Source organism: Halomonas pelophila, from assembly GCF_040196315.1.
GTDB classification, from domain to species: domain Bacteria; phylum Pseudomonadota; class Gammaproteobacteria; order Pseudomonadales; family Halomonadaceae; genus Halomonas; species Halomonas pelophila.
In genome coordinates, this window is sequence record NZ_JBEGCI010000010.1 from 1 (window position 1) to 55020 (window position 55020).

Genomic DNA, 55020 nt, shown 5'->3' on the forward strand with positions numbered 1-55020 from the left:
CAAGCTGGTGCCATCGTGCAAACACTGCTGCGCCACCTGCAGTTTGAACCACTCGTCGTATCGTTTGCTCATAAAAACACCCCGAAGGTTGGATTGGGGGTCCAACTTTCGGGGTGCAGTTCATCCTTCGGCTCGGGGGCTTTGCGTTGCAGCCAGGGCAGGGCTCCGCGGTCAGGTCAGCTCCCGCAGCGGGCGGGCCAACAGCTCCGAGACCACGGCCGGCATGAACTCCCGGGGCAGGGTGATGGCGTAGAAGTTCTCGAAGACGTTGGGCAGCCGCTCGAAGGAGGTGAGCCGCCCCTGACGCAGCTCATCCTTCACCACCACCTCGGGCAGCACGCTCAGCGCCCCGCTGTCCCGGGCCAGCAGGCGCAGCATGGCCATGTCGTCGGCCTCGGCGAGCACCTCCGGCCGGTACTGGTGCAGGCTGCAGTGGCCGTCGAAGGCGCGGCGCAGCTCGTGGTGCTCGCCGGGCAGCACCCAGCGCAGCCCCTCGTAGCCCTCGGGGAAGGGCGTGCAGGGGTTGGCGTCGGGCGGGCCGATGATGGAGAGCGGCTGGCGGGCCAGCAGCTGGCTCTGCCAGGCCGCCTGGGGCGAGCCCGAGGGCGGCAGCTGGGTGTTGGCCAGCACCAGGTCGAACTCGTGGCGGGCCAGACCGTCGAGCAGGTCGGCCATGCCCCGGGCATAGAGGCTGAAGCGCACCTTCGGCCCCTTGCCCTGCAGCAGCGGGGCGATGAAGCCCTCGATGAAGTTGCGCGACATGCTGGAGAGGGTGCCGATGCGGATGTGCTGGTACTCGGGCTCGATGCCGCGGTTGATCAGCGACTCCAGCTCCTCCCCCTTGGTGAAGATCACCTCGGCGTAGTTGAAGACCTGCCGGCCCGCCTCGGTCAGCACCAGGGTGCGGTTGCGCCGCTCGAACAGCGGCTTGCCCATCCGCTCCTCCAGCTTGCGGATCTGCGCAGAGAGCGCGCTCTGGGAGAGGTGCAGCGATTCGGCCACCCGCGTGAGCTTGCCCTCGGCCGCCACGCGCCAGAAGTAGTAGAGGTGGTGATAGTTCAGTCGGCTCATGTCGTTCTCTTTTATAGAACGGAAATTCAATTTATATATATTTTAATTAAAGCATGGCCCGCCCGATACTGCCCGCACCTGAACGAGCGGAGTCATGTCATGAAGTGGATCGAGACGCTGTCCCCCTGGCTGCTGGCCCTGGTGCCTCTCCTGCTGGCGCTGGGGGCCGCGTGGAGCGCCCGCCAGCCCCGTGAGCGCGCCTGGCGCACGGCCCAGGCCACCACGCTCGGCGGCCTCGGCGTCTCGGCGCTGCTGCTGGCGCTCGGCGCGGCAGGGTGGCTGCCGGCGGGCGAGGGCGGCTGGCAGACCGCGCCGCTGCAGCTGATCATGCTGCTGCTCGCCAACTTCATCGCCTTCGTGGTGGTGCGCTACAGCGCCACCTACCTGCAGGGCGAGCCGCGCCAGACGCGCTTCGTCGCGCTGGTCCAGGCGGTGTTCGCGGCGGTCAGCGTGGCGGTGCTGAGCGATCACCTGGCGCTCTTCCTGCTCGCCTGGTTCGCCATCAGCCTGGCCATGCACCAGCTGCTGATGTTCTATCCCGACCGCCCCCGCGCCGCCCTGGCGGCCCACAAGAAGTTCCTCTTTGCCCGCGCCGCCGAGCTCTGCGCCCTGACCGCCTTCGTGCTGCTCTACCTGCACCACGACAACGCGCGGATCAGCGTCATCGTCGGCGCCTATAGTGATAGTCAGGCATCGGATGGCGTCGCCCTGTCCCTCACCGAACAGGCGGCGGCCTGCCTGCTCGCCCTGGCGGCGCTGATCAAGTGCGCCCAGCTGCCGCTGCATGGCTGGCTGATCCAGGTGGTCGAGGCGCCCACGCCGGTCTCGGCGACGCTGCACGGCGGGGTGATCAACCTCGGCGGCTACCTGCTGCTGCTCTTCTCGCCGCTGCTGCTGCAGTCCGCGCCCGCCCAGGCGCTGGTGCTTGTCGTCGCCGGCCTCGGCAGCGTGCTGTCGGCGCTGGTCATGATGACCCGCATCAGCATCAAGGTGCGCCTGGCCTGGTCGACCAGCGCGCAGATGGGGCTGATGCTGGTCGAGATTGCCCTGGGGCTGGTGGAGCTGGCGCTGCTGCACCTGCTCGCCCACTCCTGCTACAAGGCCTACGCCTTCCTCGGCTCCGGCGAGGCGGTCGAGCAGGACCTGCTGCGCCGCCGCGCCCCCGGACGCAGCCCCTCGTGGTGGCAATGGCTCACGGCGGGCCTGCTCAGTACCGCGCTGGTGGCGGGGCTCGTCATGCTGGTGCGCGGCGTCACCGAGGCCCCGGCCCTCGCGGCGATCAGCCCCTGGGTGCTGCTGACGCTGGCCCTCACCGTGCTGCTGGCCGAGCGCGGCGGCGAGCGTACGAGGGGCGGCCTCGTCGGCTTTCTCGGCCTGGCCGCGCTGGTGGTGCTCGCCTATGTCGGCCTCAAGTCGCTGTTCGCCTCGCTGCTGCCCGCGACCGGGCACACGGTCTCGCCCTGGGCGGACCTGTGGGTGAGCGCGCTCTTCCTGCTGCTCTTCGCGGGCTACTGGCTCAAGCGCCACGGCCTGCACTACCGCGCGTCGCAGACGCTCAACCGCTACTGCTACGCCGGCTTCTACCTCGACGAGTGGGTCACCCGTAACACCCTGAAGCTCTGGCCTCACGAGCTGCCCGGGCGCATCAAGGCCAAGCAGCTCCACACCGCCTTCCGCGGGAGTTCCCTATGACGCATCTCGACAACACCCAGGCCGCCTGGCCGGCCAACGCCCCCGAGCAGGAGCACACGCCGCTGACCGAGGCCCAGCAAACGGCGCTGGACCGGGCCTGCGCGCGCATCGCACCGAGCTGGCCGCTGGATCGCCTGATCGCGGTGAGCCCCTACTGGACCCAGCGCGGGGAAGACGCCGCCACGGTGGCGGCGCGGCTCTCGGCGCTCGGCAACGTCCACTGCCTGATGCCGCCGAGCCACTACCTGGGCGCCTGGCAGCGCGGCGAGATCAACGATCGCCACCTCGCCGCGGCGGCGGAGCGGCTCGACTACCCGGGCGGCTACAAGAACCTGCTGGTGGTCGTCGACGAACTCGCCCGGCTGCCCCACTGGCACAACGTCAGCGACCTGATCGACGCCCGTCGCGACCGCCAGCACAAGATGGCCTGGCGCGACGAGATCACCCAGCAGATCAGCCAGTTCTGCGCCGCCTACTACCAGGAGGACGGGCCGCTCAACGCCCAGCGCCTGAACGCCCCGAGCGGCAAGCGGCTCTACCAGCACTGGCGGGAGATCACCCTCAAGGATCGCGGCATCGCCATCCTGATGGGCGAGCGGCGGCTGCGGCGCTACTTCGCGACCCTGCCGGAGACCGAGGCTGGCCTCTTCGAGGCGGCCATCGCCGAGCTGGAAGTCGACGCCGACCGGCTCGAGCACTACGCCCAGGCGCTGCTGCTCGACATCAACGGCTGGGCCGCCTGGGTCGCCTACCAGGAGTGGCAGCGGGCGCTGGGCGCCCCCGAAGGCGAGGTCGAAGGAGAGCGCGAGGCGTCGGCGTCGGACATGCGCAGCCTGCTGGCGATCCGCCTGGCCTGGGAGCTGGTGCTGTGGCGCTACGTCCGCGCCGAGCTGCCCGACCAGGCCGAGCGCCTGACCCGGCTGTGGCACGCCGAGCTCGTCGAGCTGCCGGAGCGGGTCGAGCGCCACCTGCACGCCCAGCAGCCCCTCTGGGTGTGGCAGCTCGCCAGCGAGCTGGCCTACCAGGATCCGCTGCAGCGGGCCCTGGGCGAGACGGCGCGCGCGCCGGCCCCGGCGAGCGAGGCGGTGCGGCTGCAGGCGGTGTTCTGCATCGACGTGCGCTCCGAGCCGCTGCGTCGAGCGCTCGAGCGCCAGAGCCCGGCGATCCAGACCCTGGGCTTCGCCGGCTTCTTCGGCCTGCCCCTCGAGCACCGGCAGGACGGCGCCGCGCTTGCCCAGCCGCACCTGCCGGGCCTGCTGGCGCCCCGGGTGACGCTCAAGAGCGGCACGGGTGAGGGCGAGGCCCGCTCGGCGAAGCGGCTCAACTGGCAGGCCCGCCTGCAGGAGTGGAGCCGCACGGCGAGTGCCAGCTTCACCGCCGTGGAGGCGGGCGGCCTGCTCTATGCCGGCAAGCTGCTGCGCCGTTCGCTGGCGCCGAAGGCCGGTCGCGTGCCGCTTGCCATGGACGAGTTGAGCTGGCACTGGCGCGACAGCGGCGAGGCGCTGAGCCTCGCCGACAAGGCCGCGCTCGCCCGCACCGTGCTCGGCGCCATGGGCCTCACCGAGCACCTCGCGCCCCGGGTGCTGCTGGTGGGCCACGGCAGCCACAGCACCAACAACCCCCACGCCGCGGGGCTCGAGTGCGGCGCCTGCGGCGGCCAGTCCGGCGAGGTCTCGGTGCGCGCCCTGGCGCGGCTGCTCAACGACCCCGCGCTGCGCGAGGCGCTGGCCGAGGAGGGCCTCGTCATTCCCGAGGCGACCCGCTTCGTGCCGGCGCTGCACCACACCATCACCGACCGCATCGAACTGCCGGAGGGCGCGGAGGATGCCTTCGCCTTGAGCGAGGAGGAGCGCGCCTGGCTCGCCGGGGCCGGCGACCAGGCCCGGCGCGAGCGCGCCCCGCGGCTCGGCCTCGCGGCCAACGAGCCCGAGCTCGAGAAGGTCCTCGAGCGCCGCGGCGCCGACTGGTCCCAGACCCGCCCGGAGTGGGGGCTGGCCAACAACGCCAGCTTCATCGCCGCGCCGCGTCGGCTCACCGCGCCCCTCGATCTCGCCGGGCGCAGCTTCCTGCACGACTACGACTGGCGCACCGATCCCGACGCCTCGCGCCTCGAGCTGATCATGACCGCGCCGATGGTCGTCGCCCACTGGATCAACATGCAGTACAACGCCTCCGTCACCGACAACCGCAAGTTCGGCAGCGGCAACAAGGTGCTGCACAACGTGGTCGGCGGGCATATCGGCGTGCTCGAGGGCAACGGCGGCGACCTGCGCATTGGCCTGCCGATGCAGTCGCTGCACGACGGCGAGCAGTGGCGCCACGAGCCCCTGCGCCTGAGCGCCTACCTGGCGGCGCCCACGGCGGCGATCGACGCGATCATCGCCCGCCACGAGGTGCTGCAGTCCCTGGTGGGCAACGGCTGGCTGCACCTCTTCGCCCTCGATGACGAGACCGGCGAGATCCTCGCGCGCCGGGAGGGCCGCTGGGTCGCGCCCTAGCGCTCAACCCATCACGGGCGCACAATGAGTCGCCCCCGCGCCGTTCCTTCGGCCGGGGGTTTTCTTATTTGGCCGGCTGATGGGCGTGCTGCCCAGCGACGCGCCGCGGCGTCATCCCCCCATCAAGCGTTCAACCAGGGAGTGGCAGGGTGAAAGTCATCGACACCGTACGACTGACCCTTCGGCATTTCGAGGTCGACGACGCCGACTTTATCGTCCGGCTCTTGAACGCCCCGACGTTCATCCGCCACATCGCCGACAAGGGGAGGCGCACCCGCGAGGAGGCCCTCCGCTATCTCGAACACGGCCCGATGGCGAGCTATCGGGCCCATGGCGTCGGCCGGAACCTGGTGGAGCGGAAAGGGGAGGGCACCCCGATCGGCATGTGCGGCCTGGTGACACGGGACGAGCTGGCGGTGACGCTGCCGGAATGTGCGCTCCCATCGTCTGCGCAACCGGCTGGGCTTCGGCGCGACGGAGACGGTGGAGCTCTACGGGGCGTGCAACACCCTCTACGCATATCGCCGCTAGCCCAGGCGCCGCAGGAACGGGGCGCGCGGGCCCGGCTTTCCTCATCCGGGGCGCTGTGACACCATCGCCGCTTTTGCCTTTCGGAGTCGTTGTGTCGTGATCGTTCGTGATCGCCCCGGTGCGCTCGGGCTGATGCTGGCCTGGAAAGGTTCGGTGTTGCCCCATATCTTCCCTCACATCCTGCTGGCTGGGCTCTTCGCCACGGCCGTCACCTGGGTCTCTCGCCATCACTACCTGGATGGCATCGTCGAATACACCCTGCTGCCGTTCACCCTCATGGGGATCGCGCTGTCGATCCTCTTGAGCGTGCGCAACACGGCGACCTACAACCGCTGGTGGGAGGCGCGCCAGCAGTGGGGGCACATGGTCTATGAGATGCGCAGCCTGGCGCGGACCGGCGGCATCTACCTGAGTCCGGAGCGGCGCCGTGAGCTGATGATGCGCGCGCTGGCCCATGCCCACCTGCTGCGCGGGCAGCTTCGCGAGGAGGACGTGCGTCCGGACCTGCCGGCTTCGCTTGACCCGGCCCTGGTCGATGAGACGCTGAGTACCCGCAACCCGGCGGCCTTCATGCTGCAGCAGGCCGGCGATGTGATCGCCGAGGCGCGCCAGGCAGGGGCGATCGACTCGGTGGGGGCGGCGGCCCTCGACCGGCACCTGCACGGCATGGCCGGCATCCAGGCCGCCTCGGAGCGCATCGCCCAGACGCCGCTGCCGTTCGCCTACACGCTCCTGGCGCATCGCACCGCCTACGTCTATTGCTACCTGCTGCCCTTCGGTCTGGTGTCGGGCGCCGGCTGGTTCACCCCGGTGTTTACCGCCATCGTGGCCTATACCTTCTTCGGGCTCGACCGCCTCTCGGAGCAGCTGGAATTCCCCTTCGGCCGCGAGACCAACGACCTGCCGCTGGATGCCATCTGCCGGGTACACGAGATCAGCGTGGCCGAGGCGCTGGGCGACCCGGCGTCCGAGCCGTTGCAGCCGGTGGAGTTCCAGCTGCAGTAGGCGGCGCCGGCCTGGAACGCTCCATCGCCCGGCAGTTCCGCGAATGGTCGTTTGGCATCCCAGGGTGCAGGTCGGGTCCTCGCTTGGCTATCCTCCACGAGGCTCGAGAACGTCGAGCTCACTCCCTGCAACCGGATTGCTGCCATGTATCGCGCCCTCTTTCGCTATTTCGAGACCCTGGTGAACCCCTACCCGGAGGACAATCGGGGCACGCCACCCAGGGGGTTGTTCGCCTTTATCCTGCACTTCTCGCGGCCGGTGCTGCCGCTGCTGGTCGTGATGTCGGTGCTGACGGCACTGGTCTCAGCGGCGGAGGTGTTCTTCTTCCACACCATGGGCGAGCTGGTGGACTGGCTGGCCGGCGCCGAGCGTGAGGGCTTCTTCACCGAGCATGGCTGGCGCCTGGCCGGGATGGCGGCGCTGGTGGTGATCGGCCTGCCGCTGTTGACCCTGCTGCAGGCGCTGGTGACCCAGCAAGGCATCTTCGGCAACTACCCGATGATCGGTCGCTGGCTGGCGCATCGCCATATGCTCGGCCAGAGCCTGGCCTTCTATCAGGACGAGTTCGCCGGGCGGGTTTCCCAGAAGGTGATGCAGACGGCCCTGGCGATCCGCGAGACGGTGATGAAGCTGATGGATCTGATGGTCTATGTGCTCGTCTACTTCAGCGGGGCGATGCTGCTGATGGGCCGCGCCGAGCCCTGGCTGATGCTGCCGCTGGTGCTCTGGCTCGCCGGCTACATCGCCATCATGTGGATCTTCGTGCCTCGTCTGCGGGCGGTCTCCATGGCGCAGGCCGATGCCCGAGCGGTGATGACCGGGCGCATCGTCGATAGCTACAGCAATATCCAGACCATCAAGCTGTTCGCCGATACCCGTCGCGAGCAGGAATACGCCCGCGATGCCATGGAGGGGTTCATGGTGACCGTCTATCGGCAGATGCGCCTGGCCACCGGCCTGACCGTCAGCCTGACGGTGCTCAACTCCTTGCTGCTGGCTGGCGTGGCCGCCATGGCCATCGGCGCCTGGTACCTGGAAGCGGTGGCGCTGGGGATCATCGCCGTGGCGATCGCCCTGGTGATGCGCATCCGCTTCATGTCCAACTGGATCCTCTGGGAGGTGGCGAGCCTGTTCGAGAACATCGGCACCGTGCAGGACGGCATCAACACCATCGCCCAGGAGCCGGCGGTGCAGGACGCGCCCGATGCCAGCACGCTGACGGTGCCTCGCGGCGAGATACGCTTCGAGGCGCTGCACTTCGGCTATGCACGCCCCGACGGCCAGGGCCGGCGGGTCTTCGATGGCCTCGACCTGACCATCGCCCCCGGCGAGAAGGTGGGGCTGATCGGTCGCTCCGGGGCCGGCAAGTCGACCCTGGCCAACCTCCTGCTGCGTTTCTTCGATCTGGAGGGCGGGCGCATCCTGATCGACGGCCAGGACATCGCCGGGGTGACCCAGGAGTCGCTGCGCCGGCATATCGGCATGGTCACCCAGGACACCTCGCTGCTGCACCGCTCGGTGCGCGACAACATCCGCTACGGCAGTCCCCAGGCCAGCGAAGCGCAGGTCCAGGAGGCGGTGCGTCGCGCCCATGCCGATACCTTCATCGATGACCTGGTGGACCCGCAGGGCCGCCGCGGCCTGGATGCCCAGGTGGGGGAGCGCGGCGTCAAGCTCTCCGGCGGCCAGCGTCAGCGCATCGCCATCGCCCGGGTGCTGCTCAAGAATGCGCCCATCCTGGTGCTGGATGAAGCCACCTCGGCGCTGGACTCCGAGGTGGAGGCGGCGATTCAGGAGCAGCTCTATACGCTGATGGAGGGCAAGACGGTGATCGCCATCGCCCACCGGCTTTCGACCATTGCCATGCTCGACCGCCTGGTGGTGATCGATGAGGGACAGATCGTCGAGAGCGGCACCCACGGGGAACTGCTGGCCAAGGATGGCCTCTACGCCGCCCTGTGGCGGCGCCAGTCCGGTGGTTTCATCGGCGTGGCGGTTGAGGACGATGATGGCCCAGGCAGAGCGAGGCAGGCATGACGCTGGACTACCGATGGCTCCATGACAGGGTTCGCCACCGCTTCGAATCCGATGAGGCCCTGGAGGCCTATCTGCCCCAGGCGCTGACGCCTGACGAGCTGAAGCGGCTGGGGGATGATCGCTACCTCTCCGCCATGAGCCGGCGGGTGTTCCGCGCCGGCATGAATCACGCGGTGGTCGATGCCAGGTGGCCGGCCTTCGAGGAGGCCTTCTGGGGCTTCGTGCCCGAGAAGATGGTGCTGCTCACCCCGGAGCAGATCGAAGGCCACATGCAGGATGAGCGCCTCATCCGTCATCGCACCAAGCTCCAGACCATCCCCAGAAACGCGCAATTCATCCTGGACCTTCTCCAGGAGCAGGGCGGCAGCTTCGGTGAGTTCATCGCCGACTGGCCGAGCACCGACATCATCGGCCTGTGGCGCCTGCTGGCCAGGCGCGGCGCACGCCTGGGCGGCCGTTCGGCCGCCGGCTTCTTGCGCCTGGTCGGCAAGGATACCTTCCTGCTGACCAGCGATGTGGTGGCGCGCCTGGTGGCCGCGGGCATCATTGAACGCCCCCCTACCAGCCAGCGTGACCAGCAACGGGTACAGGATGCCTTCAATGCGTTGCAGCAGGCGTCAGGCAGGCCGTTGTGCCAGCTTTCCGCCATGCTGTCGCTGAGCATCCACCCCAGGTTTTAGGGAGCCTGTCGGACTTAACGCTGATCTACTCCGAGACCCGGTCTTTCGGCCAATTTCATTCGATCTGATTCGTTAAATAGCGGGCTATTTGTCTCATCAGATCGATAAACTTGTCTCGAAATCCGTCCCTCTCGCTACGATCGGTCAAATCCGACAGGCTCCTAGCGCCTGCGCGACGGGCCGGTGATCCGGTCCCGGGCAGTGTTGCGTAGTGCTATTTCGCCGCACCATAAAAGCAGTAATATAGATGCATATTATGAAGAGGCAAGGGGGATACGATGTCGAATTATCTCAACAGCCGCTATGGCCTGACTCCTGTGCACAGCGAAGTGGCCGAGACATGCCGGGTGGTGGCGCCGTGCCGGGCCCTGGACATGGGCTGCTCCAACGGGCGCAACGCCCTCTACCTGAGCCAGCTTGGCTTCGACGTGACCGCGGTGGACAACAACCCCGGCGCCATCGACATGCTGCAGCAGATCGTGAGCCGAGAGGGGATCGAAAACCTGAAGGCCCAGGTGTACGACCTCAACCGCGCTGCACTGGACACGGACTATGGGCTGATCGTCTGCACCGTCACCCTGATGTTCCTCGACCCGGCGCGTGTCGAGGCGGTGATCGCCGACATGCAGGCGCATACCCTGCCCGGGGGCTACAACACCATCGTCTGCGCCATGGATACGGAGGCGTACCCCTGCCCGGTCGGCTTCCCCTTTACCCTGGGAGAGGACCAGCTGCGCGAGGCCTACGCGGGGTGGGAGCCGATCACGTACAACGAGGAGGTGGGCACCATGCACAATGGTGCGCGGTTGCAGTTCGCCACCCTGCTGGCGCGAAAGCCCGATTAGCCCCACCAGGCCCCTGAGTCACTCAATGGCGCGGGGGCCTTGCGTTGTGGTGTCTTCCTGCATAACGCTCTGGGGGGCAGGTCAAGGAGGGGAGATGATGAAGACCATAGGGCTGATCGGCGGCATGAGCTGGGAATCGACCCAGACCTACTACCGGCTCATCAACCAGGGGGTGAAGGCACGGCTGGGCGGCCTGCACTCGGCCCGGTTGGTGCTCTACAGCGTGGACTTCGCCGAGATCGAGGCCCTGCAGCGCCGCGGCGACTGGGCGGCCGCCGCCCGCATCCTCGGTGCGGCCGCCTGCTCCCTGGAGGCGGCCGGCGCCGACTTCCTGGTGCTCTGCACCAACACCATGCACAAGGTCGCCCCGCAGCTCGAGCAGGCCGTGGCGATCCCCCTGCTGCATATCGCCGATGCCACCGCCAAGGCGCTGCACCGGCAGGGCGTGACCCGGGTGGGGCTGCTCGGCACCCGCTTCACCATGGAGCAGGCCTTCTACCGGGAGCGCCTGGAGGCCCAGGGCATCCAGGTGCTGATTCCCGATGCCCCCCAGCGCGAGCGGGTGCACGCCATCATCTTCGATGAGCTGTGCCGTGGCGAGATCCGGGCCGACTCGAAAGCTGACTGCTTGGCGATCGTCGCCTCGCTGGCCGAGCAGGGCGCCCAGGGCGTGATCCTCGGCTGCACGGAGCTCGGGCTGCTGATCCAGGCTGACGATACGGAGATCCCCCTCTTCGACACCACCGAGATACACGCCGAACAGGCGGTGGCGAGGCTGCTGGCCGACGCCTGAGCAACATCTCGTCGCAGGGGGCGAGCCGGGCCGTTTCCGTGGGCAGAGCGATCCTTGAGGACCACGGCCCCGATGCTGGCTACCCTTGTAGCGATAGCAGTGCTCTGAAGAGGCAACGAGAGGGTGATCGCCATGTCCATGGAGCGAGTCAGACAGCATCTCGATGAGCAGAACATCAAGTATTCCATCCTGCAGCACTCTCCCGCCTATACCGCCCAGGAGGTCGCCGAGTCCGTCCATGTGACCGGCAGGCACTTCGCCAAGTGCGTGATGGTGAAGATCGACGGGCGGCTGGCGCAGGTGGTCCTGCCAGCCTCCGACCAGGTGGACCTGAAGCGGATGGCACACTCCGTCGGCGCAACGTCCGTCGAGCTGGCCAAGGAGGAGGAGTTCAAGGACAGTTTCCCGGATTGCGAGCCCGGTGCGATGCCGCCCTTCGGTAATCTTTTCGGGGTGGAGGTATTCGTTTCCCCGCATCTGACCGCCGCCGACCGCATTGCTTTCAATGCCGGTAGTCACACGGACGTCATGCAGCTGTCATACGGCGACTTCGAGCGGCTCGTGAATCCCATTGAAGTCGCGTTGTGAGGGTGTTCAGCCGGGTCCGGTGACCTACTCCCTGACCACCATCTGGTACCTGGGAGCGCCCATCCTCCGGGGGTTCGACACGCTCGGCGAGGCGCCCAGGTGGCCTGCCTGGTGGCCGAGTCTGCTCGCCGGGGAGGGGCGTGACACGGGGGCGCCATGAGTGGCAGGTGTACACCACCCGACCATGGATGAACCGGGTGGCGCCGCTGGCTCGGTCGCTGTTCCTCTGGAGCCACCATGCGGTGATGCGAGATGGCGCCCAGGGCGTCATCCTCGGCTGCACGGAGAGCGGGCTGCTGATCCAGGCCGGCGACACTGACGTGCCCCTCTTCGACACCACCGTGATCCACGCGGAACAGGCGGTGGAGGCGGCACTTGCGACCCCGGAGTCGGAGCGCAAGCCGGCCGCCTTTGAACACCTGGCACCAGGATGGAGGCTCCCATGACGACGATTGCCAAGAACACGATCTGCCTCTGGTACGAACGCGATGCCGAGGAGGCGGCGAACTTCTACGCCAGGACCTTTCCCGATTCCTCCGTCGGCGCGGTCCATCGGGCGCCGGGAGACTACCCGGCGGGCAAGCAGGGTGATGTCTTGACCGTCGAGTTCACCGTGATGGGCATACCCTGTCTGGGGCTCAACGGTGGGCCAGGCATCCAGCACAACGAAGCGTTCTCGTTCCAGGTGGCCACCGAGGATCAGGCCGAGACCGATCGTTACTGGAAGGCGATCGTCGACAACGGCGGCCAGGAGAGCGACTGCGGTTGGTGCAAGGACAAGTGGGGCGTCTCCTGGCAGATTACCCCCATTGCGCTGACCAGGGCCTACACCAGCCCCGATCGCGCCGCCGCCAAGCGGGCCTTCGATGCCATGATGACGATGAAGAAGATCGACATCGCCGTGATCGAAGCGGCGTTGCGTGGCGAGACGCCGATGAGCTAAAACAGCATGCAGCGGTCGGCGCTGCATGCCGCCGCTGATGCCGACCCCAGACCGCCCAAGCAAGGCCCCCGAGTCAGTCACCTGGCTCGGGGTCTTTGCGTTATGGCGCGACGATTCCACCTTGGTCACCGTGAGCCAGGCATGCATTGAGCGGCGTCTGCGACCAATCGGGGTGTGGCATCCATCGGCACTCTCGCATACGCTGACCTCTTAAGGTCGCTTAGACGACTAGGCACTATGCCAAAACGCAACATGCAGGGACTACCGCAGGGATGGCAGGGAGCCATCACGTCTTGCCGGGTAGGGGCGGTAGCGTGCCTGAAGTCCGCCTTCGATATTGCCATGCCGATGCAGTAGCCAGATTAATCGGCGATTTCACTTCGGCGGCTCCCTTGCTGGTGGGATGTCGCATCCAGGGTCTGTCCCCGATTACGCCGATTACGGACGGGATGCCGGACTCCGTGGAAGCGAATAAAGTAGCGTATCCAGTAGCAGTATGTTTTCTCGGTGCGCGGGCTGTAGCGTTTCACCCGCAGGATGGCCCTGACCCGGTCCATCAGCTTCGGCGGTTTGCTGTGCGTATCCATACTTCCGTCCTCTCGATGCATGGATGTACATACAGTATTATTGGCATTGGCAAAATGCGCAAGCGCGCGAATTTTGCATAGGTGGCCAAGGTTTCCTTTGGGAATAATGAAATCAAAGGCTTAGCTGGTAAAAGTTTGCAATGATAAGGTTATTGAACGCGCATGCTCGTTCAAGTCAATAAACGAGCACGCTGTCTAATACCTGTTAAATGGCTCGATGAACTATGGAGCAACTACACAGAGTACAACGGTATCTAGACCGGATACGGGATATCTATTCTGGTTGTCCTCACAGGTTCAAGCGAGTGGAATATTATGAAGATGATGTCGTTTCGTTCTTTATCCACTGCCATCATCTTGCTGATTGGCTGTCGGAAACGTATCCCACCAAATATCGTAAGAGCGACCTTCAAAAATTCATAAACCGGCACCCTGAACTCAAAATTTGTGCGGACTTTTGCAATGGAAAGAAGCACTGCAAAATAAATCGATTGAGAAGTGGCTATCAGCCAGATATTTCGAACAGGAATTGGATGATTGCCACCTATAAACCGGAAATGAAAAAACCAATCACATTTTTCTGTAGGTATGAAATTGACCACAACGGTGCGAGCTATGATGCTTTGGAATTGGCTGAGACCTGTCTCAAGCTCTGGCGAGCAGAGATTCGGAGAGTATCGCTTTCCACCATTTAACCAGGGGCTGCAGCGGACCGCTTTTCTGGCGCGTTGCGCCTCCAAATCGGCCGCTGAGCCCAAGCGTTAAGTTACCAGGGAGAATTCGTACAAATGCCATTTGATGATCTAATGAATGACACCGTAAAAGTGTTAAAACAAGACGGAGAAATAATTTCGGATATCAAATCGAGCGTTCAAAAGGATAAGATATTTATTCAGCGTTCTGATATTTTGATAGAGACTGGTGACTTAATTCAGCGTTCAATGAGTAACGGTGCAGAAGAAACGTACAAAGTTATCGATCCGGGTTTTCACGAAAAATTCCATGGTATTCCTGCTGGGTACCAAATGGATGTTATCAAACTCGGTCTTCCTGAAGCAAAAGCAGCTGTCCAACATATTACTTACAATATATCCGGCACAAACAATAGAATTAACCAACACTCTACAGATAACTCGGTCAATATTGTAAATTCAAATTCTGAACTTCAAGAGCATATTTCTGCTTTACGTAATGAAATTGATAGGCTAAGTCTTCCTGAAGAAGAGCAATTGGCCTCCTATGAAGTTATTGATGCAGTTGAAGCTCAAGTCGAAAGTGGCAAGCCAAGCAAAGCGGTAGTCAAAACTCTTTTAAATGGGCTGCCTAATGCAGGTAGTATTGCGTCGATCGGTTCTTTTATAGTTTCTTTATTGGGGTAAATTATGAAACTCGATGATTTTGTTTCGGAAACGTTAAAACAAATTATAAAAGGGGTCGTGGCTGCACAAGAGTATGGAAATACTCAAAATGCTAAAGTAAATCCAATTACCGCAAGATTTCACAGCAACACTGAAGGCCATGCATACTGCCAAGAAACTGGTGTTCCATTACAAAAGGTTGAATTCGATGTTGCCGTTACAGTTACTGAAGAACAAACATCGGCAAATGATGGTGAGTCTGTAGGCTCTATATCTGTATCTTCAGCAAGTTCCAATAGTTCGCAAAATAGCTCAGTGAGCAGGATTCAGTTTGAAGTACCGGTACTATTACCTACAACAGGAAAGCAGGTGGAGTATTAACTTAACAAGCGCATGTTGTCGGACTGGTTTTCCGCTGCGCTCCAAACCAGCCGCAAATGCGAGCGTTAAGTGTATGAGTAGCAGCTAGGAAGTGAGCTACATGGGAAGTGAGATTTTTCGAGGGCGAGCGTTTTTCATTGAGCTAGGCTTGCTAGTGCTGGCTCTCATCAGCTTCATTTTATTGGGACATGGCCCAGGATTGTACCTCATTATAACGGGCGCTGTCGTGATTGTTGCTGATCATGCGAGAGGCCGGAAAAAGGTTAACAAGGTTGGCGGTGTAATTGTTGCTATCGGGGTGGTGTTTTCGGTCTTGGGGCTAGTTATTGTGCGGTTTGGAACTTGATATCCGAAACATCTAGTAGCATAAAGCTCCGTCTGCTTTGCCTCAGCTAGAGCAGCACTTAACAAGTGGGTGAAGCTGACCGGTACTACGCTGCGCTCCGCATCGGCAGCTTACCCAGGGCGTTAGCATCACGTTATGAATTGGTTTCTATATAAGACTTTTTTGGCGACCCTGTTACTGGTGCTTGGTTTGCTCTGCCTATTGCTTGCGTTTCATAGTTATACGGAAGTGAGAGAACTCGACTCGTGGGAATTAATGACTGTAGATATAGTTTCGAGTCAAGTCAGAAAGGAAAGTGGGTCGAAGGGGGCTACATACTGTCCGAACGTGAAGGTAGGCTTTAGGTTTGCGGGAGAAGCACGCGAGTCGGAACTTCAAATTTCCCAACTACCTTGCAGTCCTATAAAGCTGTCTGCATTGAACACCGCCCGTGATTTTCGTGTTGGGAAAACCATTGATGTTTATGTTAACCCGGAAAATCCAAGTGGCGTGAGATTTGAAAGCTACTCTTTGGGATGGGGATTTTATGTGACCTTGGTTATTGGCTGCTTTGCACTTCTTTTTATGGCGTATCTTCGGTTCATAAAGCTAACCAAGGCGAGCAAGGGACGCGACTGACGTCGCGCCCCTGTCGCGAAACGTTATGAATTAAGGAAGGAGTCGAACCATGAATAGTGCTGGAGATTCGCTTGAGAAACTGGCTCAAGCTCAACGTCGTTATGGAAAGTTCAAGGAGCTCTTTCGAGAGTTCCAACAGAACCTCGCTCTTCTTCATGGAGACAGATTTCCACTCAAGGGCATAGGTGTTGACCATGAAGATGGTGAACACAGCAATCTGAGCTTTCTGGACCGGAATTATTGTATTGAATTCAAGATGGTAAGCGTGGACGGTGTGCTGAAAGGAAGCATAACGTTTTATAGGCTTATTGACGACCAGACCAAGAATCTCTTACAGAGAGCAACATTTAATGGTCAGGGTGAATTGGATGTCGAGCCAACTCCAGAAGGAGATCCGCTATACGTCGATGACGATTCCTCCTGCCTGGGTCTAGTGCTCGAATGGTTAAAGTCCGAAATCTATTCATTACCTGTTATAAGGCTAGAGAGAGTGTTTTGGCTATAAAGAAAATTGATAAGTTAGAATTATTTACATTCCTGCGTTCGCCTTCATTGGAAGGAAGGCCTAAGCCGGGCTTTCCTATGGTTGCGTTGATCAAGAATGATGAGGTCATCGCAGGTATTAAATTTTCAAAGTATAAAGCTTGGCATGTTGATAATGTAGCTGCACATGAGAAATACGGGCCGACAATCTATAAAGTATTAATGGATTTGTCTGGAAGTGCGGGTATCGCCCCGGCATTCAAGCGCCGAAAAAGTATGCGTGATTTTGTGGTTCCTAAAAGCAAGAAAATTTGGCAAGTATTTGAACAGGACCCAAATGTTATTGCTTCGTTTCTTGAGGATAAGTACCAAGAAAACTACCTGAACAAAAAGTTTACTAGCATCACGTTGATGCAGGGAATCAATGAAGCAAGACTAAATTTTCGGAAAAAAGGTAGGCAAGAGTACCTTAAGACCCTGGGTATTTTTAATAAGTTGAAGAAAGTTGGTAGGCCTAAAAATTTTAACTTTGAATATCGACGATTTATTCATCAACGTCAATTAATTTTTGGAAGGCAAGTTCATGGCTTTCTGCAAGAAAGTGTTAATGCACATCAGTAGCATCGCCTTATAACAAGTGCAGGCACGGCGACGCCCATTACATTGCGCCTTTGGCTCCATTCCATGGGCGCGCATGCTGCAAGCGTTAAATACAGGGAGGCACCGAGATGCGGTGTGCAATGACAGGACTTCCCATCAGTGATCCATCTGATGGCATTTGGGATGATGGCGAATGGATCAGTTGGGAGTGGATTAATGGTCAATTGCACGAGCAAGACCTCAAGGCTGAGTTTCCCAATGCGCCCATCGAAATTATCAAAGTGTTTGAGGACTTGGTTTATTCCGCGGCAGAGTACTACGAGCTCACTGGTCGTTACCTTCAAATTTGGGGAGAGCTCGGCGAGCTTTACGCTGAGATCAAATATGGGATCGAGCGCCATCGCCCTGGTATGGCCGGCTCAGATGGGCGCATGGGGAATGACTGGGTAGAGATCAAGACGATTTCCCCTGAAAAAGGTAAAGGTAAGGTAGTGGTCAAGAGGGCGGGAAATTTCAATAAGCTGCTCGTTGTGAAAATAGACGAGAGCTTTAAGTTTGAATCCCGAATGATTGACCGCAAAAAGCTCGGTAAGGGCAAGGGTAAAAATGCCAGCTACTCATGGGGCTCAGAGTCTGAGTAAGCCTGTATTTAACCAGTCGCTGTAGTTCGCGGCCGATGGCCGCCGGACGCCCTTTTCATTGCGGCTTCGCCTCCATTACAAGGGCGCCGCTAAGCTCAGCGTTAGCGTTTTCCGGATCTCGGACCTTAAGGTGAAGGATGCAAAAAGAATATCACTCCAAAATTGAAAAAGAGTTTGCGGAATATCTTGTCACTATTGGCTACCCTAAAGACTCAATTGTCTATGAGCCTGCGTTTTTGGCCACTGATGGCAGAAAGCAATATCGGCCCGACTTTTTAATCGTTGATCCGATTAAAAAGGAGAGGTTGGCGATTATAGAAATAAAAGGATCTAGCCAACTCAATGCTGAGAGTGCCTATAAACAACTGAAGGCCTACAGTAAATCAGTGGGTGAGGACAGTATTCCTGTTTTCCTAGTTACGCCATCAAGCAATCAGATTTTCCCCTTCGACTTGTATATCTTTGACATTGATGGTGGGCTTATTCCTACTGATTTTGCTCTCTTCCCTACATTTCCTGCACTAACTGCAGAGGACGCCGCAGAACGAAAGAGCGGGTTACGAACAGAAAAGGTCGAGGCCGTTGAGTCGTTCCAAAAGGTTTCGTGGGTGTTGGCGTTTATCGTTTTTGCTATCGTCGTAGCAGATTTCATCTGTGCGCAAAATGATATAGTGTTACTTACGACTGAGCGGATGGCACTTATCGGTGCTGTAGTGGCGCTGATTGTTATTCCCTTTGCCCAGAAATTTAAGGGGCTAGGGATTGAGTGGGAAAAGGCTACGAAAGGTGACCATGGCAGCTAACAATCGCAGTCACGGCGACGGTTTTTACATTGCGGCTTCGCCTTCATTACAAAACCGCGCGTGCTGCGGGCGTTAGGCAATCTATGCGAATCTGGGCTAAATTATCGATTCCCAATACTACGGGGTAGAAACATAGAGGGTAACGCATGTGTTTCGTTATTTGATATTGTTATTTAAATTCATAGTCTGGGTTGTAGGTGCGCTTATTGCGATTGGCCTTGTGATCGAGAATGGAGCAGAATTCTTGGTCTTGATTTTTAAAGCAGGAATATTACTGCTTGTCACAGGTTTAATTGTTTTTATTACGTCTAAAATTGGTTTGTTCCCAAAATCTGACAATGTTTCAGGGCAAATAGCGGGCATTTCTTTTTGCTTTATACTAGCAGCTTCTTTATGTGCACCGCTTGAGGTCTATTTAATTAAGGAGTTAGGTTGGCATTGGTTAAAAGTCGTCCCCAAGGTTCCCCCTGGAAATAATGTTCCACCACTTAAACCATTGCCAGGTGACTATGAGTAAATTACTTATGGCTTTCGAAGCTGTCAACTTAATGCCTAACAATCAAAGTCAAAGCGACGCCAAAAAGCGGCGCGCTTGCTTTGGGCGTTGGGCGAACACAGTCGAAAAGGGGGGGGTAAATGTTTTTTGGAGAACGCAGCTTTGCTGCACAAATAGCAACTGGAGCTAAAGTCGCGTGCCTTCCACAGCACGACGAAGATTGGTGCCTAGCCGTGAAGTTTGGGACCGCGACAGCTTACCTTGGGGACGATTCAACCGAGGAAGCAAGGCATTTCGAGAGTTTGGATACAGCGGTTACTCTTGCTCGGGATTGGGGCGCTTCCGAAGTGCTAATAATCACGGGCACTAAAGATTGGAAGTTCTGAATACGGTGTATTTCTCGCCCAACAGATCGCTGCAGTTGCCGCCCGAAGCGCTGTCGCGCTTCGGGCGGCAACTGAGCTTAGGCGTTAGGCGAATCAAAGGAATTGGAGAAGTAGATGGCAAAACAACAAATGTCGTCCGAGACACGCGGAATTGGGCAGCTGCTTAACGAAAGACGTTACTTTGAAGTGCCAGCGCACCAGCGTGATTATGCTTGGCCGATTGGGGCAGTAGAACAGTATTTAGATGATGTTACCAATGCCATGAATGACCCCAGCAGTGACTACTTTTTGGGGTTGCTCGTACTAGTAGGTGCGGAAGATACGCCTTCAAAGAGGTATGAAATCCTAGATGGGCAGCAGCGTCTAGCCACTACGACAATGATCTATTCTGCTATCCGTCAATGGCTGCGCGATAATGGATTAGATGCCGAAGCAGCAAAAATCCAAAATGATTTCATCGGTATATCCGAAATCGGGGAAGAGCAGGATGAGCCTCGAATCGTTCTCAATGTGAACAATCGGGATGTCTTTCAGGAATTAATCGTTAACCCTTGCCCAGACAAGAATATCGAGATCAAGCTGGCTAGCGAGGGGCGCTACACTTCGACTAGAAAGCTTCTCGAAGCGGCCTTATTGTGTCGAAAGTACATCGCTAATCTTGCCGAAAAACAAGGTTATGAGAAAAAACAAAAATCAACGGTTTTATTTCAGATGGCTAAGTATATTAGGGACCGGGTGCAGGTAAATTGCCTTGATGTTAGCGCTCCAGAAAACGCATATACAATATTTGAGTCTTTGAATGATCGCGGAATTGACCTGTCCGTTCTTGATCTGCTGAAAAATCATCTCCTCAGAGAGGCTGGAAACAAAGAGGCGGTGATACTGAGTAACTGGACAAAAATGATATCAACAATAGGTGATCGAAAGGGCGATGATTTCTTAAAAGCCTTTTGGACTTCAAGGTTTGGCAGAATTCAACGAGGCCGCCTATTTAAAGAATTAAAAAGCAAATACAGTTCAAAAACTGAGGTTGCGCAGCTTTCTAACGACTTGGCACGAGTTGCCGATTGCTACGGAAACCTAGAGATTTCTGACAGCGATCTGTGGAGACGATACTCTGAGACCACGCGCACCAACATTGAAGCTCTCATTTTGTTGGGGGCCAAACAAACGCATCCGATTCTTCTTTCTGCAATCGAAAAGCTTTCGGTAACTGATGTTGAAAAATTAACAAGTTACTTGGTAACAGTTATACTTAGATATCAATTAATAGGGAGGGGGCGTACAGGAAAACTAGAAATTCAATCCGCAGCCATTGCCTCAAACATCTGGTCAGGAAAGCTAAAATCGGCACATGCCGTATGGGAAAATCTGAAAGCTATCCTTCCCGCTGATGAAGAGTTTCTAGAAGATTTTTCGAGGTATGCCGAAACAAAGTCAGCAAGAGCTCGGTGGATACTTCGCGAGTTAGAAATCCAGAAATGGAAGAACTGCAATCCAGGCAAGTCATTGCAGAGTGAGCCAGTCAAAGACCCAAGCTTCGTAAACCTCGAACACATACTGCCGAAAAATCCGAGTCAGGATTGGGCTGATGTGATATCGAGTGACAAGGAGTTCATAACTGATTGTCTCAATCGTTTGGGAAACCTCTGTCTACTGGACAAACCAAATAATAAAAAAGAAGCATCTGGTTCATACGAAAATAAATGTATCACATACAAATCCTCGGAGTTTATTCTAACTCGTGAAGTGTCTGAGAAGCATCCTCATTGGGATCGAGCCGCAGTAGAAAGTAGGCAAAAGGCACTAGCCAGTCTTGCTGTTGAACGTTGGCCAGTATGAAAGCATTTCGCCTAACAATCGGCTACACAAGGACGCCAAGCTCTCCGCTTCGCTCTGAGTTTGTCGCCTGCGAGCCGGGCCGTTCAACTGCCCACAAACAAAGCCCCGAGTCAGTCACCTGACTCGGGGCTTTTGCTTGTTGGCGTTGCGATTATCTCGCCGCCAGCGCCACCCCCACCTTGGAGCGGTTGGGCCGGCCGATGGCCTGGGTGATCCAGGTGCCGGTGGCGGCCAAAGCGTTCAGGTCGATGCCGGTCTCGATGCCGAGGCCGTCGAGCAGGTAGATCACGTCCTCGCTTGCCACATTACCCGAGGCGACCTTGTGGCTGTAGAGAGAGGGCAGCCGCCGACCAGCGGCTGGCCAGTGCCACCCCCACCTTGGAGCGGTTGGGCCGGCCGATGGTCTGGGTGATCCAGGTGCCGGTGGCGGCCAGTGCGTCGAGGTCGATACCGCTCTGGATGCCGAGGCCGTCGAGCAGGTAGACCACTTCTTCGGAAGCGACGTTGCCCGAGGCGCCCTTGGCGTAGGGGCAGCCGCCGAGGCCGGCCACCGAGCTGTCGATCACCGCCACGCCTTCCTCGAGCACCGCATAGAGGTTGGCGAGCGCCTGGCCGTAGGTGTCGTGGAAGTGGGCAGCGAGCTTCGCCATCGGCACGTCGCGGGCCACCGCCTCGAGCATGCGCTTGGCCTTGAGCGGGGTGCCCACGCCGATGGTGTCGCCGAGCGAGACCTCGTAGCAGCCCATCTCATAGAGCGCCTTTGCCACTTCGGCCACCTTGGCCGGGGCGATCTCGCCCTCGTAGGGGCAGCCGAGCACGCAGGAGACATAGCCGCGCACGCGCACGTTGGCTTCGCGGGCGCGCTCGAGCACCGGGGCGAAGCGCTCGAGCGATTCCGCCACCGAGCAGTTGATGTTCTTCTGCGAGAAGGCCTCGGAGGCGGCGCTGAACACCGCGACCTCGTCCACGCCGCACTCGAGCGCGGCCTCGAGCCCCTTGAAGTTGGGGGTGAGGGCCGAGTAGGTGACGCCATTGCGGCGCGTCAGGCCTTGCATCACCTCGCGGTGGTCGGCCATCTGCGGCACCCACTTGGGCGAGACGAAGCTCGCCGCCTCGATGTGGGTGAGGCCGGCGGCGCCGAGCCGGTCGATCAGCGCGAGCTTGGTCGCGGTGTCGATCGGCGTCGGCTCGTTCTGCAGGCCGTCCCGAGGGCCGACCTCGACCAGGCGCACCTGCTGGGGAAATGCCATGGTTGCTCTCCTTAGTCGTCGGCGGCGAATTCGAGCAGCACGTCGCCCTGGCCCACGGTGTCGCCGGCCTGGAAGTGGAAGCTCGCCACGTGCCCGTCGGCGGGGGCGGCCATGGTGTGCTCCATCTTCATGGCCTCCATGACCATCAGCGGCATGCCCTTCTCGACGCGGGCGCCGGGCTCGACCAGTAGCGCCACCACGGTGCCGTGCATGGGTGCGGTGAGGGTCGATTCGGCCTCCTGGCGGCCGTGGTCGATGGCGTCGATGCGCCGCCAGAACAGCCGCGTCTCGCCGCGCGGGTCGACGATCACCACCACGTTGCGCTCACTCCCTTCACCCACCAGACGCGCCTGCAGGCGGCGGCGGTGGCCGTCCAGGGTGATGGCCACGGCGTCGCCCTCGAGCGAATCGAGGCGCGCGGTGAGGGTCTCGCTGCCGATGGTCAGGTGCCAGGCGGCGTCCTCGCGCTCGCGGGTGCCCTCGACCACCACCACGGCCTCGGAGTCGTCGTCATCCTGGGCGTGGGCCGGGTCGCACAGGGCGATGCGAATGGTGTGCGGGGCATTGAGGCGGAAGCCGTCGTGGCGGTCCCAGGGGGAGTCGCTCTCGCACTCGCGGGCGAGCTGGTGCAGGCCCACCAGGGCGGCCCCGGCATATTCCTCGGTGCTGTACTGCTTGGGCGCGAAGAGGGTGGCTTCGTTCTTCTCGATGAAGCGGGTGTCGAGCTCGCAGGCCTGGAAGGCCGGATGGGTCGCCAGGCGCTGCAGGAAGGCGCGGTTGGTGACCACGCCTTGCACGTCGAGGGCGGCGAGCGCCCGGTTGAGGGTCGCCAGCGCCTGGGCGCGGTCGTTGCCGTGCACGATCAGCTTGGCGAGCATCGGGTCGTAGTGCATGGAGACGGCATCGCCGGTCGCCACACCGCTGTCCAGGCGCACGCGGGCCGGGTCGAGTTCCGCGCCCTCGAGGTCCATGGCGAAGCGGGTGAGGGTGCCGGTGGCGGGCAGGAAGTCCTGCTCCGGGTCCTCGGCGTAGAGGCGCGCCTCGAAGCTGTGGCCGGTGATGGTCAATTCATTCTGCGCGAGAGGGAGTTCCTCGCCCATGGCCACGCGCAGCTGCCACTCGACCAGGTCCTGGCCGGTGATCATCTCGGTGACCGGGTGCTCCACCTGCAGGCGGGTGTTCATCTCCATGAAGTAGAACGAGCCGTCGGCATCGAGCAGGAACTCGACGGTGCCGGCGCCCACGTAGCCGATTTCCTTGGCGGCGCGCACCGCGGCCTCGCCCATCTCGCGGCGCAGGCCCTCGCTCATGCCCGGCGCCGGGGCCTCCTCGAGCACCTTCTGGTGGCGGCGCTGCACGGAGCAGTCGCGCTCGAAGAGGTAGACGCCGGCGCCGTGGCTGTCACAGAACACCTGCACCTCGACGTGGCGCGGCTGGGTCAGGTACTTCTCGATCAGCATGCGCTGGTCGCCGAAGGCGGCCTGGGACTCGCGGCGGCAGCCGTCGAGCGCGGCCTGGAAGCCCTCGCCGGACTCCACCACGCGCATGCCCTTGCCGCCGCCGCCGGCGCTCGCCTTGAGCAGCACCGGGTAGCCGATCTTGTCGGCCTCGGCCCTGAGCAGGGCGTCGTCCTGGTCGTCGCCGTGGTAGCCCGGCACCAGCGGCACGCCGGCGTTGGCCATGCGCGCCTTGGCGGCGGACTTGTCGCCCATGGCGGCGATGGCCGAGGCGGGCGGGCCGACGAAGACGATGCCGGCCGCATCCAGCGCCTCGACGAAGGCGCCGTTCTCGGAGAGGAAGCCGTAGCCGGGGTGGATGGCGCCGGCGCCGCTGCGCTTGGCGGCCTCGACCACGGCCTCGACCTTGAGGTAGCTCTCGCGGGCCGCGGCGGGGCCGAGGCGGATCGCCTCGTCGGCCTCGCGCACGTGGCGGGCATTGGCGTCGGCATCGGAATAGACGGCGACGGTGCGCAGGCCCATGGCACGCGCCGTGCGCATCACCCGGCAGGCGATCTCGCCGCGGTTGGCGACCAGCAGGGTGTCGAAGGGTGTCGAACGGCTCATGAGCGGCGCTCCGTGGCGGTCGTGTCGGAATTCTGGGAGGCGTCGGCGGTCCAGGCGGGGCGGCGTTTCTCGAAGAAGCTGGCGAGCCCCTCCTGGCCCTCGGCGCTGACGCGAAGCTCGGCTATCACCCGGCAGGTGTGCTCGCGGGTGGCCTGGCTGTCGGGCTCGCGGGCGACCTCGGCGAGCAGCGCCTTGGTGGCGCGCTGGGCCTGGGGCGAGCCGGCGAGCAGCGTCTCGAGCATGGCGTCGACGGCAGCGTCGAGTTCGTCGGGGGCGACCACTCGGTGCACCAGGTCGAGGCCCTGGGCGGTGGCGGCGTCCATCACCTCGGCGGTCAGCGCATAGCGGCGCGCCTGGCGCTCGCCCAGGGCGCGCTGCACGTAGGGGCTGATCACCGCCGGCGAGAGGCCGATCTTGACCTCGGAGAGGCAGAACTTGGCCTTCTCGGAGGCGACCACCACGTCGCAGCACGCGGCGAGGCCCACCGCACCGCCGAAGGCCGCGCCCTGCACCCGGCACAGGGTGGGGCAGGGCAGGGTGTCCAGGCGGTGCATCAGGGTGGCGAGCTTGCGCGAGTCGGCGAGGTTGCCGTCGAAGTCGTACTCGACCATGCGCTTCATCCAGCCCAGGTCCGCCCCGGCGGAGAAGCTCTTGCCCTCGGAGCCCAGCACCACCACGCGCACCTCGCCGTGGCGGGCGGCATCATGCAGGCGCTCGAGGTGAGCATTGAGCTCGGCGATGAGGTGGTCGTCGAAGGCGTTGTGGACGTCCGGGCGGTCCAGCGTCAGCCGGGCCACGCCGCGGTCGTCGATCGTCAGTCGGGAGTATGTCGGCGTCATCTCGACCTCACATCCGGAACACGCCGAAGCGCGTCTCTTCCACTTCGGCATTCATGGCGGCGGCGAGCGACAGGCCGAGGACCTCGCGGGTCTGCAGCGGGTCGATCACGCCGTCGTCCCACAGCCGCGCGCTGGCGTAGTTGGGGTGGCCCTGGTGCTCGTACTGCTCGCGGGTGGGCGCCTTGAAGGCCTCTTCCTCCTCCTGGGTCCACTCGCGGCCCTCACGCTCGATCTGCTCGCGCTTGACCTGGGAGAGCACGCCGGCGGCCTGCTCGCCGCCCATCACCGAGATGCGGGCGTTGGGCCACATGAACAGCAGGTTGGGCTCGAAGGCGCGGCCGCACATGCCGTAGTTGCCGGCGCCGAAGCTGCCGCCGATCAGCACGGTGAACTTGGGCACCCGGGCGCAGGCCACGGCGGTGACGAGCTTGGCGCCGTGCTTGGCGATGCCCTCGTGCTCGTACTTGGAGCCGACCATGAAGCCGGTGATGTTCTGCAGGAACACCAGCGGGATCTTGCGCTGGGCGCAGAGCTCGATGAAGTGCGCGCCCTTCACGGCGCTCTCGGAGAAGAGCACGCCGTTGTTGGCGACGATGCCCACCGGGTGGCCGTGGATGTGGGCGAAGCCGGTGACCAGGGTGTCGCCGTAGGTGCGCTTGAACTCGTCGAAGTCGGAGTCGTCGACGATGCGCCCGATCACCTCGCGCACGTCGTAGGGCTTCTTGAGGTCGGTGCCGACGATGCCGTAGAGCTCGGTCGGATCGAGGCGCGGCGGCTTGGAGGGCTGCATCTTCAGTTCGCCGCGCTTCTGCCAGTTGAGCCGCGACACGCAGGCGCGGGCCAGCTGCAGGGCGTGGGCGTCGTTCTCGGCGTAGTGGTCGGCCACGCCGCTCACCTTGGCGTGCACGTCGGCGCCGCCTAGGTCCTCGGCGCTGATGCTCTCGCCGGTGGCGGCTTTCACCAGGGGCGGGCCGCCGAGGAAGATGGTGCCCTGCTCGCGGACGATGATCGACTCGTCGGCCATGGCCGGCACGTAGGCGCCGCCGGCGGTGCAGGAGCCCATCACCACGGCGATCTGCGGGATGCCCTCGGCGGAGAGGGTGGCCTGGTTGTAGAAGATGCGTCCGAAGTGGTCGCGATCCGGGAAGACCTCGTCCTGGCGGGGCAGGAAGGCGCCGCCGGAATCGACGAGATAGAGGCACGGCAGGCGATGCTTGCGAGCGATCTCCTGGGCGCGCAGGTGCTTCTTCACGGTGAGCGGGAAGTAGGTGCCGCCCTTGACCGTGGCGTCGTTGGCGACGATCACGCACTCCACCCCGGAGACGCGGCCGATGCCGGTGACCACGCCGGCGGCGGGCACCGGGCTGTCGTAGACCTCATGGGCGGCCAGCGCCGAGAACTCGAGGAAGGGCGAGCCCTCGTCGATCAGGTGGTCGATGCGGTCGCGCACGAACAGCTTGCCGCGGGACTCGTGGCGGGCGCGGGCCTTCTCGCCGCCGCCGCGGTGGATGGCGGCGGTCAGCTCGCGCAGCTGGCCGACCTCGCGGCGCATGGCGACGTCGTTGGCCTGGAAGACGTCGCTGCGCGGATTGATCTGGGTCTGGAGGATGCTCATGGAACGCCGCCCTTACTTGGATTCGTTGAAGATCTCGCGGCCGATCAGCATGCGCCGGATCTCGCTGGTGCCGGCGCCGATCTCGTAGAGCTTGGCGTCGCGCAGCAGTCGCCCGGTGGGGTACTCGTTGATATAGCCGTTGCCGCCGAGCAGCTGGATGGCGTCCAGCGCCACCTGGGTGGCCTTCTCGGCGCAGTAAAGGATCACGCCGGCGGCGTCCTTGCGCGAGGTGCGGCCGCGGTCGCAGCCCGCCGCCACCGCGTAGAGGTAGGCGCGACAGGCGTTCAGGGTGGTGTACATGTCGGCGATCTTGCCCTGCACCAGCTGGAACTCGCCGATCGACTGGTTGAACTGCTTTCGCTCGTGGACGTAGGGCACCACGATGTCCATGGCCGCCTGCATGATGCCGATGGGGCCGGCGGCGAGCACGGTGCGCTCATAGTCCAGGCCGCTCATCAGTACCTTCACGCCCTTGCCGACCTCGCCGAGCACGTTGGCCTCCGGCACCGCGCAGTCCTCGAACACCAGCTCACAGGTGTTGGAGCCGCGCATGCCGAGCTTGTCGAGCTTCTGGGCGGTGGAGAAGCCGGGCATGCCCTTCTCGATGATGAAGGCGGTGATGCCCTTGGAACCGGCCTCGGGGTCGGTCTTGGCGTAGACCACCAGCACCTCGGCATCGGGGCCGTTGGTGATCCACATCTTGTTGCCGTTGAGGATGTACTTGTCACCCTCCTTGCGGGCGCGCAGCTTCATGGAGACCACGTCGGAGCCGGCGCCCGGCTCCGACATGGCCAGCGCCCCGACGTGCTCGCCGCTGATCAGCTTGGGCAGGTACTTGGCCTTCTGCTCGGCTGAGGCGTTGATCTTGAGCTGGTTCACACAGAGGTTGGAGTGCGCGCCGTAGGAGAGGCCCACCGAGGCGCTGGCCCGGGAGATCTCCTCCATGGCGATGCAGTGGGCGAGGTAGCCCATGCCGCTGCCGCCGTCCTCGTCCGGCACGGTGATGCCGAGCAGGCCCATGTCGCCGAACTTCTGCCACAGATCGTTGGGAAACTCGTTCTTCTCGTCGATCTCGGCGGCGCGCGGGGCGATCTCGTCGCGGGCGAAGGCGTTGACGTGATCGCGCAGCATGTTCAGCTCGTCGTCTAGGTCGAAATCGAGGGGTTGGTAGGGCGTGTGCATGGCAGGGCTCCCGTCGTGTCAGGTGACGCGCCTTGTGCTCGAGCGAAGGCGCGACCGGCAAACTGGTGTCATCGAAATGGCAGATGGGACAAGACTAGGCGAGGTTGACGTTAACGTAAAGTGCAGCATTGCTCGGCTTAGACCAAGGTGGCAATCGTGAGGCCCCGAAACCCATGCCAACGCGGTGGCGGCGGGGTCCTGGGCTTTCGGCGCGCCTTGCGCGACCCTGCTGATGAGTGCATGGAGGCCCGCCCGGTGTGCCACGATATCCCCGGCGGTGCGCGGGGGGCAGGCGAGCGATGCCCGACCATGCGAAGGGAAACGAGGCGATTCAGGGAGACACGCGATCATGAAGGTCATGCGAGGGGCCCTGTGCGGGCTGATGGTCTGGCTGTGGACGGCCATGGCCGTGGGGGCCGCGATCGATGGTCAGGATCTCGAGCGCCAGAGGCTCGAGCAACAGGCTATCGAGCGTCAGGACCTCGAGGCCTTCGTCGATGGCTTCGTCACCGCGCGCATGAAGGCCGACCATGTCGCCGGCGTCACGCTGGCGGTGGTCAAGGACGACGCACTGGTGCTGGCCAAGGGTTACGGGGCGGCCGACCTCGAGGCCGGGCGCCCGGTGGTGGCCGAGCGGACCCTCTTCCGGCCGGGCTCGATCTCCAAGCTCTTCACCTGGACGGCGTTGATGCAGCTGGTAGAGCAGGGCCGACTCGATCTGGACGCCGACATCCGTGACACCCTGACCGACCTGCCCCTTGAGACCCGCTATCCCGAACCCATCACCCTGCGCCAGCTGATGGCCCACACGCCGGGCTTCGAGGATACGGCCATGGGCCACCTCTTCGAGGACGACCCCGACGCCGTGCTGTCGCTGCGTGACTATCTGCGCCGTCATACCCCGGCCCAGGTGCGAGCGCCGGGCAGCTGGCCGGCCTACTCCAACTACGGGGTGGCGCTTGCCGGTCGGGTGGTGGAAGAGGTCAGCGGCATGGCCTGGGAGGCCTACGCCGAGCGCCACCTGCTGGGGCCGCTGGGCATGCGGGACAGCACCTTCCGCGAGCCTTGGGGGCCCCAGCGCGAGGGGGAGCCCATGGCGCCGGCCCTGCGCGAGCGGGTCAGCGAGGGCTATCAGTGGGTCGACGGTGGCTTCCGGCCGGGCGGCTTCACCTTCGTCGGCGGCATCGGCCCGGCGGGGAGCCTCTCCACCACGGCGACTGACATGGCGCGCTTCATGCGCGCCCACCTCAACGAGGGGCGGCTCGGCGACGTGGCACTGCTCGCGCCGGAGACGGCCCGTGAGATGCAGCGGACCCACTATCGGGTGGCGCTGGGGCAGCCCGGCATGGCCCACGGCTTCATCGAGAGCGAGATCGCCGGCTACCGGGCCATCGGCCACGGCGGCGGCACGGTGCATTTCGTCTCCGATCTGCAGCTGATCCCCGAACTCGAGCTGGGCGTGTTCATCAGCACCAACAGCAACGGCGGTCAGGCGCTGATCCGCGGCTTCGTCGAGGAGCTGGTGCGCCGCCACTTCCCGACCGAACCACCCGCCACGGCCGCGGCGCCCGACAACCTGGCGCGCTATGTCGGGGACTACCTCTCCACGCGTCGGTCCTATACCACCGTCGAGGCGCTGCTCAGCCACGACATGGCCAGTGTTTCCCTGGACCGGGACGGCCAGCTGGTGCTGAGCCGGCGGGGCCGAGAGATTCGCCTGATGCCGGCGCAGGGAGAGGGGCACTTCCGCCAGGCCGATAGCGGCGAGTCGCTGCGCTTTCTGACCGACGACGGCGGCGCCGTGACCCACCTGGCGGTGCCCGAGCCGATCATGGTGATGGAGCGGGTGGGGCCGCTCGCCAACCCGCGCTGGCGGCTCGCCTTCCTGGGCCTGGCCGGAGCGGTGTTCGCCGGCTCCCTGGTGGTGGCGCTGTTCGGCTGGGGCCGGCCTCGCGCATGCCGGCCCGCAGCGCGCTGGGGCGGGCGGCTGACGCTGCTGGCCGCCGGGTTCTGGGTGGTGAGCATGGGGCTCGCCCTGGCCGGGGTGCTGCCCATCGCGCGGGACCTGGGGCTCGTCTTCTTCGGCTTCCCGCCGCCGGCCTTCGTGGCCGCCCAGATCGTTGCGATGCTGGCGGGGGCGCTGAGCCTGGGGAGCCTCGCCCTGCTGGCGCCGGTGCTGGGCGAGACCGGCTGGACGCCGGGGCGGCGCCTGCGCCATGCCGGGCTGGTCGTGCTGCTCGCCCTCACCCTGGTGACGGTCTGGCAGTTCAACGGTTTCGTGCTGATGGACTGAAGCCAGAAACGCGCCCGCCACGGGCCGAAACGGCGCGTGGCGGGGTGGGTCATGGCCTGGCGGGTGGATCCGCCTGGGGCGTCGGCCTACTCGGCCTTGACGTTGGCGGGGCGTCGTTACTCTCTCAAAGCCAGCGTGATAGCCTGCTTAATCAGTCTGTCTCGATACTTGCACGTCACGCGGGTTGGTCAATCGCCACACATGAATGGGTGTACTGTCATGGCCGAGGTCCTTGCGGCGGCTTCCGTAACTACAGAGGCAGACGCCTATCAGGGCAGGGTCCTTGGCGGGGTGTCACGCACCTTTGCCCTTACCATCCCTCAGCTCCCGGCCGATCTGCGCAAGGTCGTGACCAATGCCTACCTGCTCTGCCGTATTGCCGACACCGTGGAGGATGAACCGGCGCTTTCCGCGGTTCAGAAGACCCGCTTGCATGAACGGTTCATGGCGGTGCTGAGAGGAGAGGAGACGGCCCAGAGTTTCGCCAGGCAGGTCACGCCGCTGCTCTCGCCGGCCACGTCACCGGATGAGCGAGAGTTGATGGCTAACACGCCACTGGTCGTTCGCTGCACCCATAGCCTCGCAGCGCCCCAACAGCAGGCGCTGGTCAAGTGTGTGAGCATCATGTGCAGGGGCATGGGCCATTACCAGGATACTTCCAGCCTGGAGGGCTTGGCAGATCTGGGCGAGGTGGATCGCTACTGCTATTACGTGGCAGGCGTCGTGGGGGAAATGCTCACCGAACTGTTCTGCCAGCATTCAGGCGACATGCATGAGAAGCGTGCCGAGATGCTGGCCCTGGCACCGTCGTTCGGACAGGGACTGCAGCTCACCAATATCCTCAAGGACCTCTGGGACGATCGGCAACGTGGCGTCTGCTGGCTGCCCCGCCGGGAATTTCAGGAATTTGGTGTGGACGTGTCGAGCCTGGCGCCGGGACGCAGTGATCCGGAGTTCGCCACCGCCCTGCGATACATGGTCGGTATAGCGCATGCCCATTTGCGTAATGCCTTTCGCTACACCCTGATGGTTCCCGCGAAAGAAACGGGCATCAGGCGTTTCTGCTTATGGGCCATCGGCCTGGCCGTGCTCACACTCAGGCGGATAAATGCTCGGCCGACCTATTGCACGGGGCGGCAGGTCAAGGTGTCACGCCGCACGGTCAAGACCGCCATCGCGAGTACCCGCCTGGCGACACGTCATGATGGCATGCTCAAACTGCTGTTCAGCGGTGCGACCCGGGGGTTGCCACTCGCGCCGCTCGCGGGTCCACGTCCGGAGCTGAGTGCATGGGCGTTGGAGCCTGCCGGTGGTGATGGCTTTTCAGCGGCACGCGATGGCGTTCGGCTAGGCAATCACGAGGAGTAGACAGATATCACGGCCAAGGAGATGACCATTGGTTAGCACTGGCTCAAGCAAGCGCGACGAGACCGTTTCCTTCGATGACGAGGAGCTGATCCTGGTCGATGACGAGGACAGGGAGCTGGGGTATTTGAGCAAGGCCAAGTGCCACGAAGGCAGCGGTGTGCTGCATCGCGCCTTCTCGCTGTTCGTGTTCAATCATGACGGCGAGCTTCTTCTGCAGCAGCGTGCGGAAGGCAAGCGCCTCTGGTCGCTGTGCTGGTCTAACAGCTGCTGTAGTCACCCACGCCGAGGTGAGTCCATGGAAGAGGCGATTCACCGGCGATTATGGCAGGAGGTCGGCATCGAGGCGCAACTCGCCTTCCTCTACAAGTTCCGCTATCAGGCCCAGTTCGGTTCAAGCGGCGCCGAGCACGAGCTTTGCTGGGTATATCTTGGGGTCACTGACAAAGCACCACGCCCCAACCGCCAGGAGATCGCCAACTGGTGCTGGATATCACCCGCAGCGCTCGATGCCGAGCTGGCCTCTTGCCCGGAACACTACACGCCCTGGTTCAAGATGGAGTGGACGAGATTGCGCAGCGACTTTGCCGATGAGCTCAGGCGATATACCCGATAGGCTCGACGGCGGATAGCAGGCTTTTCATGGCCCGGCCAACGTGGCCCGGCCAACGTGGCCCGGCCAAGCGTGGCCCGGCCAAGCGTGGCCCGGCCGGACGTAGCCGGGCACTGGCGGGTCTGCGGGTGAGGCGAGGTTATCGCCGGGTCAGTCGGCGTGGGCGTTGGGGAAGAACAGCTGCTGGCCCTTGACCTCGAAGTCGGCGATGGCGGCCTGGCCCGCCTCGGAGAGCAGCCAGTCATGCCACTGCTCGGCGAGATCATGCTTCAGGTGCGGATGGCGCTCCGCGGAGATCAGCAGGCTGCCGTACTGGTTGAACAGCGCCTCGTCGCCGGCGAACAGCAGCTCGAGGTTCTGGCGGTTGTCGAAGGCGACCCAGGTGGCGCGGTCGCTCATCGCGTAGGCGTCCATGCCGGCGGCGGTGTTCAGGGTCGGGCCCATGCCGCTGCCGAGCTCGCGGTACCACTCGCCGCCCGGCGCCACATCGGCGGCGTCCCACAGGCGCTGCTCTGCGCGGTGGGTGCCGCTGTCGTCGCCGCGTGAGGCGAAGGGCGCCTCGGCCTCGGCGATGTCGGAAAGCGCCTCCTCGATAGTCTCGGCATCGGCGATGCCGGCCGGGTCATCGCTCGGCCCGACGATCACGAAGTCGTTGTACATGACGTCGGCACGCTCGGTGCCGTAGCCCTCGGCGACGAAGCGCTCTTCGCCGGCGGTGTCATGCACCAGCAGGCTGTCGGCATCGCCGCGGCGAGCGATCTCGAAGGCCTGGCCGGTGCCCACGGCGACCACGCGCACCTCGATGTCGCTCGCCTCGCTGAACTGGGGAATGATGGCGTCGAAAAGCCCCGAGTTCTGGGTGGAGGTGGTCGAGGCCAGGGTGATGTGGCGGTCGTCGTCCTGGGCGCTGGCGTTAAGCGACAGGCCCATCAGGCCGAGGGCGACGAGGGTGAGGCCGTGGTGTTTCCTGCGGGCGTTCCTTTGCATGCTGTCGTTCCTTCTTGTTGTGGTGTAATCGCATATCGCGAGGAGCCAGCCGTCACCAGATCAGCTCGCCCCGGATGAAGGCCCGCGCCTCGGCGGAGGCGGGAGCCGTGAAGAAGGTCTCGGCCGGGGAGTGCTCGATGAGCCGCCCGTCCACCATCAGCACGATGTCGTCGGCCAGGCGGCGGGCCTGGTTCAGGTCGTGGCTGGTCATCACGATGCGCGTGCCGCGACGGTGGAAGTCGCGCACGGCATCCTCCACCGCCTTGATGGCGGCGGGGTCCAGCGCCGAGGTGGGCTCGTCGAGAAACAGCACCTCGGGCCTGGCGAGCCACGCCCGGGCCAGGGCCAGGCGCTGCTGCTCGCCGCCGGAGAGCACCCGGGCCGGGCGCGCCTCCAGGGCGGCCAGGCCGAAGCGCGAAAGCGCCTCCCGGGCCAGCGGCTTGCGCTGGCGGCGGGGGGTGCCGGCGATCGCCAGGGCATAGGTGAGGTTGGCCAGGGCCGAGCGGCGCAGCAGCACCGGGCGCTGGAAGACCATGGCCTGGCGCGGCGGGCGGCCCTCCCAGCGCACGCGGCCGGTAGTGGGGGCGAGCAGGCCGTGGGCGAGGCGCATCAGCAGGCTCTTGCCGGCGCCGTTGGGGCCCATCACCAGGGTGCAGTGGCACCCGGTGAGGCGCAGGTCGACGGGGTGCAGCAGCGGCTGGCCGCGGTGGCGAAAGCCGACGCCCTCGAGGGCGAGGGGGGGAATGGCCGAGACGTCCAGGCGGGTCAGCTCGTTCATCCCACCCGCCTACGTGCCGTCTCGCCGACCAGGTGGGCGGCGGCGTTGACCAGCGCTACCAGCCCGAGCAGCACGATGCCGAGCCCCAGCGCCAGCGGCAGGTCGCCCTTGCTGGTCTCCAGCACGATGGCGGTGGTCATCACCCGGGTCACCCCGTCGATGTTGCCGCCGACGATCATCACCGCCCCGACCTCGGCGCTGGCGCGGCCGAAGCCGGCGAGCATCACGGTGGCCAGGCCGAAGCGGGCGTCCCACAGCAGGGTGGGAATGCGCCGCGCCCGGGAGACGCCCATGGAGGTGAGCTGCTCGCGGTAGTCGCCGTGGAGCTCCTCGATTTGCTGGCGGGTCAGGGCGGCGATGATCGGCAGCACCAGGATCACCTGGGCGATCACCATCGCGCCGGGCGTGAACAGCAGGCCCAGCTCGCCCAGCGGGCCCGCCCGCGAGAGCAGCAGGTAGACCGCGAGCCCGGCGACCACCGGCGGCAGCCCCATCAGCGCATTGAGCGCCACGATCAGCACCCCGCGACCGGGGAAGCGCCACAGCGCGATCGCCGCACCCAGCGGCAGGGCGATCAGCGCGGCGATCAGCACGGCGGAGAGCGAGACCTTCAGCGACAGCGTGACGATCCCGATCAGGTCGGGATCGAGCCCCAGGATCAGGGCGAGGGCGGTCTGGAAGGCGTTGGCGTCGTCGGGCATCGGGCTCTCCTGCGATCTTCCTGCATCATGTGCGTTAAACCCCGCTAATGCACACGGTGCGGTAATTCATGCAGTAATATGCAGGAAAACGACGAATTCAGCCCAGCCTGTACCTGTACCTGTACCTGTATCTTTATAAGGGGAGCGCCATGGCACTCGGCCCGGACCACGCCTACCTGACCACCGCCGAGGTGGCGGACTACCTGCGCCTAAAGGAGCGCAAGGTCTACGACCTGGTGCGCCAGGGCGGCATCCCCTGCGTGCGAGTGACCGGCAAGTTGCTCTTCCCGCGCCAGGCCATCGACCTGTGGCTGATGAGCCACCTGGAGGGCGACCGGGCGAGCAGCCGGCCCGTGCCGCTGGTGCTCGCTGGCAGCCAGGACCCCTTGCTGGAGTGGGCGGTGCGCGAGAGCGGCGCGGGCCTGGCGCTGCTCTGTCACGGCAGCGGCGACGGGGTGCGACGCCTGCTCTCGGGCGAGGCGATGGTGGCGGGGCTGCACCTGCTGGACGAGCGTAGCGGCGACTACAACCGGCCCGAGGCGCTGGGCCTTTCCGGCATGCGCGACCTGGTGACGCTGCGCTGGGTGAGGCGTCGCCAGGGGCTGCTGCTGGCGCCCGACAATCCCCTGGCCATCGCCGCGCTCAATGACCTGGCGGATCGGCGGGTGCGGGTCGCCCATCGTCAGCCGGATGCCGGGGCGCATCGGCTGCTGAGCTGGCTGCTGGCGCGTGAAGGGGTCGATTCCAGCAGGCTGCGCTTGGCCGATCACCCCTCGCTCAGCGAGGACGACCTTGCGCTGGCAATCCGCCAGGGCGAGGCCGATGCGGGGCTCGGGGTGGAGGCCGCCGCGCGTCGCCAGGGGCTCGCCTTCGTGCCGCTCCACGAGGAGGCCTTCGACCTGGCCCTGCGCCGGCGCAGCTACTTCGAGGCGCCGATCCAGCGCCTGCTGGCCTTCGCCCGGGAACCCCGCTTCGCCGAGCGGGCCGAGGCGCTGGGCGGCTACGACATCACTGAGCTGGGGCGCGTCAGCTATAACGCCTGAGCCTTCCGGCTGTCGAGGTCGCTACCACCCCAGCCAGCGGCGAATGCGCTTCCCGGGTGACGTGGCGCGGCTGTCCGTCCCCGGGGACTCCTTGCCCGAGAGCTGCGCCGCGGCCTCCTTGAGCGGCGTGATGATGGCCTCGAGGTGGTGCTGGCAGAGCGGGCGATTGAGGGCGGCGGGGCACTGGGCCATCAGCAGGCCGCAGTGGTAGAAGGCGGTGTCGAGGAACGGAGAGACGTCCTTGAAGGGGCCCGCCTGCCGGCGGCAGCGCTGGAGCTCCCGAAGCAGCAGGCTCATCGTCTGCGCATCCAGCCAGCACGGCGTGTCGTCCTGGCTCGAGGAGCAGGTCACCGAATGCTGGATCGCCTGGAAGGAGACGTACAGGAAGACGCAGGCGTAATGGAGCTGGGAGCGTTCCGCGGTCATAGCGCACCATAAGGTACAAATGAGAGTGAATATCATTCTGACCGCTAGGGCTAAGAAGTCAAATGGTGGCGGCCTAAGATGCCGGACGGGCAGGGGCTAGCGCTCGGGCGGGTTCTGGCTGCCGGGCACGCTACCGAGGCGTCGGCGCAGGGCGGCCTTGCCCATCATGTGGGCGCTGACCGGGGCGGTCGCGAACAGGAAGATCGTCACCAGCGCTTCCTGCACCGAGACGCCGTCCTGCTGGTGGCTGAAGTAGAGCAGCGAGCCGATCAGGGTGCAGCCGACGCCCAGGGTGCTGGCCTTGGTGGGGCCGTGCAGCCGGGTGTAGAAGTCGGGCAGCTTGGCCAGCCCCCAGGAGCCGATCAGGGCCACCAGGGCGCCGACCAGCAGGAAGGCGACGACGACGAGCTGCAGGGTCCACGGCATGTCGAGATGGGTCATTCGATGACGTCCCCCCGGAGCAGGTACTTGCACATGGCCACGGTGCCCACGAAACCCATTAGGGCGATCAAGAGGGCCAGCTCGAAGAGCACGCCGAGCCCCATTCGCAGGTCGGCCAGCACGATGAGCGCGATGCTGTTGATCATCAGGGTGTCCAGCGCCAGGATCCGGTCGACGATGTCGGGGCCTGCGGCCAGGCGGTAGAGGTTCAACAGGGCGGCGACGGCGAAGAGCGTCATGGCGATCGGGATGACGACGGCAATCATCGGAAGATCTCCTCCAGGGGCTGCTCGTAGCGCGTGCGAATGGTGGCGATGGCCTCGGCCTCGTCCTCCAGGTGCAGGGCGTGGATCAGCAGGGTGTTGGCCTCGCCGTCGTAGTGGAGCGAGACGGTGCCCGGGGTCAACGAGATGGTGCTGGCCAGCAGGGTGATGGCGAAGTCGTCGTCCAGCGTCAGCGGATAGGTGAAGAAGCCCGGCCGCAGCTGTCGGGCGGGGCGCAGGATGCGCAGGGCCACCACCAGGTTGGAGCGCAGGATGTCCACCAGCAGCACCCCCAGGTAGCGCAGCAGCGGCAAGGGGCGCCGGATCTTCGCCTCCTCGGGCCAGAAGGCGTGGGTGACGAGGGGGATCGCCACGCCCAGCGCCAGCCCCAGCAGGGCATGGGCGACGCTGAAGTCGTTGACCATCAGCAGCCACAGCAGGGCCAGGAACAGCGAGAAGAGCGGGTGCGGCAGCCAGAACTGCCGGGAGCGGACGTTCGGCGTCATGGCGCGACCTCCGTGGCGAGGGCCAGTGTCTCCGGCAGCATGGCGGCGATATAGGCCTGCGGCGTCATCAGCTGCTCGGCGGTCAGTGCCAGGTACGCCATGACCGGCTCGCCCAGGGCCGCAAGGACGCCGTTGAGGGCCACCATGGCACAGACGATGGCCAGGCAGCCGCGATCCAGCGGGCGCGCTGCTGCGCTGGCGGGATCGGGACGCCAGAACCAGCGGCTGCCGGTGCGGCTGACGGCGATCAGGGTCAGCAGCGCCGCGGTGAGCAGCACGCCCCACAGCCAGAGCCCCCGCGGCTCATTGGCGCTCGCCTGGAGGATCCACACTTTGCTGACGAAGCCGGCGAACGGCGGCAGGCCGACCGCGGCGATGGCGGCGAGGAAGAACAGGCTGCCGAGCAGGGTGCGATGGCCCATTGGCGCCACCACCGAGAAGCGGTCGTAGCCCTCCTCGCGCTGCTGGCCCAGCAGGTCGGCGAGCAGGAAGAAGGCGGCCGCCATGCCGGTGCTGTGGATCAGGTAGAAGAGCGCGGCGGAGAGCGTCGCCGGGGTGACGAGGCTCAAGGTGGCGAGCAGGGTGCCCACCGAGATGATCACCAGGTAGGCGGTCAGGGTGCGCAGGCTGTCCGAGCCCAGCACCCCGACGCCGCCCAGCGCCAGGGTCAGCAGTGCCAACGGCCACAGCCACTGCCAGGCGGCGGCGTTGACCGGCGCCTCGCCCAGCCCGAAGACCAGCAGGAAGACCCGCAGGATGGCGTAGATGCCGACCTTGGTCATGATGGCGAAGAGCGCGGCCACCGGGGCGCTCGAGGCCGAGTAGGCGCGGGGCAGCCAGAACAGCAGCGGCAGGATGGCGGCCTTGATGCCGAACACCACCAGCAGCACCATGCTGGCCGCCGCCAGCAGCGGCGCGTCGCCCGGCGGGGCAGCGGCCACCTCGAGGGCCAGGTCGGCCATGTTGAGGGTGCCGGTGAGCCCGTAGAGGGTGCCCAGGGCGATCAGGAACAGCGCCGAGCCCACCAGGTTGATGATCACGTAGTGCAGTCCGGCGCGGCTGCGTGCCCGCCCGCCGCCATGCAGCAGCAGCGCATAGGAGGCGATCAGCAGGATCTCGAAGAACACGAAGAGGTTGAACAGGTCGCCGGTCAGGAAAGCGCCGTTGAGGCCGGCCAGCTGGAACTGGAAGAGGGCGTGGAAGTGCGCCCCGCGCCGGTCGATGCCGCGGCTGGCGTAGAGCAGACAGCCAAGCCCCAGAATGGCGGTCAGCGCCAGCATGAGGGCGCTGAGCCGGTCGAGGATCAGCACGATGCCGTAAGGCGCCGGCCAGTCCCCGGCATGGTAGAGCTGATACTCTCCGGAGCCGGCCGCGCCAAGGGCCCAGGCGCCCAGCAGGGCGAGGCCCAGGGTGCTGGCGATGCCGGCCAGGCGCTGCACGCCGAACGGCAGCCGATAGAGCAGCAGCAGGCTCGCCCCGGTGATCAGCGGCAGCAGGATCGGCAGGATCAGCGCATGGTTCATAGCCTATCCTCGTCGGGATTCTCGCCGTCGACGTGGTCGTTGCGCAGCTCCACCGCCGCCTTGAGGGCCAGCACCACCACGAAGGCGGTCATGGCGAAGCCGATGACGATGGCGGTCAGCACCAGGGCCTGGGGCAGCGGGTCCGCCGAGCGCTCGGTGAGGCCGACGATGGCCGGTGCGCCGGCGACCAGGCGCCCCGAGGCGAACAGGTACAAATTCACGGCGTGGGAGAGCAGGGTCAGGCCCAGGATCACCGTGAAGGTGCGCGCCCGCAGCAGCAGGTAGACCCCGCAGGTGGTCAGCACGCCCAGCGTCATCGCATAGAGCAGTTCCATCAGCCGATCTCCTTGCCGGGACCGGCCACGGTCATCAGCTTGCCGAGGTTGGCCAGCACCAGCAGCGTCGCCCCGACCACGGTGGCATAGACGCCGAGGTCGAAGAGCATGGCGGTGGCCAGCTCGAACTCGCCGACCAGCGGCAGGTGAAAGTGACCGTGGGCCGAAGTGAGGAACGGGTAGCCGAACAGCCAGCTGCCGAGCCCCGTGGCCACGGCGATCAGCAGGCCGGCCCCGATCAACGGACGGAAGGCGGTCAGCATGCGCGCCTGGGCCCAGACCAGCCCGCCCGCCATGTACTGCAGCGTGAAGGCCACGGCGGTGATCAGCCCGGCGATGAAGCCGCCGCCGGGCAGGTTGTGGCCGCGCAGGAAGATATAGGCCGAGACCAGCAGGGCGATCGGCAGCACCAGGCGGGCCACGGTGCTGAGCATGATCGGGTGCGGCTCGGCCACCCAGTGCCCGGGGTTGGTGTCGACCACCCGCTCCTTGAGGTGCAGGTCGCGGGTGAAGGCGAAGACCGCCACGGCCGCGATCCCCAGCACCGTGATCTCGCCCAGGGTATCGAAGCCGCGGAAGTCGACCAGGATCACGTTGACCACGTTGGTGCCGCCCCCGCCGGGCAGGCTGTTGGCGAGGAAGAAGTCGGAGATGGTGTGCTGCGGGCGCGTCAGGATGGCGAAGCTGAAGGCCGTCACGCCGCCGCCCACCAGGCCGGCGATGGCGAGGTCCCGCCCCATCCTCGGGCGCGTGGATTCCCGGGGCGACTGCTGGGGCAGGAAGGAGAGCGCCAGCATCATGATCACCACCGCCATCACCTCCACCATCAGCTGGGTCAGGGCGAGGTCCGGCGCCGAGAAGCGCGCGAAGGCGACGGTCACGAAGAGCCCGGTTACGCCGAGCAGCAGCAGGGCCGGCAGCCGGTGGTGATGGAAGACCACCACGCCGATGGCCGCCAGCCAGAGCAGGCCGGCGGCCAGCACGGTCAGCGGGTCGAGGGCAGCCAGCGGCACGCCGCCGTTCCAGCGCGCCACGGCGAGCAGTTGCACGCCGACCAGCACCACGACGGTGACCATGATGAAGGTCAGGTAGCGCTGCAGCGAGCCGTTCTCGAGCTGGAAGACGCGGCGCTGGGACAGCTCGATGGCGCGGCGCATGGCCCAGTCGAAGATCTCCTTGGCATCCACCTCCGGCAGGCGGGCATGGAGGCGAAACAGCGGACCGCGGATCGCGTAGAAGAGTGCGCCGCCCGCCAGCGCGACGAGGCTCATCAGCCCCGACCGGGTACCGCCCAGTGTCGCGAAGTCGTAGGCGGCAAGCTCGGCCTGGCGCGCGGCCTCGAACGCCGGGTGGACGAGCGTCGCGTAGAGCCCCTGCGGCGCGATGCCGACGACGAGCGTGGCCAGGGCCAGCAGGGCGATGGGCGTGAGGGCGGCCGTGCGGGGCTCGCGGGGCGGCCAGATGGGCAGGTCGATGGGCCGCCCGTTGAAGTAGACGTTATGGAAGATGCGAATCGAGTAGGCCACCGAGAAGAGCCCGGCCAGGGTGACCCAGACGGGAATCACCAGCGTCGCCCAGTCGGGGGTGACCACCCGCAGGCTCTCGCCGAACAGCATCTTCTTGCTCAGGTAGCCGCTCATCAGCGGCAGGCCGGCCATGGCGGCGGCGGGGATCGCCGAGAGCGCCATCAGCGTCGGCATGAAGCGCCACATGCCGTTGATATGACGCATGTCGCGGGTGCCGGTGGCGCGATCCACGTAGCCCGCCATCATGAACAGCGGCGCCTTGAACAGCGCATGGCAGACCAGGTGGAAGAGGGCGGCCGCCAGCGCCATGGGCGTGCCCAGGCCCAGCAGCAGCATGATCAGTCCCAGGTGGGAGACCGTGGAGTAGGCCAGCAGCCCCTTCATGTCGTGCATGAACATGGCCACGAAGGCCCCCACCATCAGCGTGAGCATGCCGGTCAGGGTGACCAGGTAGAACCACAGCTCGGTCTCGGCCAGGGTCGGATGCAGCCGGGCGAGCAGGAAGAGCCCCGCCTTGACCATGGTCGCGCTGTGCAGATAGGCCGAGACCGGGGTCGGCGCCGTCATGGCGTGGGGCAGCCAGAGGTGGAAGGGAAACTGGGCCGACTTGGTGAAGGCGCCGAGCAGGATCAGGTTGAGCATCAGCCCATAGTGCTCATGGGCGCGGATCCGCTCGCCGGCCTCGAGCACCACCGAGAGCTCGTAGCTGCCGGCGGCCTCACCCAGCAGCACGATGCCGCCGAGCAGGGCCAGTCCGCCGCCGCCGGTGATCACCAGCGACATCCGCGCGCCCAGCCTGGCCGCCTGGCGGTCGCTGTGAAAGCCGATGAGCAGGAACGATACCAGGCTGGTCAGTTCCCAGAACACCAGCATGAACAGCAGGTTCTCGGCGAGCACGATGCCCAGCATCACCGCCATGAACAGCAGCACCAGGGTGAAGAAACGGGCCGCCGAGGCGCTGCCCTCGAAGTAGTAGCGGGCGAAGAGCAGGATCAAGGCGCCGATGCCGGTGATCAGCAGGGCGAACAGCAGGCCCAGGGCATCGATGCGCAGCGCCAGGTTCAGCCCCAGTGAGGGTAGCCAGTCCAGCTCGGCAATGATCGTCTCGCCGCTCGAGACCCGCGGCAGGAAGCTCAGCAGCAGCAAGAGGCTCGAGACGGCGGGCAGCGCGGCCAGGCACGCCAACCGTCGGCAGCTGCCGCGCTGGCACAGCGCCGGAAGCAGCGCGCCGAGCAGCGGGAACAGGATGATGAGGGCCAGTGTCATGCGGGCGTTTCCGGCTATCGACAGGAAACGTGCCGGGTGGCGGGGCGGCCCGTCCCCCCGGGGTGTGATGCGGGGTGGCGAAGGCGTGCGGCTCGAGGCTCGGTGATCGTCCCTGTCATGGGTCAGGCTCCCTGAAGCGCGCGGGGACCGGCGCGTTCACGTCCGGTCTATCACTTCCGACCCTTTCACTATAGTGGGCGTGCCTGCCGCTGCCGTCCCAGGCGTCAACGCTCATCGGCGCTGGCGCCTTTACGGCGGGCTCACGCCCTCTGTCTGGGCCTGCCCGTCTCATCAAGTGGCCCAGCCCGGGCCAGGCCGGCAGCGCCAACATCATGACTGTCTCTTTATAGAGACATCAGCGTCGCGACTGCGCCACATGGGGGAGAGGGCAGTGGTTCGATAGAATGGGGCTCCTCATTCTCCATCCATCGAGAGTCCCTATGACCCGTCGAGTCCTACTGCTGTCCCTCCTGCTGATCCTCACGACCGTGCTGGCGGGCTGCAGCTACACGCCGGCGCGGATCACCTCCGAGCCGCTGATCGAGTTTGGCGACCATCACGGTGGTCACGACCATGATCGTCGCAGCCACGGTGGCGGCTTCTGCCCGCCCGGCCAGGCCAAGAAAGGGCGCTGCTGATCCGGCAGGCCCGCTCGCCATGAGACGGGGGTGAAGCGTCATGAACAGTTCCAGAGCGGCAGGGGGTGTGATGCTACTGGCCGGCGCGCTGCTCCTGGCGGGGTGCAGCTATACGCCCCCGCGTATCCTCTCCGAGCCACTGATCGAGATCGACGGCGACCACGGCGGATATCACCGTCGGCATGAGCGCCGCTATTATCACGATGGCGATCGGCACGACTATCGGTACCACGAGGGGCATGATCACGATCGCCACCATTACCACGATGGCCGCCGCGACCGTGACCGCCATCATCACCGGCAACGCTCCCGCTTCTGTCCTCCCGGCCTGGCCATGCAGGGGCGCTGCTGAGCGGACGCTTCCGCTCCCTATCCAGTTTTCCCCTTCATACTATCGCTGCCGCAGGGCCTCTTTGAGTGGGGCTATGGGGCGTGACACCGCCGAGTGGCCGACATCACGCCTCAGCGGTCGTCATGGCGTCCCCTGCGGCGGAAGGGGCGAGGGCGAACCCAGAGCCAGCTGAGGATAACGAGGCCAGCGAATAACGTATAGACGACGGTGAAGACCCAGGCGGGGGCCTGATAGTAGAGCAGCTCGTGCAACCAGTAGGCGATGAAGGAGCCGGCATACACGACATCTCCTGCCTTCTCCCGCAGCGCCATCTCCCAAGCGGTGAGGGGACAGAGCGCGCCCAGCCAGGCCTGCAGCACCACGATGCCGATCGCTACCAGGTGAGCAAGGCGGAACCCGGGATGACGCACCCAGTGCCAGGCGCGCCCCTTGCCGACCAGCGTCAGCGTCAGTCCCAGCAGCACGAACAGCACGAAGGCCGCGTGAACCACCAGGATGGCGTCCGCCGCCAGGGAATAGAGCAGGCGAGGTTCCATGGTGTCACGCCTCTCCCGGGGTCGATGTGTTTAGAGGGCTAGCAACTAGGCCTGGCGCAGGGCCTCTTCGAGTATCGTCAGCCGGCCCGGCACCAGGGCGTCTTCCACGGCAGTGATGCGCAGCACGTGGCCGAGCCCCGGATGGGCGGGGCGGGCGATCAGCCGTCCGTCCTCGAGCAGCTCGCGGTTGACCCGCTCGGCGAGCTCGGCGCTTGGCATCTGCACGCCGATGAAGTTGGTGGCGCTGGGCAGCACCACGGCGCCGAGGCCGCGCAGGTGCTCGGCCAGGCGTGCCCGGCGCCGGTGCACGGCGGCGATGTGCTCGCGTGTCTCGTCGGGATGGTCGAGCACCACCTCGGCGGCGGCCAGGGTCAGGGTCGAGACCGCATAGTGGATGCGCACCTTCATCATCATCGCGAGGGTCTCGGGCTCGGCGATGGCATAGCCGATGCGCAGCCCGGCCAGGCCGTGAGCCTTGGAGAGGGTGCGCAGGCGGATCACGCCGGGCAGCACCTCCCGGGCGAAGGGGGTGTCGGCGTCCTCGCGGAAGTCGTGATAGGCCTCGTCGAGCAGCAGCCAGCAGTCGTCGGGCAGGGCCTCGCGCAGGCTGCGCACGGCATCGTCATCGTGGAGATGGCCGCTGGGGTTGTCGGGGTTGGCGAGATAGACCAGCCGCGCCTCGGCCTCCCGAGCCGCGGCCACCAGGGCCTCGAGGTCCGGCGCGAGGCGCCCGGGAGACTCCTCATAGGCGACCTCGACCAGCCGGCAGCCCTGGCCTCTGGCGAAGTAGCCGAAGGTGGGGTAGGTGCCGGCGGTGGCGACCACCGTGGTGCCGGGCTCGGCCACGGTGCGCAGGGCCAGCGCGATCAGGCTGTCGGCGCCGGCATCGACCAGCAGCGCCTCGAGCGGAACACCCTGTTGATCGGCGAGGCGCTGGCGCACGCCCAGCGCCTCCGAGTCCCCGTAGCAGTAGGCATGCTCGACCATGGCGTCGCCGAAGTGCTCGCGCAGGGCGCGGTGAGGCATGTCCAGTCCCTCGTTGGAGCCCAGGCGGTGGGGGATCTCGCGGCCCAGGCGTCGCTCCAGCACGCGGATGCCGGGGAAGGGATTGGTCGGGCCGTCGCCGGTCAGGTGGTCGGGGAAACGGGGCATCGGGAACTCCCAGTCAAGTGTGGTCGATAGGGGAGCCGCGGCTGGGCCCTGCCGACGCCTGTGGGAGGCGGGATCGGAGGCGCAGGGTCGACTCCCCGGATGAGGCGATGGACCTCGCGACACCATAGCATCTGCGCCGGGCGGGACTAGCATCCCCGGCAGCTCCGGGGCCGCGGCTTGCGTTCCACGATGCGCCTCGGCATGTTGAAGCAGTCGATGGTGACCGCGAGGCAACGATGCCGATGACCTTCCTCGATCTGCGTACCGCCACCCTGGGCCACGAGCACGTGGCGCACGATCATGGCCATCACCGGCTCATCCTGGCCACGCGAGGCGCCACGGAGCTCTCCATCGAAGGGCAGGGCGTTCCGGGATCCGGCCGTTACCGGACCGGGGAGCGCTGAAGATGAAGCTTTTCTATCATCCCGACCAGGAGCGTCACGCGCCGCCCACCTTCCTGCTGCGCGGCCGGCCGGTGGACTCGCCGGAAGGGCCCGTGCGCGCCGAGCTGCTGATCCAGGGCCTGGCGTCCATGGGCCTGTGCGTGACCCCGCCCACCGAGGTCGACGGCCCACGACTGCGAGAGCGCCTGGCCGCCATCCATGCCCCGCGCTACCTCGATTTCCTGGAGACCATCCACGCCCGCTGGCAGGCGCTGCCGGGCGCCGCCGAGATCGTGGCGCCCAACGTCCACCCCTGCGGCGGCGGCCATCACTATCCCCGTCACCCGGTGGGGCTGGTGGGCTGGCACATGCACGACATGGCCTGCCCGATGACCGCCGACAGCTTCGCCGGCATCCTGGCCAGCGCCGCCTGCGCCGAGGCCGCCGCCGATGCGGTGCTCGCCGGGGAGGACGCGGCCTATGCCCTGTGTCGTCCGCCGGGTCACCATGCCGGCCCCGAGAGGGCCGGGGGCTTCTGCTTTCTCAACAATGCCGCGCTGGCCGCCACGGTGCTGCGCGAGCGGCACGAGCGCGTGGCGATCCTCGACGTCGACCTGCACCACGGCAACGGCACCCAGGACATCTTCTATTGCCGCGGCGATGTCTGGACCGGCTCGCTGCACGCCGACCCCGCCGACTTCTATCCCTTCTTCTGGGGCGGCGCCGACGAGACGGGCGAGGGTGAGGGGGCGGGCGCCAACGTCAACCTGCCGCTGCCCCTGGGCAGCGACGGCGCCGCCTTCCTGGCCACCCTGGATCGCCTGGTCGCGCGGCTCGACGCCTTCCGGCCCGAGTCCGTGGTGGTGGCGCTGGGGCTTGACGCCCACAAGGACGACCCGCTGGCCGGCCTGGCGCTCGAGACCGAGGATTTCATCGCCGTGGGGCGTCGCATCGCCGCCCTCGGCCTGCCCACCGTGCTGGTGCAGGAGGGGGGTTACCCCACCGAGCACCTGGGCGACAACCTGGCCGCCTTCCTCGGCGGCTTCACCGCAGCCTGACTGCCATCACGACGAGAGGCCACGCCATGACCGTCTCCTATCACGACAGCACCGCCCGCATGAGCCAGATCACCGTGCACAACGGCACCGTCTACCTGGCGGGCCAGGTACCCAGCGACCCGAGCGCCGACATGCGCGGCCAGACCGAGCAGGTGCTGGCGCGCATCGACGACCTGCTGGCCCGGGCCGGCACCTCCAAGGAGCAGCTGATCGCCGCCCAGATCTGGGTGACCAGCATGGCCGAGTTCGACCAGATGAACGCCGCCTGGGACAGCTGGGTGGTGCCGGGGCGCCCGCCGGTGCGGGCCGCCATCGAGGCCAAGCTCGCCAAGCCCGAATGGAAGGTGGAGATCATGGTCACCGCGGCACTCCCGGAGGGCTGAGATGCGCATCATCACCGACAAGGAGGTGGCGGCGTCGCTTGACTGGTCGGCGCTGATCGAGCGATTGGCCACCACCTTTCGCGAGGGCGTGGAGTCGCCGCCGCGTCACCACCACGCCATGCATCGGCCGGACGGCGAGGCCACCATGCTGCTGATGCCGGCCTGGGAGCGGGCCGGCTACATCGGCATGAAGATGGTCAACGTCTTTCCGCAGAACGCCGATCACGGCCTGCCGGCCATCTCCGGCGTCTACCTGCTCAGCGAGGGCGACCATGGGCGCCCCCTGGCCTGCCTCGACGGCGGCGAGCTGACCCGGCGGAGGACCGCCGCCGCCTCGGCGCTGGCCGCCCGGGAACTGGCCCGCGACGACGCCGCGACCCTGCTGGTGGTGGGCACCGGCCGGCTGGCGCCGATGGTGATCGAGGCCCACGCCGCAGTGCGTCCCATCACGAGGGTGCGGATCTGGGGGCGCCATCCCGAGAAGGCCGAGCGGCTGGCGGCCGAGTATGCGGACCGCTTCGACACGGCCGCCGTCACCGACCTCGAGGCGGCGACCCGGGAGGCGGACATCGTCAGCTGCGTGACCCTCTCCACCGAGCCGTTGATCCGCGGCGACTGGCTCTCGCCCGGCACGCACCTCGACCTGATCGGCGCCTTCCGGCCGAGCATGCGCGAGACCGATGCCGAGTGCCTGGCGCGCAGCGAGGTGTTCGTGGACACCTATCCCGGCGCCCGGGGCGAGGCGGGGGACATCCTGCAGGCGATCGACGAGGGGCGCTTCGCCTTCGAGGACATCCGCGGCGAGCTCGTCGAGCTGCTGCGCGGCGAGCGTCCGGGGCGCTCATCGCCCGAGGCGATCACCCTGTTCAAGTCGGTGGGTGCCTCGCTGGAGGATCTGGCCGCGGCCATCGAGGTATGGGAGAGGCTGGAGGGCGCTTCATGACGGCGGGGCACGGACCGTCGATGCCGGCCGCAGGTTCGCCGGCCGCAGGTCCGCCTGCCGCAGGATCGCCTGCCGCAGGATCGCCTGGCGTCGGCTTCTACTGGCATGAGCGCTGCTTCTGGCACGACCCGGGCGCTATCGGGATCTTCTCGTCTCCCGGCGAGTTCCTGCAGCCCCAGCCGGCCTCGGAGAGCGCGGAGAGCAAGCGGCGGCTCAAGAACCTGCTGGAGGTCTCCGGCCTGATCGATGAGCTCAGCGTGCGTAAGCCGGGGCCGGCGGGCCGCGAGGACCTAGAGCGCTTCCACACGCCGCGCTACCTCGACGCGCTCGAGGCCGGGGATCGGGGCCTGGGCGGCGACGGCGGCGACTGCGCGCCCTACACCCCGGGCAGCCTGGCCGCCGCGCGCCAGTCGGCGGGACTGGCCATCGCGGCGGTGGAGGCCGTGGCCACCGGTGAGGTCGAGCGCGCCTATGCGCTCTGCCGGCCGCCCGGCCACCACGCCGAGGCCGATCGGGGCCGCGGCTTCTGCCTGCTGGGCAATATCCCGGTCGCGGTGATGCGCGCCCGTGCCCTGGGGCAGGTCGGGCGAGTGGCGATCCTCGACTGGGACGTGCACCACGGCAACGGCCAGCAGGCCGCCTTCTACGACGACCCCGAGGTGCTCACGGTCTCGATCCACCAGGCGGGCAACTTCCCGCTCGAGACCGGCGCCTTCGAGGAGCAGGGGGAGGGGGCCGGCGAGGGTGCCTGCCTCAACCTGCCGCTGCCGCCGGGCTGTGGCCTCGGGGCCTATGCACACGCCATGAGCGAGCTGGTGCTGCCGGCCATCGAGGCCTTCCGGCCCGAGCTGATCGTGGTGGCCTGCGGCTACGACGCCTGCGCCAAGGATCCGCTGGGCAAGATGCTGCTCAACAGCGCGGCCTTCGGCGACATGACCCGCCAACTGATGGCGCTCGCTGAGCGGGTCTGCCAGGGCCGGCTGGTGATGGTCCACGAGGGCGGTTACTCGGAGGGCTATGTACCGCTGTGTGGCCATGCGGCCATCGAGGCGCTGGCCGGCAGCGAGATCCACGTGCCCGATCCCCAGAATGACGAAATCGCCGCCTGGGCCTATCAGGCGCTGCAACCCCATCAGCGTCAGCTGATCGATGGCTGGCGAGCGGCCTGGGCCGAAGCCGGCCGGGTCTGAGCCCTTTATTGACACCCCCCTTCTCGCTGACCGCCCTCTGAGCCTCGGGGCGGATCGCGTTGCCCCCCGGCATCGCGGCCGTGGTAGCCTCGCGCCATCAGGCTCGCGAGGACGACGATGATCACGGCATTGCTGGACGGCCTGCTGCTCCTGGGGCTTGCGATCACCACGCTGTGGGGGGCGCTGGCCCTGGGCCATCGCCTTACGCTGGCGCGGCCCTGGCGGTGGGTCGGGGTGGGCCTGTGGTTGCTGTCGGGCTCGATCTGGTTGTGGCTGGCCTGGCAGGGCGCCTATCTTGCCCCGCTTGTGGGCATGGGCGTGCAGCTGGTCGGGCTGCTGGCCTGGTGGCGGCGGCTCGCGCCACTAAAGGATCGGGACTGGGCCGAGGACGTGGCCCATCTCGCTACCGGCCGGGTCGCCGGGGAGCGGCTGACCCTGCACCATGTGCGCCACTTCGACTGGCAGACGCGGGACACAGCCGTGGGCGGCTGGGAGCGGCGCAGCTATGATCTCGAACGCCTGAGCACGGTGGACCTGATCGTCTCGAGCTGGGGGCGGCCGGGCATTGCCCACGTGCTGATCTCCTTCGGCTTCGCCGGCGACGACGGCAGAGCCGACGACTTCGTCGCCTTCTCGGTAGAGGTGCGCCGCGCCCGCGACGAGCGCTTCTCGGAGATCGGCGGCTTCTTCAAGCAGTACGAGCTGGCGATCATCGCGGCCGACGAGCGCGACGCGGTGCGCCTGCGCAGCAACGTGCGCGGCGAGCGGGTGACCCTCTACCACGTCACCCTCTCGGCCAGGGCGCGTCGCCGCCTGCTGCTGGCGCTGGTGGCCTCGGCCAACGACCTCGCTCGCGAGCCGCGCTTCTATCACACCGTCACCGCCAACTGCACGACCCTGGTGTTCGTCATGATGCGCCGGATCATCGAGGGGCTGCCGCTGGATCATCGTCTGCTGCTCAGCGGCCTGTTGCCGGGCTATGTCCATGAGCATGGCGGCCTCGTCGACGGCTATAGCCTCGGTGAGCTGCGCCGCCTCGGCGATATCACCGAGCGCGCCCGGCAGGCCCATGACGCCGCCGACTTCTCGAAGCAGATCCGCCGCGGCGTGCCCGGGTGGTGTGACTAACCTGCACAGAGGAGCATGACAAATCCGCTTACTGGAGTTTGACGGATCTGATGACCTGAACTTAGCTTCAAGGCGTGATTAGCTGATTCGGCGCCCCGCCTCGCCGATGACCGTCAGAGGCCATGTGCACCCCACGAGGCGCCCAATCTCCAGGTCCACGATCTACTCGTGGAAGGAGGATAGGGGTGACCAGCAGCTTGGCCGTGTCCCCGTCGCGTCTACAGGTCGTCGTCACCTCGCCCGGTGACGTGACGCCCGCCGCCCTGCGTGCCCTCGCCGAGGGGCTCGTCAGGCCCGTTACCGAGGTGGCAGACGCCATCTTCAAAGCCCCCACCGTCCTCGTCGATGACCTCGACGCCGATACCGCCACGGCCCTCGACCGGCTGCTGGCCTCCCTGGGTCTTGAATCCCGTGTGGTCCCCCACGGAGAGGTGCTGCCGAATGACTCCCGCCTCGACGTGGCCATCCAGGTGCAGGACGCCGCGCGCATCGCGGCGATTACCGAGTCACTCGCCACCTTCCTCGGTGTCTCGTCCCAGCGTGCCTTCGGGTTGCTGGCAACGCCGCCGGGCGTGGTGCTGGGCGGGGTCGGGGCGGCGGCAGTGGAGAGCCTCGCCCGACGCCTCGGCGAGGGCGCCCATGTCACCCGGGCCCCCAGCGACGCGGGGCCCTTCGATCTTCATCTCGCTCCGGACGCCAGCGTGCCGGCCTGGCTGCAGGCGCGTCTGCGCGATAAGCAGCAGACGCCTCGTCCGGGATGGCTCCCGCTGGGGCTCTCCTACGCCGAGGCCCGCTCGCTCTGGTCCTCCCTCGGCCGGGAGGGCGGCATCCGGCTGGTGAATCGTGCCCTGATGCGCTGGGACCTGGTGCTGACCGCCGAGGCGACACCCACCAGCGACGTGCTGGCCTGGCTCGAGGAGCGCTTCGGCATTCCGCCCCGAGTGGGGCCTCGCGTCCTCGCCCATCCTCCCCTGGCCCTCGCCGAGGCCTGCGACGAGGCTCACGCACGGCAATGCCTCGATGAGGCACGCGCGCTTGGGCTGGCGATCGACAGCGAGCCGAGCGGCTTCGGGCGCGCGGGCATCGAACTGCTGGCCGCTTCGGATGCGGCGCGGCTTAAGGCCGTGCTGACCCGTTTCGGGTTGAGCGAGACGCTGCGGATCCCCTCGCGCATCGTGGCCGACCTGTCGGACCTCGAGGCCAGGGTGCTGGCCCATGAGTTGGCAGCGGCCGGCGCCCGGACGCGCTTCGTCGATGCGGCTCCCACCTCCGGAGACATGACATGACGGCAACGAATCTTGAGCGTGGCTCGCCGCACCTTCGCCACCTGGCCATCGCGGAGAAAGGCAAGCTGGCGGCGCTCGCCGGCGACCACGGGCGTGCCCTCGAGCTCTATCGGACGGCACTGCGACTGGCCGGCGAGATGGCGGCCCCGACGCCCTTCGCTCGCCACTACACCGACTGTATCCTCGAGAGCCTCGAGCGCGAGGGCCGGCATGCCGATGCCCTGGCGCTCACCGTGGCCGCCTGCGAGGAGCTGGAGCGGCGCGGGACGCTTTCCCCCCTGCAGCGGCGCGACCACGCGACCCTGACGCTGCGACGGGCGATCCTGCTGCTCTTCCTCGGGCGCGAGGCCGAGGCCGACCATCAGCTGGAGCGGGCGGTGGCCATTGCCCATCCCGACCGGCTCGCCCTGGCGGCCGAGCTCCAGGCCTGGCGGCGCCGAGCGCTGACCATCACCGCCCAGACGCTGGCCGAGGCCCTGTCTCGACACGGCTACTACACCGTTCGCCGCGCCAGGGTGCGGCCCGATCTGGCGCGCAGGGCAGCCCTGCCGCCCGACCTCTCCCGACAGGAGGTGACATGACATGGCCAACTACGACGGCATGACGCCTGGCGAGGTGCTGGCGGATGCCAGCGTGGCCGAGTTCATCAAGGAACTCGGGCTGGGCATCGCCAAGGCGCAGAAGGAACTGGACGAGAACTCGGTGCGCCAGATGAAGGCCTTTACCGAGGTTCAAGACTCCCTGGGCGAGCGCTCGCTGCTGGAACTGGGCTTGATGCCCGCCTTCTACCACTACCAGCATGCCGATGTCTCGGTGTCCCTCCAGCTACGCCTCGAGGTGGGCAAGACCGACGAGTTCGGTTTCTCGGCCAGCGCCAGCTTGGGCGATACCCGCCAGCAGAACGCTGCGTCGTCGGCCTCCGAATCGGAAAGCGAGAGCGGCACGCGGGTCGAGACGCGCCAGGCACGGCTCGAGTACCAAGCCGATGCCACCGGAACGCTGACGGTGAACGGGACCCAGGTGGTGCCCGCCGGCCAGGCGCCTCGCGCCCGACTCGGCAGCCTGCTGGACCAGCTGGTCGGAGGTCAGGGGGTCGAGGCGCTGGTCTATTCGCCGCCGGAGACCTCACTGGCCATCTCCAGTGACGCGCCGGCGAGCCAGGTGTTGACGACGTCCCGTTCGGTGGCCTTCACCTTCACCGCCACGGCCAACGGGCTGTTGGCCATCCGCGACGACGCCGCTACCGACTACGTGCTGAATAGCGGCACGACGGTCTCGACCAGTGCCCAGGGTGACCTCGCGGCCTATGCCGAGCACGTCAAGAGCCAAGTCGACGCGGCCGGCGGCTTCACCACGAGACTGCATGCTCCTCATCAGGAGGGAGTGCCTAGCCTGGCCGTCTACTTCGACACCGGGAAGGCGGAGTTTCGCGGCGAGGAAGATCGACGCGCCCTGACCGTACTGGCGCGCAGCTTTGCCCAGATGGGTACCCGTGTCCGACTCGAAGGCATGACCGACCGGCAGGGCTCGGCGCAGAAGAACCTCGAGTTGGGTAGCGAGCGGGGACGCTTCGTCAAGCAGTTCCTGATCGCCAATGGCGTCAGCGAGAGCCAGATCGATCTGGTGGACAGCCGCGGCGAGGGCCGTGCCGACGACGCCAACGAGGACGATGGGGAAGCCAATCAGGAGTGGCGAGCCACCTGGATCATGACGCCCGAACGCGATTACTACTGGCTGTCGCTGCGCAGCGAGGGCAGCGCGCTGCTGGATGGCGTCGCGCCCGACCTGCAGGGTGGCGGCACCGGCAACGGCTTCGTGTTCCTCTGGCAACCGGCTTCGCCCGACCTGTCGGCGTTCTCCGTCACCGTCGAGGGACAGGCGTTTCCCCTTAGCGGCGCGGCGGTGGCGGGGCATGCGGCGAATGCCGCCGAGGCCTACGCGCATCATCTGGCGGCCGATCTCAACGCTACCAGCACCCTGCGCGCCAACCCGTTGGGCCCTGTGGTCGAGGTGATGCGCGCCAGCGATACCTATGACATCAAGCTGTTCAGCGCCACCAGTGAACAGATCGAGCTGACGGGAAGCGAGGGGCTCACCGTGACCCAGCAGTTCTCGCGCTCACGGACGCGCCAGGTCCAGAGTCGCGAAGGCTCCAGCACCGCCGTGGCGATCGGCGTCAGCGTGGACAAGCGGGAGTCACGGCAGTTCAACATGGCGGTGACCGGCAATAGCCAGATCTCCGCCCGGCTGGCCTCCGTGCCGCCGCCTGAGCTCTTCGTCGAGGCGATTCACGCCTTGCAGCGGGAGCGTCGCTCATGAGTGCCGGGACCCAGACGACCCGTGCCCTGGTCACGGCGCCGCTGCCGCAGATCGTCGAGCGTCTCGGCATGGCCATCGCCGAGGGGCAGTTCGCCCTCGATCGCAATGCCGTGGAGATGGCCAAGGTGATGGGGGAGACCGACGTCGAGATCGGCGGAGAGACCTACAACCTGCTGGCGCTGGGCTTCACGCCGAGCTTTTACGCCTACACCGAGGCGACCGTGGAGGCGCGGCTCAGCTTCACGGTGAGCGAGTCGACCGATACCTCCGTCGGGGCCTCCGTCACCGGCGGCGTCAACACCGGCGTCTACATGGCGGCCGCCACCGTCTCGGTCAGCTACGCCAGGAAATACGCCATGGAGGCGTCCGGCATGTCATCCATCGCGGCCCGGCTGGTGTCGCTGCCCCCGCCCGAGCAGTTCATGGCGCTCCTGCGCCAGCAGCGTAACGCCGACAGCGAGTGAGCCGGCCTCACCGGTCAACAAGAAGGAGAACGACCATGAGCATTGGACAGGACCTTCTCGATGTTCCCATGGGGGACATGATCCGCGACATGGCCTTCGCCATCGCGGACAGCCAGTACCAGCTCGACCAGAGCTCGATGCGCACCGCCGAGATGATGGGCGGCCTGCAGTCGGTGATCGACAGCCGAGGCAACCAGACCTTCGACGACAGCCGCGTGTTCTTCGGCTACGAGTACATGACCGTCGAGCAGGCGCTCTATTACGCCATCTTCGACGATTCGCTCACCGGGGCGCTGGACGAGGACTCGATCCGCCTCAAGGAAGTGGTCCTCGAGATCATCAAGGAGATGGCCGAGGCAGAGGGCGGCAGCGCAAGCGCCGTGCAACCGCTCAGAAACTTCAGTCGAGACACCTCGGCGAACGCCGACATCTCCAACGCGCTGGACACCCAGGTGGGTGGGGAGCGGCTGGCCGAGAAGGTGATCCGGGTACCGACGCGCCTGTCGATGATGGAGCTGGGCTTCACCCCGACCTTCTACCAGTTCGTCGACACCATCATCGAGGTCAAGATCGCCATCCGCATGACCCGCGAGCGGGCCTACGAGCGCACCACCTCGAATGCCACCAGCGACCGGCAGCGCAGTGCCGGCCGCAGCACCCGGGTCGGGTTGACCTGGCCGCCGGGGGTGAAGCGCTCGAAGTCCTATCGCAGCAATACCTCCGTGCAGACGACCCAGGTGGATGCCACCTACTCCCAGAAGTACAGCTACAGCGCCGAGGGGGCGAGCCTGCTGCGGACCAAGATGGTGCCCGTGCCGCCTCCCGCCGTACTCACCGAGCGCATCCGCGGCTACATGGAGGTCGAGGAGGAAGCCCGGCGGCGGCGCCTGGCGGAGATCTACCCCGAGGGTGACGACGCCGAAGGAGGTTCGTGATGGCCGTTGGACAG

At 65.2% G+C, this 55020-nt stretch carries 59 protein-coding genes (1 of these 59 only partly in view); 39 read left to right on the forward strand and 20 right to left on the reverse strand.

Translation table 11 applies throughout. The features are described 5' to 3' along the window. Positions 1-171 precede the first annotated feature (171 nt). Positions 172-1071 carry a LysR family transcriptional regulator gene (locus ABE957_RS11895; RefSeq protein WP_349758911.1) on the reverse strand — a complete coding sequence of 300 codons (900 nt, stop codon included), beginning with the start codon at positions 1069-1071 and terminating at the stop codon, positions 172-174. 99 nt (positions 1072-1170) lie between these two features. Between ABE957_RS11895 and ABE957_RS11900 the strand changes: the two genes are divergently transcribed. From ABE957_RS11900 to ABE957_RS11950, 11 genes are all read left to right on the forward strand, one after another. After that, the gene (locus tag ABE957_RS11900; RefSeq protein WP_349758912.1) at positions 1171-2763 is read left to right on the forward strand and encodes an NADH-quinone oxidoreductase subunit L; all 1593 of its coding nucleotides are present in this window, start codon (positions 1171-1173) and stop codon (positions 2761-2763) included. After that, on the forward strand, positions 2760-5261 hold the full coding sequence (locus ABE957_RS11905; RefSeq protein WP_349758913.1) for a YbcC family protein: 2502 nt from the start codon (positions 2760-2762) through the stop codon (positions 5259-5261). The genes ABE957_RS11900 and ABE957_RS11905 overlap by 4 nt, the downstream gene beginning before the upstream one ends. A gap of 149 nt (positions 5262-5410) precedes the next feature. After that, positions 5411-5851, forward strand: coding sequence for a GNAT family N-acetyltransferase (locus ABE957_RS11910; protein WP_349758914.1), 441 nt, complete (start codon positions 5411-5413; stop codon positions 5849-5851). Positions 5852-5888: 37 nt separating this feature from the next. Then, positions 5889-6797 carry a bestrophin family protein gene (locus ABE957_RS11915; protein ID WP_349758915.1) on the forward strand — a complete coding sequence of 303 codons (909 nt, stop codon included), beginning with the start codon at positions 5889-5891 and terminating at the stop codon, positions 6795-6797. Positions 6798-6941: 144 nt separating this feature from the next. Next, entirely contained in the window at positions 6942-8834 is a 1893-nt protein-coding gene (locus tag ABE957_RS11920; RefSeq protein ID WP_349758916.1) for an ABC transporter ATP-binding protein, read from the forward strand. Continuing rightward, on the forward strand, positions 8831-9514 hold the full coding sequence (locus ABE957_RS11925; protein WP_349758917.1) for a DNA-3-methyladenine glycosylase I: 684 nt from the start codon (positions 8831-8833) through the stop codon (positions 9512-9514). Before ABE957_RS11920 ends, ABE957_RS11925 begins: the two co-directional genes overlap by 4 nt. A gap of 278 nt (positions 9515-9792) precedes the next feature. Beyond that, positions 9793-10359, forward strand: a complete 567-nt coding sequence (gene tehB / locus ABE957_RS11930) for a tellurite resistance methyltransferase TehB (RefSeq protein WP_349758918.1) — start codon at positions 9793-9795, stop codon at positions 10357-10359. Positions 10360-10456: 97 nt separating this feature from the next. Beyond that, positions 10457-11152, forward strand: coding sequence for an aspartate/glutamate racemase family protein (locus ABE957_RS11935; RefSeq protein ID WP_349759048.1), 696 nt, complete (start codon positions 10457-10459; stop codon positions 11150-11152). Between the two features lie 132 nt (positions 11153-11284). After that, a complete protein-coding gene (locus tag ABE957_RS11940) occupies positions 11285-11740 on the forward strand; it encodes an aminoacyl-tRNA deacylase (RefSeq protein WP_349758919.1) in 456 nt (151 codons plus the stop codon). Positions 11741-11907: 167 nt separating this feature from the next. After that, positions 11908-12186, forward strand: a complete 279-nt coding sequence (locus ABE957_RS11945) for a hypothetical protein (RefSeq protein ID WP_432765417.1) — start codon at positions 11908-11910, stop codon at positions 12184-12186. Continuing rightward, the gene (locus tag ABE957_RS11950) at positions 12183-12683 is read left to right on the forward strand and encodes a VOC family protein (RefSeq protein ID WP_349758920.1); all 501 of its coding nucleotides are present in this window, start codon (positions 12183-12185) and stop codon (positions 12681-12683) included. Before ABE957_RS11945 ends, ABE957_RS11950 begins: the two co-directional genes overlap by 4 nt. A gap of 362 nt (positions 12684-13045) precedes the next feature. On the opposite strand, the gene ABE957_RS11955 is transcribed toward ABE957_RS11950, so the two are convergent. Next, positions 13046-13291, reverse strand: coding sequence for a phage integrase N-terminal SAM-like domain-containing protein (locus ABE957_RS11955; RefSeq protein ID WP_349758921.1), 246 nt, complete (start codon positions 13289-13291; stop codon positions 13046-13048). A 767-nt stretch (positions 13292-14058) separates the two neighbouring features. Between ABE957_RS11955 and ABE957_RS11960 the strand changes: the two genes are divergently transcribed. The 10 genes from ABE957_RS11960 (at position 14059) to ABE957_RS12000 (ending at position 21224) form a co-directional block, all read left to right on the forward strand. Further along, on the forward strand, positions 14059-14649 hold the full coding sequence (locus ABE957_RS11960) for a hypothetical protein (protein ID WP_349758922.1): 591 nt from the start codon (positions 14059-14061) through the stop codon (positions 14647-14649). 3 nt (positions 14650-14652) lie between these two features. Then, positions 14653-15009 (forward strand): hypothetical protein, encoded by a 357-nt coding sequence (locus tag ABE957_RS11965; RefSeq protein ID WP_349758923.1) that lies wholly within the window; start codon positions 14653-14655, stop codon positions 15007-15009. Between the two features lie 100 nt (positions 15010-15109). Then, positions 15110-15355, forward strand: coding sequence for a hypothetical protein (locus ABE957_RS11970; protein ID WP_349758924.1), 246 nt, complete (start codon positions 15110-15112; stop codon positions 15353-15355). Between the two features lie 255 nt (positions 15356-15610). Beyond that, the gene (locus tag ABE957_RS18160; protein WP_432765418.1) at positions 15611-15973 is read left to right on the forward strand and encodes a DUF3592 domain-containing protein; all 363 of its coding nucleotides are present in this window, start codon (positions 15611-15613) and stop codon (positions 15971-15973) included. Positions 15974-16022: 49 nt separating this feature from the next. Further along, a complete protein-coding gene (locus ABE957_RS11975) occupies positions 16023-16478 on the forward strand; it encodes a hypothetical protein (RefSeq protein WP_349758925.1) in 456 nt (151 codons plus the stop codon). Further along, on the forward strand, positions 16469-17077 hold the full coding sequence (locus ABE957_RS11980; RefSeq protein WP_349758926.1) for a hypothetical protein: 609 nt from the start codon (positions 16469-16471) through the stop codon (positions 17075-17077). Before ABE957_RS11975 ends, ABE957_RS11980 begins: the two co-directional genes overlap by 10 nt. A 119-nt stretch (positions 17078-17196) precedes the next feature. Then, the gene (locus ABE957_RS11985) at positions 17197-17697 is read left to right on the forward strand and encodes a hypothetical protein (protein WP_349758927.1); all 501 of its coding nucleotides are present in this window, start codon (positions 17197-17199) and stop codon (positions 17695-17697) included. A gap of 137 nt (positions 17698-17834) precedes the next feature. Then, on the forward strand, positions 17835-18500 hold the full coding sequence (locus tag ABE957_RS11990) for a hypothetical protein (protein ID WP_349758928.1): 666 nt from the start codon (positions 17835-17837) through the stop codon (positions 18498-18500). A gap of 148 nt (positions 18501-18648) precedes the next feature. Next, positions 18649-19017 carry a hypothetical protein gene (locus tag ABE957_RS11995; RefSeq protein ID WP_349758929.1) on the forward strand — a complete coding sequence of 123 codons (369 nt, stop codon included), beginning with the start codon at positions 18649-18651 and terminating at the stop codon, positions 19015-19017. Between the two features lie 479 nt (positions 19018-19496). Next, positions 19497-21224, forward strand: a complete 1728-nt coding sequence (locus ABE957_RS12000) for a DUF262 domain-containing protein (protein WP_349758930.1) — start codon at positions 19497-19499, stop codon at positions 21222-21224. A 151-nt stretch (positions 21225-21375) separates the two neighbouring features. On the opposite strand, the gene ABE957_RS12005 is transcribed toward ABE957_RS12000, so the two are convergent. From ABE957_RS12005 to ABE957_RS12030, 6 genes are read right to left on the reverse strand one after another with little or no spacing between them, the layout of a single operon-like run. Then, entirely contained in the window at positions 21376-21528 is a 153-nt protein-coding gene (locus ABE957_RS12005; RefSeq protein ID WP_407650042.1) for a hypothetical protein, read from the reverse strand. 1 nt (position 21529) lies between these two features. Beyond that, on the reverse strand, positions 21530-22474 hold the full coding sequence (locus ABE957_RS12010) for a hydroxymethylglutaryl-CoA lyase (protein WP_349758931.1): 945 nt from the start codon (positions 22472-22474) through the stop codon (positions 21530-21532). Positions 22475-22485: 11 nt separating this feature from the next. Then, positions 22486-24537 (reverse strand): acetyl/propionyl/methylcrotonyl-CoA carboxylase subunit alpha, encoded by a 2052-nt coding sequence (locus ABE957_RS12015; protein ID WP_349758932.1) that lies wholly within the window; start codon positions 24535-24537, stop codon positions 22486-22488. After that, positions 24534-25376 carry an enoyl-CoA hydratase/isomerase family protein gene (locus tag ABE957_RS12020; protein ID WP_349758933.1) on the reverse strand — a complete coding sequence of 281 codons (843 nt, stop codon included), beginning with the start codon at positions 25374-25376 and terminating at the stop codon, positions 24534-24536. The genes ABE957_RS12015 and ABE957_RS12020 overlap by 4 nt, the downstream gene beginning before the upstream one ends. Before the next feature lie 7 nt (positions 25377-25383). After that, positions 25384-26991, reverse strand: a complete 1608-nt coding sequence (locus ABE957_RS12025) for a carboxyl transferase domain-containing protein (protein ID WP_349758934.1) — start codon at positions 26989-26991, stop codon at positions 25384-25386. A 12-nt stretch (positions 26992-27003) separates the two neighbouring features. Further along, positions 27004-28173 (reverse strand): isovaleryl-CoA dehydrogenase, encoded by a 1170-nt coding sequence (locus ABE957_RS12030; RefSeq protein ID WP_349758935.1) that lies wholly within the window; start codon positions 28171-28173, stop codon positions 27004-27006. 349 nt (positions 28174-28522) lie between these two features. On the opposite strand from ABE957_RS12030, the gene ABE957_RS12035 reads away from it, so the two are divergent. The 3 genes from ABE957_RS12035 (at position 28523) to idi (ending at position 32447) form a co-directional block, all read left to right on the forward strand. Then, entirely contained in the window at positions 28523-30466 is a 1944-nt protein-coding gene (locus ABE957_RS12035) for a serine hydrolase domain-containing protein (RefSeq protein WP_349758936.1), read from the forward strand. A 219-nt stretch (positions 30467-30685) separates the two neighbouring features. Beyond that, on the forward strand, positions 30686-31834 hold the full coding sequence (locus tag ABE957_RS12040) for a phytoene/squalene synthase family protein (protein WP_349758937.1): 1149 nt from the start codon (positions 30686-30688) through the stop codon (positions 31832-31834). Between the two features lie 28 nt (positions 31835-31862). Continuing rightward, the gene (gene idi, locus ABE957_RS12045) at positions 31863-32447 is read left to right on the forward strand and encodes an isopentenyl-diphosphate Delta-isomerase (RefSeq protein ID WP_349758938.1); all 585 of its coding nucleotides are present in this window, start codon (positions 31863-31865) and stop codon (positions 32445-32447) included. 147 nt (positions 32448-32594) lie between these two features. Here idi and ABE957_RS12050 read toward each other — a convergent pair whose 3' ends face one another. The 3 genes from ABE957_RS12050 to ABE957_RS12060 form a co-directional block, all read right to left on the reverse strand. Then, positions 32595-33374 (reverse strand): ABC transporter substrate-binding protein, encoded by a 780-nt coding sequence (locus tag ABE957_RS12050; protein ID WP_432765419.1) that lies wholly within the window; start codon positions 33372-33374, stop codon positions 32595-32597. Between the two features lie 109 nt (positions 33375-33483). Beyond that, on the reverse strand, positions 33484-34209 hold the full coding sequence (locus tag ABE957_RS12055; RefSeq protein ID WP_349758940.1) for an ATP-binding cassette domain-containing protein: 726 nt from the start codon (positions 34207-34209) through the stop codon (positions 33484-33486). After that, positions 34206-34910: an ABC transporter permease gene (locus ABE957_RS12060; protein WP_349758941.1), complete on the reverse strand. Its 705-nt coding sequence runs from the start codon at positions 34908-34910 to the stop codon at positions 34206-34208. The genes ABE957_RS12055 and ABE957_RS12060 overlap by 4 nt, the downstream gene beginning before the upstream one ends. Positions 34911-35059: 149 nt before the next feature. On the opposite strand from ABE957_RS12060, the gene ABE957_RS12065 reads away from it, so the two are divergent. Beyond that, positions 35060-35953, forward strand: coding sequence for a substrate-binding domain-containing protein (locus tag ABE957_RS12065; protein WP_349758942.1), 894 nt, complete (start codon positions 35060-35062; stop codon positions 35951-35953). A gap of 21 nt (positions 35954-35974) precedes the next feature. Here the strand turns inward: ABE957_RS12065 and ABE957_RS12070 are convergent, their stop codons facing one another. From ABE957_RS12070 to ABE957_RS12100, 7 genes are all read right to left on the reverse strand, one after another. Then, positions 35975-36379, reverse strand: a complete 405-nt coding sequence (locus tag ABE957_RS12070) for a hypothetical protein (protein WP_349758943.1) — start codon at positions 36377-36379, stop codon at positions 35975-35977. Positions 36380-36475: 96 nt separating this feature from the next. Further along, on the reverse strand, positions 36476-36820 hold the full coding sequence (locus ABE957_RS12075; RefSeq protein WP_349758944.1) for a Na+/H+ antiporter subunit G: 345 nt from the start codon (positions 36818-36820) through the stop codon (positions 36476-36478). Continuing rightward, entirely contained in the window at positions 36817-37086 is a 270-nt protein-coding gene (locus ABE957_RS12080; protein ID WP_349758945.1) for a K+/H+ antiporter subunit F, read from the reverse strand. Before ABE957_RS12080 ends, ABE957_RS12075 begins: the two co-directional genes overlap by 4 nt. Next, positions 37083-37589: a Na+/H+ antiporter subunit E gene (locus ABE957_RS12085; RefSeq protein WP_349758946.1), complete on the reverse strand. Its 507-nt coding sequence runs from the start codon at positions 37587-37589 to the stop codon at positions 37083-37085. The genes ABE957_RS12080 and ABE957_RS12085 overlap by 4 nt, the downstream gene beginning before the upstream one ends. Further along, complete coding sequence (locus tag ABE957_RS12090; protein ID WP_349758947.1) at positions 37586-39112, reverse strand: monovalent cation/H+ antiporter subunit D; 1527 nt, start codon at positions 39110-39112, stop codon at positions 37586-37588. The genes ABE957_RS12085 and ABE957_RS12090 overlap by 4 nt, the downstream gene beginning before the upstream one ends. Beyond that, on the reverse strand, positions 39109-39447 hold the full coding sequence (locus ABE957_RS12095; RefSeq protein WP_089849080.1) for a Na+/H+ antiporter subunit C: 339 nt from the start codon (positions 39445-39447) through the stop codon (positions 39109-39111). The genes ABE957_RS12090 and ABE957_RS12095 overlap by 4 nt, the downstream gene beginning before the upstream one ends. Beyond that, complete coding sequence (locus tag ABE957_RS12100) at positions 39447-42239, reverse strand: monovalent cation/H+ antiporter subunit A (protein WP_349758948.1); 2793 nt, start codon at positions 42237-42239, stop codon at positions 39447-39449. The genes ABE957_RS12095 and ABE957_RS12100 overlap by 1 nt, the downstream gene beginning before the upstream one ends. A 440-nt stretch (positions 42240-42679) precedes the next feature. Between ABE957_RS12100 and ABE957_RS12105 the strand changes: the two genes are divergently transcribed. Together ABE957_RS12105 and ABE957_RS12110 are read left to right on the forward strand one after the other, a co-directional pair. Continuing rightward, on the forward strand, positions 42680-42877 hold the full coding sequence (locus ABE957_RS12105) for a hypothetical protein (RefSeq protein ID WP_349758949.1): 198 nt from the start codon (positions 42680-42682) through the stop codon (positions 42875-42877). 40 nt (positions 42878-42917) lie between these two features. Further along, the gene (locus ABE957_RS12110; protein ID WP_349758950.1) at positions 42918-43229 is read left to right on the forward strand and encodes a hypothetical protein; all 312 of its coding nucleotides are present in this window, start codon (positions 42918-42920) and stop codon (positions 43227-43229) included. Between the two features lie 110 nt (positions 43230-43339). Here ABE957_RS12110 and ABE957_RS12115 read toward each other — a convergent pair whose 3' ends face one another. Both ABE957_RS12115 and ABE957_RS12120 read right to left on the reverse strand, forming a co-directional pair. Further along, positions 43340-43765 (reverse strand): DUF2784 domain-containing protein, encoded by a 426-nt coding sequence (locus ABE957_RS12115; protein WP_349758951.1) that lies wholly within the window; start codon positions 43763-43765, stop codon positions 43340-43342. Between the two features lie 45 nt (positions 43766-43810). After that, positions 43811-44917: a pyridoxal phosphate-dependent aminotransferase gene (locus ABE957_RS12120; protein WP_349758952.1), complete on the reverse strand. Its 1107-nt coding sequence runs from the start codon at positions 44915-44917 to the stop codon at positions 43811-43813. Positions 44918-45153: 236 nt separating this feature from the next. Between ABE957_RS12120 and ABE957_RS12125 the strand changes: the two genes are divergently transcribed. The 12 genes from ABE957_RS12125 to ABE957_RS12180 all read left to right on the forward strand — a co-directional run. Further along, a complete protein-coding gene (locus tag ABE957_RS12125) occupies positions 45154-45321 on the forward strand; it encodes a cupin domain-containing protein (RefSeq protein WP_349758953.1) in 168 nt (55 codons plus the stop codon). Between the two features lie 2 nt (positions 45322-45323). After that, the gene (locus ABE957_RS12130) at positions 45324-46358 is read left to right on the forward strand and encodes a histone deacetylase family protein (protein ID WP_349758954.1); all 1035 of its coding nucleotides are present in this window, start codon (positions 45324-45326) and stop codon (positions 46356-46358) included. A 26-nt stretch (positions 46359-46384) separates the two neighbouring features. Next, the gene (locus ABE957_RS12135) at positions 46385-46741 is read left to right on the forward strand and encodes a RidA family protein (RefSeq protein ID WP_349758955.1); all 357 of its coding nucleotides are present in this window, start codon (positions 46385-46387) and stop codon (positions 46739-46741) included. A 1-nt stretch (position 46742) separates the two neighbouring features. Continuing rightward, entirely contained in the window at positions 46743-47684 is a 942-nt protein-coding gene (gene lhpI, locus ABE957_RS12140; protein ID WP_349758956.1) for a bifunctional Delta(1)-pyrroline-2-carboxylate/Delta(1)-piperideine-2-carboxylate reductase, read from the forward strand. Between the two features lie 20 nt (positions 47685-47704). After that, entirely contained in the window at positions 47705-48874 is a 1170-nt protein-coding gene (locus tag ABE957_RS12145; protein WP_349758957.1) for a class II histone deacetylase, read from the forward strand. A 117-nt stretch (positions 48875-48991) separates the two neighbouring features. Then, entirely contained in the window at positions 48992-50002 is a 1011-nt protein-coding gene (locus tag ABE957_RS12150) for an Lnb N-terminal periplasmic domain-containing protein (RefSeq protein ID WP_349758958.1), read from the forward strand. Between the two features lie 185 nt (positions 50003-50187). After that, positions 50188-51288, forward strand: a complete 1101-nt coding sequence (locus tag ABE957_RS12155; RefSeq protein ID WP_349758959.1) for a hypothetical protein — start codon at positions 50188-50190, stop codon at positions 51286-51288. Beyond that, positions 51285-51869, forward strand: coding sequence for a hypothetical protein (locus ABE957_RS12160; RefSeq protein ID WP_349758960.1), 585 nt, complete (start codon positions 51285-51287; stop codon positions 51867-51869). The genes ABE957_RS12155 and ABE957_RS12160 overlap by 4 nt, the downstream gene beginning before the upstream one ends. Before the next feature lies 1 nt (position 51870). After that, on the forward strand, positions 51871-53607 hold the full coding sequence (locus ABE957_RS12165) for an OmpA family protein (protein WP_349758961.1): 1737 nt from the start codon (positions 51871-51873) through the stop codon (positions 53605-53607). After that, positions 53604-54071: a hypothetical protein gene (locus ABE957_RS12170; protein WP_349758962.1), complete on the forward strand. Its 468-nt coding sequence runs from the start codon at positions 53604-53606 to the stop codon at positions 54069-54071. The genes ABE957_RS12165 and ABE957_RS12170 overlap by 4 nt, the downstream gene beginning before the upstream one ends. Positions 54072-54106: 35 nt before the next feature. Beyond that, positions 54107-55006, forward strand: a complete 900-nt coding sequence (locus ABE957_RS12175) for a hypothetical protein (protein WP_349758963.1) — start codon at positions 54107-54109, stop codon at positions 55004-55006. Further along, a protein-coding gene (locus ABE957_RS12180; protein WP_349758964.1) for a hypothetical protein crosses the window boundary here: on the forward strand, positions 55006-55020 show its start. It continues 528 nt past the right edge of the window; the window shows 15 of its 543 coding nt (coding positions 1-15); its start codon is at positions 55006-55008; its stop codon lies beyond the right edge, outside the window. The genes ABE957_RS12175 and ABE957_RS12180 overlap by 1 nt, the downstream gene beginning before the upstream one ends.

Bases quoted from the DNA above. Each gene is read 5' to 3' on its own strand.
- ABE957_RS11895 (WP_349758911.1), bottom strand. From the start codon at position 1,071: ATGAGCCGACTGAACTATCACCACCTCTACTACTTCTGGCGCGTGGCG.
- ABE957_RS11900 (WP_349758912.1), top strand. From the start codon at position 1,171: ATGAAGTGGATCGAGACGCTGTCCCCCTGGCTGCTGGCCCTGGTGCCT.
- ABE957_RS11905 (WP_349758913.1), top strand. From the start codon at position 2,760: ATGACGCATCTCGACAACACCCAGGCCGCCTGGCCGGCCAACGCCCCC.
- ABE957_RS11920 (WP_349758916.1), top strand. From the start codon at position 6,942: ATGTATCGCGCCCTCTTTCGCTATTTCGAGACCCTGGTGAACCCCTAC.
- ABE957_RS11925 (WP_349758917.1), top strand. From the start codon at position 8,831: ATGACGCTGGACTACCGATGGCTCCATGACAGGGTTCGCCACCGCTTC.
- tehB (WP_349758918.1), top strand. From the start codon at position 9,793: ATGTCGAATTATCTCAACAGCCGCTATGGCCTGACTCCTGTGCACAGC.
- ABE957_RS11935 (WP_349759048.1), top strand. From the start codon at position 10,457: ATGAAGACCATAGGGCTGATCGGCGGCATGAGCTGGGAATCGACCCAG.
- ABE957_RS11940 (WP_349758919.1), top strand. From the start codon at position 11,285: ATGTCCATGGAGCGAGTCAGACAGCATCTCGATGAGCAGAACATCAAG.
- ABE957_RS11950 (WP_349758920.1), top strand. From the start codon at position 12,183: ATGACGACGATTGCCAAGAACACGATCTGCCTCTGGTACGAACGCGAT.
- ABE957_RS11955 (WP_349758921.1), bottom strand. From the start codon at position 13,291: ATGCATCGAGAGGACGGAAGTATGGATACGCACAGCAAACCGCCGAAG.
- ABE957_RS11960 (WP_349758922.1), top strand. From the start codon at position 14,059: ATGCCATTTGATGATCTAATGAATGACACCGTAAAAGTGTTAAAACAA.
- ABE957_RS11965 (WP_349758923.1), top strand. From the start codon at position 14,653: ATGAAACTCGATGATTTTGTTTCGGAAACGTTAAAACAAATTATAAAA.
- ABE957_RS11970 (WP_349758924.1), top strand. From the start codon at position 15,110: ATGGGAAGTGAGATTTTTCGAGGGCGAGCGTTTTTCATTGAGCTAGGC.
- ABE957_RS18160 (WP_432765418.1), top strand. From the start codon at position 15,611: ATGACTGTAGATATAGTTTCGAGTCAAGTCAGAAAGGAAAGTGGGTCG.
- ABE957_RS11975 (WP_349758925.1), top strand. From the start codon at position 16,023: ATGAATAGTGCTGGAGATTCGCTTGAGAAACTGGCTCAAGCTCAACGT.
- ABE957_RS11985 (WP_349758927.1), top strand. From the start codon at position 17,197: ATGACAGGACTTCCCATCAGTGATCCATCTGATGGCATTTGGGATGAT.
- ABE957_RS11990 (WP_349758928.1), top strand. From the start codon at position 17,835: ATGCAAAAAGAATATCACTCCAAAATTGAAAAAGAGTTTGCGGAATAT.
- ABE957_RS12000 (WP_349758930.1), top strand. From the start codon at position 19,497: ATGGCAAAACAACAAATGTCGTCCGAGACACGCGGAATTGGGCAGCTG.
- ABE957_RS12010 (WP_349758931.1), bottom strand. From the start codon at position 22,474: ATGGCATTTCCCCAGCAGGTGCGCCTGGTCGAGGTCGGCCCTCGGGAC.
- ABE957_RS12015 (WP_349758932.1), bottom strand. From the start codon at position 24,537: ATGAGCCGTTCGACACCCTTCGACACCCTGCTGGTCGCCAACCGCGGC.
- ABE957_RS12020 (WP_349758933.1), bottom strand. From the start codon at position 25,376: ATGACGCCGACATACTCCCGACTGACGATCGACGACCGCGGCGTGGCC.
- ABE957_RS12025 (WP_349758934.1), bottom strand. From the start codon at position 26,991: ATGAGCATCCTCCAGACCCAGATCAATCCGCGCAGCGACGTCTTCCAG.
- ABE957_RS12030 (WP_349758935.1), bottom strand. From the start codon at position 28,173: ATGCACACGCCCTACCAACCCCTCGATTTCGACCTAGACGACGAGCTG.
- ABE957_RS12035 (WP_349758936.1), top strand. From the start codon at position 28,523: ATGAAGGTCATGCGAGGGGCCCTGTGCGGGCTGATGGTCTGGCTGTGG.
- ABE957_RS12040 (WP_349758937.1), top strand. From the start codon at position 30,686: ATGGCCGAGGTCCTTGCGGCGGCTTCCGTAACTACAGAGGCAGACGCC.
- ABE957_RS12050 (WP_432765419.1), bottom strand. From the start codon at position 33,374: ATGGGCCTGTCGCTTAACGCCAGCGCCCAGGACGACGACCGCCACATC.
- ABE957_RS12055 (WP_349758940.1), bottom strand. From the start codon at position 34,209: ATGAACGAGCTGACCCGCCTGGACGTCTCGGCCATTCCCCCCCTCGCC.
- ABE957_RS12060 (WP_349758941.1), bottom strand. From the start codon at position 34,910: ATGCCCGACGACGCCAACGCCTTCCAGACCGCCCTCGCCCTGATCCTG.
- ABE957_RS12065 (WP_349758942.1), top strand. From the start codon at position 35,060: ATGGCACTCGGCCCGGACCACGCCTACCTGACCACCGCCGAGGTGGCG.
- ABE957_RS12070 (WP_349758943.1), bottom strand. From the start codon at position 36,379: ATGACCGCGGAACGCTCCCAGCTCCATTACGCCTGCGTCTTCCTGTAC.
- ABE957_RS12075 (WP_349758944.1), bottom strand. From the start codon at position 36,820: ATGACCCATCTCGACATGCCGTGGACCCTGCAGCTCGTCGTCGTCGCC.
- ABE957_RS12080 (WP_349758945.1), bottom strand. From the start codon at position 37,086: ATGATTGCCGTCGTCATCCCGATCGCCATGACGCTCTTCGCCGTCGCC.
- ABE957_RS12085 (WP_349758946.1), bottom strand. From the start codon at position 37,589: ATGACGCCGAACGTCCGCTCCCGGCAGTTCTGGCTGCCGCACCCGCTC.
- ABE957_RS12090 (WP_349758947.1), bottom strand. From the start codon at position 39,112: ATGAACCATGCGCTGATCCTGCCGATCCTGCTGCCGCTGATCACCGGG.
- ABE957_RS12095 (WP_089849080.1), bottom strand. From the start codon at position 39,447: ATGGAACTGCTCTATGCGATGACGCTGGGCGTGCTGACCACCTGCGGG.
- ABE957_RS12100 (WP_349758948.1), bottom strand. From the start codon at position 42,239: ATGACACTGGCCCTCATCATCCTGTTCCCGCTGCTCGGCGCGCTGCTT.
- ABE957_RS12105 (WP_349758949.1), top strand. From the start codon at position 42,680: ATGACCCGTCGAGTCCTACTGCTGTCCCTCCTGCTGATCCTCACGACC.
- ABE957_RS12110 (WP_349758950.1), top strand. From the start codon at position 42,918: ATGAACAGTTCCAGAGCGGCAGGGGGTGTGATGCTACTGGCCGGCGCG.
- ABE957_RS12115 (WP_349758951.1), bottom strand. From the start codon at position 43,765: ATGGAACCTCGCCTGCTCTATTCCCTGGCGGCGGACGCCATCCTGGTG.
- ABE957_RS12120 (WP_349758952.1), bottom strand. From the start codon at position 44,917: ATGCCCCGTTTCCCCGACCACCTGACCGGCGACGGCCCGACCAATCCC.
- ABE957_RS12125 (WP_349758953.1), top strand. From the start codon at position 45,154: ATGCCGATGACCTTCCTCGATCTGCGTACCGCCACCCTGGGCCACGAG.
- ABE957_RS12130 (WP_349758954.1), top strand. From the start codon at position 45,324: ATGAAGCTTTTCTATCATCCCGACCAGGAGCGTCACGCGCCGCCCACC.
- ABE957_RS12135 (WP_349758955.1), top strand. From the start codon at position 46,385: ATGACCGTCTCCTATCACGACAGCACCGCCCGCATGAGCCAGATCACC.
- lhpI (WP_349758956.1), top strand. From the start codon at position 46,743: ATGCGCATCATCACCGACAAGGAGGTGGCGGCGTCGCTTGACTGGTCG.
- ABE957_RS12145 (WP_349758957.1), top strand. From the start codon at position 47,705: ATGCCGGCCGCAGGTTCGCCGGCCGCAGGTCCGCCTGCCGCAGGATCG.
- ABE957_RS12150 (WP_349758958.1), top strand. From the start codon at position 48,992: ATGATCACGGCATTGCTGGACGGCCTGCTGCTCCTGGGGCTTGCGATC.
- ABE957_RS12160 (WP_349758960.1), top strand. From the start codon at position 51,285: ATGACGGCAACGAATCTTGAGCGTGGCTCGCCGCACCTTCGCCACCTG.
- ABE957_RS12165 (WP_349758961.1), top strand. From the start codon at position 51,871: ATGGCCAACTACGACGGCATGACGCCTGGCGAGGTGCTGGCGGATGCC.
- ABE957_RS12170 (WP_349758962.1), top strand. From the start codon at position 53,604: ATGAGTGCCGGGACCCAGACGACCCGTGCCCTGGTCACGGCGCCGCTG.
- ABE957_RS12175 (WP_349758963.1), top strand. From the start codon at position 54,107: ATGAGCATTGGACAGGACCTTCTCGATGTTCCCATGGGGGACATGATC.